The organism is Halorubrum sp. ASP1, from assembly GCF_005435135.1.
Taxonomy (GTDB): Archaea; Halobacteriota; Halobacteria; order Halobacteriales; family Haloferacaceae; genus Halorubrum; species Halorubrum tropicale.
In genome coordinates this window covers 275,113-323,422 of sequence record NZ_SGUA01000004.1, presented here as the reverse complement: position 1 = coordinate 323,422, position 48,310 = coordinate 275,113, and the positions used below count along the sequence as shown (strand labels likewise).

At 70.6% G+C, this 48,310-nt stretch carries 50 protein-coding genes, 1 tRNA gene and 1 pseudogene (1 of these 52 cut by a window edge); 26 read left to right on the top strand and 26 right to left on the bottom strand.

Translation table 11 applies throughout. The features are described 5' to 3' along the window. From EXE48_RS18930 to EXE48_RS19510, 7 genes are all read right to left on the bottom strand, one after another. On the bottom strand, window positions 1-180 hold a 180-nt coding region (locus EXE48_RS18930), incomplete at its 3' end, for a hypothetical protein (protein ID WP_137711213.1). Beyond that, window positions 170-298, bottom strand: a complete 129-nt coding sequence (locus EXE48_RS19260; RefSeq protein ID WP_274595436.1) for a hypothetical protein — start codon at window positions 296-298, stop codon at window positions 170-172. The genes EXE48_RS19260 and EXE48_RS18930, both read right to left, overlap by 11 nt. After that, window positions 295-522 carry a hypothetical protein gene (locus EXE48_RS08510; RefSeq protein WP_137711212.1) on the bottom strand — a complete coding sequence of 76 codons (228 nt, stop codon included), beginning with the start codon at window positions 520-522 and terminating at the stop codon, window positions 295-297. Before EXE48_RS08510 ends, EXE48_RS19260 begins: the two co-directional genes overlap by 4 nt. 81 nt (window positions 523-603) lie before the next feature. After that, window positions 604-778, bottom strand: a tRNA-Trp gene (locus EXE48_RS18405). Between the two features lie 139 nt (window positions 779-917). After that, window positions 918-1,142, bottom strand: coding sequence for a DUF5795 family protein (locus EXE48_RS08505; RefSeq protein ID WP_053772209.1), 225 nt, complete (start codon window positions 1,140-1,142; stop codon window positions 918-920). A gap of 107 nt (window positions 1,143-1,249) precedes the next feature. After that, window positions 1,250-2,260, bottom strand: a complete 1,011-nt coding sequence (locus EXE48_RS08500) for a DUF5794 domain-containing protein (protein WP_053772208.1) — start codon at window positions 2,258-2,260, stop codon at window positions 1,250-1,252. Continuing rightward, complete coding sequence (locus tag EXE48_RS19510; RefSeq protein WP_077152308.1) at window positions 2,261-2,467, bottom strand: DUF8099 family protein; 207 nt, start codon at window positions 2,465-2,467, stop codon at window positions 2,261-2,263. A gap of 316 nt (window positions 2,468-2,783) precedes the next feature. Between EXE48_RS19510 and guaB the strand changes: the two genes are divergently transcribed. The 3 genes from guaB to EXE48_RS08480 all read left to right on the top strand — a co-directional run bounded on the left by guaB (window position 2,784) and on the right by EXE48_RS08480 (window position 7,077). After that, entirely contained in the window at window positions 2,784-4,271 is a 1,488-nt protein-coding gene (gene guaB, locus EXE48_RS08490) for an IMP dehydrogenase (RefSeq protein WP_053772207.1), read from the top strand. A gap of 160 nt (window positions 4,272-4,431) precedes the next feature. Then, window positions 4,432-5,019, top strand: coding sequence for a HalX domain-containing protein (locus tag EXE48_RS08485; RefSeq protein ID WP_053772206.1), 588 nt, complete (start codon window positions 4,432-4,434; stop codon window positions 5,017-5,019). Window positions 5,020-5,082: 63 nt separating this feature from the next. Next, complete coding sequence (locus tag EXE48_RS08480) at window positions 5,083-7,077, top strand: DEAD/DEAH box helicase (RefSeq protein ID WP_137711211.1); 1,995 nt, start codon at window positions 5,083-5,085, stop codon at window positions 7,075-7,077. Window positions 7,078-7,130: 53 nt separating this feature from the next. On the opposite strand, the gene EXE48_RS08475 is transcribed toward EXE48_RS08480, so the two are convergent. Continuing rightward, window positions 7,131-8,192 carry a phytoene/squalene synthase family protein gene (locus EXE48_RS08475; protein WP_053772204.1) on the bottom strand — a complete coding sequence of 354 codons (1,062 nt, stop codon included), beginning with the start codon at window positions 8,190-8,192 and terminating at the stop codon, window positions 7,131-7,133. A gap of 177 nt (window positions 8,193-8,369) precedes the next feature. Between EXE48_RS08475 and EXE48_RS08470 the strand changes: the two genes are divergently transcribed. Next, on the top strand, window positions 8,370-9,515 hold the full coding sequence (locus tag EXE48_RS08470) for an acyl-CoA dehydrogenase family protein (RefSeq protein ID WP_137711210.1): 1,146 nt from the start codon (window positions 8,370-8,372) through the stop codon (window positions 9,513-9,515). Between the two features lie 22 nt (window positions 9,516-9,537). On the opposite strand, the gene EXE48_RS08465 is transcribed toward EXE48_RS08470, so the two are convergent. Together EXE48_RS08465 and EXE48_RS08460 are read right to left on the bottom strand one after the other, a co-directional pair. Further along, window positions 9,538-11,544 (bottom strand): PH domain-containing protein, encoded by a 2,007-nt coding sequence (locus tag EXE48_RS08465; RefSeq protein WP_137711209.1) that lies wholly within the window; start codon window positions 11,542-11,544, stop codon window positions 9,538-9,540. Next, window positions 11,541-12,005 (bottom strand): PH domain-containing protein, encoded by a 465-nt coding sequence (locus EXE48_RS08460; RefSeq protein ID WP_053772201.1) that lies wholly within the window; start codon window positions 12,003-12,005, stop codon window positions 11,541-11,543. The genes EXE48_RS08465 and EXE48_RS08460 overlap by 4 nt, the downstream gene beginning before the upstream one ends. A gap of 172 nt (window positions 12,006-12,177) precedes the next feature. Between EXE48_RS08460 and EXE48_RS08455 the strand changes: the two genes are divergently transcribed. Continuing rightward, a complete protein-coding gene (locus EXE48_RS08455) occupies window positions 12,178-13,467 on the top strand; it encodes a Glu/Leu/Phe/Val family dehydrogenase (RefSeq protein ID WP_053772200.1) in 1,290 nt (429 codons plus the stop codon). A 37-nt stretch (window positions 13,468-13,504) separates the two neighbouring features. On the opposite strand, the gene EXE48_RS08450 is transcribed toward EXE48_RS08455, so the two are convergent. Together EXE48_RS08450 and EXE48_RS08445 are read right to left on the bottom strand one after the other, a co-directional pair. Beyond that, a complete protein-coding gene (locus EXE48_RS08450; RefSeq protein ID WP_137711208.1) occupies window positions 13,505-14,233 on the bottom strand; it encodes a YqjF family protein in 729 nt (242 codons plus the stop codon). Between the two features lie 83 nt (window positions 14,234-14,316). Continuing rightward, on the bottom strand, window positions 14,317-15,279 hold the full coding sequence (locus EXE48_RS08445) for a cation diffusion facilitator family transporter (RefSeq protein WP_137707229.1): 963 nt from the start codon (window positions 15,277-15,279) through the stop codon (window positions 14,317-14,319). A 174-nt stretch (window positions 15,280-15,453) separates the two neighbouring features. Between EXE48_RS08445 and EXE48_RS08440 the strand changes: the two genes are divergently transcribed. Next, window positions 15,454-16,155, top strand: coding sequence for an HD domain-containing protein (locus EXE48_RS08440; RefSeq protein WP_053772197.1), 702 nt, complete (start codon window positions 15,454-15,456; stop codon window positions 16,153-16,155). 15 nt (window positions 16,156-16,170) lie between these two features. Here the strand turns inward: EXE48_RS08440 and EXE48_RS08435 are convergent, their stop codons facing one another. Then, window positions 16,171-16,920 (bottom strand): TetR/AcrR family transcriptional regulator, encoded by a 750-nt coding sequence (locus tag EXE48_RS08435; protein WP_137711207.1) that lies wholly within the window; start codon window positions 16,918-16,920, stop codon window positions 16,171-16,173. Between the two features lie 166 nt (window positions 16,921-17,086). Here EXE48_RS08435 and EXE48_RS08430 point away from each other — a divergent pair, with 166 nt between their 5' ends. Together EXE48_RS08430 and EXE48_RS08425 are read left to right on the top strand one after the other, a co-directional pair. Beyond that, window positions 17,087-18,781 carry a COG1361 S-layer family protein gene (locus EXE48_RS08430; RefSeq protein ID WP_137711206.1) on the top strand — a complete coding sequence of 565 codons (1,695 nt, stop codon included), beginning with the start codon at window positions 17,087-17,089 and terminating at the stop codon, window positions 18,779-18,781. Window positions 18,782-18,862: 81 nt separating this feature from the next. Next, window positions 18,863-21,355 carry an efflux RND transporter permease subunit gene (locus EXE48_RS08425; protein WP_053772194.1) on the top strand — a complete coding sequence of 831 codons (2,493 nt, stop codon included), beginning with the start codon at window positions 18,863-18,865 and terminating at the stop codon, window positions 21,353-21,355. Window positions 21,356-21,407: 52 nt separating this feature from the next. Here EXE48_RS08425 and EXE48_RS08420 read toward each other — a convergent pair whose 3' ends face one another. Then, a complete protein-coding gene (locus EXE48_RS08420) occupies window positions 21,408-21,830 on the bottom strand; it encodes a hypothetical protein (RefSeq protein ID WP_053772193.1) in 423 nt (140 codons plus the stop codon). A 261-nt stretch (window positions 21,831-22,091) separates the two neighbouring features. On the opposite strand from EXE48_RS08420, the gene coxB reads away from it, so the two are divergent. Beyond that, complete coding sequence (gene coxB, locus EXE48_RS08415; protein WP_053772192.1) at window positions 22,092-22,868, top strand: cytochrome c oxidase subunit II; 777 nt, start codon at window positions 22,092-22,094, stop codon at window positions 22,866-22,868. After that, the gene (locus EXE48_RS08410; protein WP_053772191.1) at window positions 22,865-25,363 is read left to right on the top strand and encodes a cbb3-type cytochrome c oxidase subunit I; all 2,499 of its coding nucleotides are present in this window, start codon (window positions 22,865-22,867) and stop codon (window positions 25,361-25,363) included. Before coxB ends, EXE48_RS08410 begins: the two co-directional genes overlap by 4 nt. Before the next feature lie 28 nt (window positions 25,364-25,391). Here the strand turns inward: EXE48_RS08410 and EXE48_RS08405 are convergent, their stop codons facing one another. Further along, a complete protein-coding gene (locus EXE48_RS08405; RefSeq protein WP_053772190.1) occupies window positions 25,392-25,871 on the bottom strand; it encodes a zinc ribbon domain-containing protein in 480 nt (159 codons plus the stop codon). A gap of 77 nt (window positions 25,872-25,948) precedes the next feature. On the opposite strand from EXE48_RS08405, the gene EXE48_RS18745 reads away from it, so the two are divergent. After that, the gene (locus EXE48_RS18745) at window positions 25,949-26,092 is read left to right on the top strand and encodes a hypothetical protein (RefSeq protein ID WP_199236360.1); all 144 of its coding nucleotides are present in this window, start codon (window positions 25,949-25,951) and stop codon (window positions 26,090-26,092) included. Window positions 26,093-26,152: 60 nt separating this feature from the next. Continuing rightward, entirely contained in the window at window positions 26,153-27,145 is a 993-nt protein-coding gene (locus tag EXE48_RS08400; RefSeq protein WP_053772189.1) for an NAD-dependent epimerase/dehydratase family protein, read from the top strand. A gap of 33 nt (window positions 27,146-27,178) precedes the next feature. Here the strand turns inward: EXE48_RS08400 and EXE48_RS08395 are convergent, their stop codons facing one another. The 3 genes from EXE48_RS08395 to EXE48_RS08385 all read right to left on the bottom strand — a co-directional run bounded on the left by EXE48_RS08395 (window position 27,179) and on the right by EXE48_RS08385 (window position 29,175). Further along, window positions 27,179-27,928 carry a GNAT family N-acetyltransferase gene (locus EXE48_RS08395; protein WP_053772188.1) on the bottom strand — a complete coding sequence of 250 codons (750 nt, stop codon included), beginning with the start codon at window positions 27,926-27,928 and terminating at the stop codon, window positions 27,179-27,181. A 156-nt stretch (window positions 27,929-28,084) separates the two neighbouring features. Continuing rightward, window positions 28,085-28,744, bottom strand: a complete 660-nt coding sequence (gene tenA, locus EXE48_RS08390; protein ID WP_137711205.1) for a thiaminase II — start codon at window positions 28,742-28,744, stop codon at window positions 28,085-28,087. 155 nt (window positions 28,745-28,899) lie between these two features. Continuing rightward, on the bottom strand, window positions 28,900-29,175 hold the full coding sequence (locus tag EXE48_RS08385) for a cytochrome C oxidase subunit IV family protein (RefSeq protein WP_053772186.1): 276 nt from the start codon (window positions 29,173-29,175) through the stop codon (window positions 28,900-28,902). 121 nt (window positions 29,176-29,296) lie between these two features. Here EXE48_RS08385 and EXE48_RS08380 point away from each other — a divergent pair, with 121 nt between their 5' ends. Beyond that, window positions 29,297-29,815, top strand: coding sequence for a hypothetical protein (locus EXE48_RS08380; RefSeq protein WP_053772185.1), 519 nt, complete (start codon window positions 29,297-29,299; stop codon window positions 29,813-29,815). Window positions 29,816-29,868: 53 nt separating this feature from the next. On the opposite strand, the gene EXE48_RS08375 is transcribed toward EXE48_RS08380, so the two are convergent. Beyond that, on the bottom strand, window positions 29,869-30,375 hold the full coding sequence (locus tag EXE48_RS08375) for a halocyanin domain-containing protein (protein ID WP_137711204.1): 507 nt from the start codon (window positions 30,373-30,375) through the stop codon (window positions 29,869-29,871). A 145-nt stretch (window positions 30,376-30,520) separates the two neighbouring features. On the opposite strand from EXE48_RS08375, the gene EXE48_RS08370 reads away from it, so the two are divergent. Continuing rightward, window positions 30,521-31,111, top strand: coding sequence for a hypothetical protein (locus EXE48_RS08370; protein ID WP_053772183.1), 591 nt, complete (start codon window positions 30,521-30,523; stop codon window positions 31,109-31,111). Window positions 31,112-31,149: 38 nt separating this feature from the next. Here EXE48_RS08370 and EXE48_RS08365 read toward each other — a convergent pair whose 3' ends face one another. Then, a complete protein-coding gene (locus EXE48_RS08365) occupies window positions 31,150-32,298 on the bottom strand; it encodes an acyl-CoA dehydrogenase family protein (RefSeq protein ID WP_053772182.1) in 1,149 nt (382 codons plus the stop codon). Window positions 32,299-32,409: 111 nt separating this feature from the next. Here EXE48_RS08365 and EXE48_RS08360 point away from each other — a divergent pair, with 111 nt between their 5' ends. Next, window positions 32,410-33,207, top strand: a complete 798-nt coding sequence (locus tag EXE48_RS08360; protein ID WP_053772181.1) for an RIO1 family regulatory kinase/ATPase domain-containing protein — start codon at window positions 32,410-32,412, stop codon at window positions 33,205-33,207. Here the strand turns inward: EXE48_RS08360 and EXE48_RS08355 are convergent. Beyond that, window positions 33,195-33,509: pseudogene (locus EXE48_RS08355) on the bottom strand (helix-turn-helix domain-containing protein); the annotation flags it as partial. The gene EXE48_RS08360 and the pseudogene EXE48_RS08355 sit on opposite strands and share 13 nt — an antisense overlap. Before the next feature lie 88 nt (window positions 33,510-33,597). Here EXE48_RS08355 and EXE48_RS08350 point away from each other — a divergent pair. Next, window positions 33,598-35,118 carry an aldehyde dehydrogenase family protein gene (locus EXE48_RS08350; protein ID WP_053772180.1) on the top strand — a complete coding sequence of 507 codons (1,521 nt, stop codon included), beginning with the start codon at window positions 33,598-33,600 and terminating at the stop codon, window positions 35,116-35,118. Window positions 35,119-35,160: 42 nt separating this feature from the next. Here the strand turns inward: EXE48_RS08350 and EXE48_RS08345 are convergent, their stop codons facing one another. Further along, complete coding sequence (locus EXE48_RS08345; protein WP_137711203.1) at window positions 35,161-36,129, bottom strand: transcriptional regulator TbsP domain-containing protein; 969 nt, start codon at window positions 36,127-36,129, stop codon at window positions 35,161-35,163. 132 nt (window positions 36,130-36,261) lie between these two features. Here EXE48_RS08345 and EXE48_RS08340 point away from each other — a divergent pair, with 132 nt between their 5' ends. Continuing rightward, window positions 36,262-37,059, top strand: coding sequence for an aldo/keto reductase (locus EXE48_RS08340; RefSeq protein WP_137707222.1), 798 nt, complete (start codon window positions 36,262-36,264; stop codon window positions 37,057-37,059). Between the two features lie 26 nt (window positions 37,060-37,085). On the opposite strand, the gene EXE48_RS08335 is transcribed toward EXE48_RS08340, so the two are convergent. After that, window positions 37,086-38,123 (bottom strand): phosphotransferase family protein, encoded by a 1,038-nt coding sequence (locus EXE48_RS08335; protein WP_053772177.1) that lies wholly within the window; start codon window positions 38,121-38,123, stop codon window positions 37,086-37,088. A gap of 144 nt (window positions 38,124-38,267) precedes the next feature. On the opposite strand from EXE48_RS08335, the gene EXE48_RS08330 reads away from it, so the two are divergent. Together EXE48_RS08330 and EXE48_RS18740 are read left to right on the top strand one after the other, a co-directional pair. Continuing rightward, window positions 38,268-40,388: a hypothetical protein gene (locus EXE48_RS08330; RefSeq protein WP_137711202.1), complete on the top strand. Its 2,121-nt coding sequence runs from the start codon at window positions 38,268-38,270 to the stop codon at window positions 40,386-40,388. A gap of 107 nt (window positions 40,389-40,495) precedes the next feature. Continuing rightward, window positions 40,496-40,645 (top strand): DUF7557 family protein, encoded by a 150-nt coding sequence (locus EXE48_RS18740; protein ID WP_167551910.1) that lies wholly within the window; start codon window positions 40,496-40,498, stop codon window positions 40,643-40,645. Between the two features lie 34 nt (window positions 40,646-40,679). Here EXE48_RS18740 and EXE48_RS08325 read toward each other — a convergent pair whose 3' ends face one another. The 3 genes from EXE48_RS08325 to EXE48_RS08315 all read right to left on the bottom strand — a co-directional run bounded on the left by EXE48_RS08325 (window position 40,680) and on the right by EXE48_RS08315 (window position 43,295). Further along, window positions 40,680-41,129 carry a DUF5799 family protein gene (locus EXE48_RS08325; RefSeq protein WP_137707220.1) on the bottom strand — a complete coding sequence of 150 codons (450 nt, stop codon included), beginning with the start codon at window positions 41,127-41,129 and terminating at the stop codon, window positions 40,680-40,682. 70 nt (window positions 41,130-41,199) lie between these two features. Further along, window positions 41,200-42,369 carry a mandelate racemase/muconate lactonizing enzyme family protein gene (locus EXE48_RS08320; RefSeq protein ID WP_137711201.1) on the bottom strand — a complete coding sequence of 390 codons (1,170 nt, stop codon included), beginning with the start codon at window positions 42,367-42,369 and terminating at the stop codon, window positions 41,200-41,202. Continuing rightward, window positions 42,366-43,295, bottom strand: coding sequence for a 1,4-dihydroxy-2-naphthoate polyprenyltransferase (locus EXE48_RS08315; protein ID WP_053772174.1), 930 nt, complete (start codon window positions 43,293-43,295; stop codon window positions 42,366-42,368). The genes EXE48_RS08320 and EXE48_RS08315 overlap by 4 nt, the downstream gene beginning before the upstream one ends. Window positions 43,296-43,422: 127 nt before the next feature. Between EXE48_RS08315 and EXE48_RS08310 the strand changes: the two genes are divergently transcribed. From EXE48_RS08310 to EXE48_RS08285, 7 genes are all read left to right on the top strand, one after another. Beyond that, window positions 43,423-43,965 (top strand): carboxymuconolactone decarboxylase family protein, encoded by a 543-nt coding sequence (locus EXE48_RS08310; protein WP_137711200.1) that lies wholly within the window; start codon window positions 43,423-43,425, stop codon window positions 43,963-43,965. 40 nt (window positions 43,966-44,005) lie between these two features. Next, entirely contained in the window at window positions 44,006-44,284 is a 279-nt protein-coding gene (locus EXE48_RS08305; protein ID WP_121562113.1) for a DUF7111 family protein, read from the top strand. A gap of 71 nt (window positions 44,285-44,355) precedes the next feature. Next, on the top strand, window positions 44,356-44,481 hold the full coding sequence (locus EXE48_RS19255) for a hypothetical protein (protein ID WP_255510278.1): 126 nt from the start codon (window positions 44,356-44,358) through the stop codon (window positions 44,479-44,481). A gap of 92 nt (window positions 44,482-44,573) precedes the next feature. Next, a complete protein-coding gene (locus EXE48_RS08300; protein WP_053772171.1) occupies window positions 44,574-45,551 on the top strand; it encodes an aliphatic sulfonate ABC transporter substrate-binding protein in 978 nt (325 codons plus the stop codon). Window position 45,552: 1 nt separating this feature from the next. Beyond that, a complete protein-coding gene (locus tag EXE48_RS08295) occupies window positions 45,553-46,404 on the top strand; it encodes an ABC transporter permease (protein ID WP_053772170.1) in 852 nt (283 codons plus the stop codon). After that, the gene (locus EXE48_RS08290; protein WP_137711199.1) at window positions 46,388-47,188 is read left to right on the top strand and encodes an ABC transporter ATP-binding protein; all 801 of its coding nucleotides are present in this window, start codon (window positions 46,388-46,390) and stop codon (window positions 47,186-47,188) included. Before EXE48_RS08295 ends, EXE48_RS08290 begins: the two co-directional genes overlap by 17 nt. A 393-nt stretch (window positions 47,189-47,581) precedes the next feature. Then, window positions 47,582-48,310: the 5' portion of a LeuA family protein gene (locus EXE48_RS08285; protein ID WP_443984487.1), read on the top strand. 453 nt of this gene lie beyond the right edge of the window; 729 of the gene's 1,182 nt are visible here — the first part of the coding sequence; its start codon is at window positions 47,582-47,584; its stop codon lies off the right edge, out of view.

Genomic DNA, 48,310 nt, shown 5'->3' with positions numbered 1-48,310 from the left:
AATGTTCCACCAGGTGACCAGCTGGCAAGTGTGACACACGTGCTGGAACGATCCGCTCGACCGGTCACCGACAATCTCCGTCGTTCGCTTCTTCGAGGTCTTCTCGCAACCGGTACAGCGGGCCACGAGGAGCGGCCCAACGTGGCCGACGCCCGGAGCCGAGCGCACCTCACTCGACATCGTCCACCTCCTCGTCGCTCTCCTTCAGGTCGTCCTCGCCGGGAAGGTTCCCGTTCTCCTCAGCAACTCGGAGCTGTTCCGAGACCGAACTCGCGTGACCGAGATCGTCGTCGCTCACGCGGACGCACCCCCGTCGGTGTCGGCGTCCGTGTCGTCGGGCGTGTACTTGTACGAGCCGTCCGCGGTGCCTGTCGTGAACTGGTCGGGACGGTGCGGACACCCGACGAGGTGACCGTACTCGAGGTCGGCGTTGATACTCCGAGTACAGCGGGCGCCGCAGGTGTCACAGAAGAACTCGCGGTCCTTCTCGGCGGTGAACGAGCCGGTGTAACCGAGGCTCACGCGAGAACACCTCCAGCGACGGAGGTGTTTTTAGTCGAATATATACCTCTCGGAAGTGATAAGATAGAGTGAAGACCGCTATGGGGCCGGAGGGATTTGAACCCCCGATCGACTGATATCTCCGGTGCGCCTCGGAACTCCAGAGGGTCGTCAACACGACCGATGATCAGTCGGCCGCTCGGTATATCAGTCTGGAGTGTCGTCCCGGGCGCAAGCCTCTGGAGTCAGTCGCCATGCCTGGCTTGGCCACAGCCCCGCGTGATCTCGCATCAACAGTTTGCTGAAACGCAGATAAAGGGGTTTCGATCGAGAGCGATCGAGGGACGGCGGGGAGCTTCCGCTCCGGACGCCCTCGGCCCGTCCCGCCGCTCGTCGGGTGGGTCGGGTCGAGCGTTTCAGTCGCGGTCGTCGGCGCTCCAGTCGCAGTCCTGGCACTTGTAGCCGGTGACGAACTCCGTCACGCTCGGCATGTATCCGACCGAGATGACGTCGCCGCCGCAGTCCGGGCAGTCGCGGTCGGCGTCGGTGATCGACTCGGCCTCCAGCACCGGCTCCCCTTCGACCAGCTCTGCGAGCTTTTCAGGCGTCACCATCCGCCCCTGAACGACGCGGTTCGACATACCGGTCGTTCGGGGCCGAGTGCCTAAACCCCGGCGACACGCGCGGCGATCGGAGCGACGGGAGAAGCGCTCAGGCGGGCGGCCGTCCGCGGGCGGCTACCCGCCGGTCACAGCCACGGCGCGCGGGAGTCGTCGTCCGCGAACGGGTCCGCGCCGTCGTCGTCGGTCTCTCGCCCGTCGCCCCCGTTCGCGAGGACGGCGACGTCGTCGTCGACGATGGTCGATGGGCCCTCCGGCGGGGCGTCGAGCGGCGGATCGCTCGGGGCCTCCGCGTCCGACTCCCCGCCGACGTCGGCCGCGTCGCCCTCGTCCGACTCGGAGGGGTCGCTCGTCGGCGCGTCGTCGTCGGGCGCGTCGTCGCCGGCGACGCTCGCCTCGCCGTCCGCACTCGGGTCGTACGCGAACAGGGTCGTCACCGCCAGCACCGCGAGCGCGATGGGCGCGTCCGTCTGCATGAGGTCGAACGGGCCGAGCAGGATCGGTAGGGCGAGCACGCCCAGCGCGACCGCGGAGCCGAACCGGAACCGGTCGATGTCGACGCGGCCGCGGAGGTGCGGCGAGAGCAGCGCGATCGACAGCGCGAACGCCACGCCCACGGCGGCGGCCGCGGTGCCGTTGACCACGTACTCGGTCGAGGTCTCGACGGCGAATCCGGACGGGTCGAAGCTCGCGACGAGACCCAGACCGATGATGACGCCGGGGCTCGGCAGGAACTCGCCGACCTCCGAACTGGCGGTCTTGGCGGCGATGGTCAGGATGACGAGCCCCGCGAACCGCTCGAAGACGGACAGGTCGAGGAGCCCCTGGAGGGTCGGCGCGAGGGCGGCCTCGACGGCTGCGACCGGGATGATGACCGCGCCGATCAGCAGCACGGAGGTCGCCATCTCCCGCCGCGAGCCGTCCATCTCGGCGAGGATCACCGCGGCGGTCGCGGAGCCGCCGAAGATGAGGATGCCGGTCTCGACGACGCCGGTGGCTGATCCGAGGACGCCGGCGACGACGAGCGCGGGGAAGATGCCGTCGACGAGCGGCAGGGCCATGACCGTCGCGAGCAGCTTCGTCGCGCTCCCGACCTGCTGTTCGAGCCGCAGGGCGACCGGGTGGCGTGAGGTGCTCATTTAGGGACGATAGCCCTGACCGACGGGGTGGCGGTGGGACGCGTGCGACTCGCGATGGTCTGAGGACCAGCACGCGGAGTCCACGCCGCGAAGGGTCCGACGAGCCCATGTAAAGGATTTGCGCGGATTGCCGGCTGTAAAGCGGGCGCCGAGAGCGGCGTTCGGCTGGCCGGCGATGCGCGCGTTCACGGGACTGTCGGAGTCCATACCTAATATATGAGTTTTGGTCGCGTTAAAGGTTGTGTGAGACGTGTCCGCACGACACGATGATTCGACGGCGATGGTAGCGCTTCGATGACGATACGTCGACGTTCCCCGATCATCACCGATCATCTCTCGGTTCCCGAACCGTGGCTGTCGGGCGGACCGAACGATCGCGGTCACCGCCTCCGATCCGACAGCGGTCGCAGCCGAATCCACCGAAATAGGCACGATTCTGTATATAACGTGGATTTGATTGTGAGCAACCACCACGTCCGTGCCGTCTCGCAACGCTTTTCATCGGGCGCTTGTGACGGATTATATGGCGACAGATTCTGGCCGGTTCTCGGCGAAGCTCGATGTTCCGGAAGCGCTGACGTTCGACGACGTGCTGCTCCGACCGAAGGAGAGCCGCGTCGAGCCCGACGACGCGGACCTCTCCACCCGCGTGTCGAAGAACGTCGAACTCACCGTTCCCGTCCTGTCTGCGGCGATGGACACCGTCACGGAGAGCGACCTCGCCATCGCGATGGCCCGCGAGGGGGGGCTCGGCGTCCTCCACCGCAACATGACCGTCGAGGAGACCGCCGCGGAGGTCGAGCGCGTCAAGCGCGCCCACGAGCTCGTCATCCGCCGTGAGAACGTCGTCACCGTCTCGCCCGACGACACCGTCCGCGAGGCCGACGCGGTGATGGAGCGGCAGGGCGTCTCGGGCGCGCCCGTCGTCGCCGAGGACGACACCGTCCTCGGGATCATCTCCGGCACCGACATCCGCCCGTACCTGGAGGTCGGCGAGGACGACGCCGTCCGCGAGGCGATGACCGACGAAGTCATCACCGCGCCGGAGGACGTGGACGCGCGAGAGGCGCTCGAACTGATGTACGACCACAAGATCGAGCGCGTCCCCATCGTCGACGGCGACGAGCGGCTCGTCGGCCTGGTGACGATGCAGGGAATCTTACAGCGCCGCGAACACGAGGAGGCCGCCCGCGACGAGCGCGGCCGCCTGCTCGCCGGCGTCGCCGTCGGCCCCTTCGAGGAGGAGCGCGCCGTCGCGGCCGACGAGGCCGGCGTCGACGTCATCTTCATCGACTGCGCCCACGCGCACAACCTCAACGTCTTGGACTCCGCGGAGGCGATCAAAGCGACCGTCGACGCCGACGTGGTCGTCGGCAACGTCGGGACGCGCGAGGCCGCCGAGGCGGCGGTCGACTTCGCCGACGGCCTGAAGGTGGGAATCGGCCCCGGGTCGATCTGTACCACGCGCGTCGTCAGCGGCGCGGGGATGCCGCAGATGACCGCGGTCGCGGAGGTCGCGGACGTCGCGGCCGAGCACGACGTGCCCGTCATCGCGGACGGGGGCATCCGCTACTCCGGCGACGCGATCAAGGCCATCGCGGCGGGCGCGGACGCGGTGATGCTCGGCTCGTACTTCGCCGGCACCGACGAGGCGCCCGGCCGCGTCATCACGATGCAGGGGAAGAAGTACAAGCAGTACCGCGGGATGGGCTCCGTCGGCGCCATGAAGTCGGGCGGCGGCGACCGCTACCTCAAGGAGGAGGACGAGGACGAGGAGTTCGTCCCGGAGGGCGTCGAGGCCGCGACGCCGTACAAGGGGAGCCTCGCCTCCGAGCTCCACCAGCTCACCGGCGGGATGCGCTCCGGGATGGGGTACGTCGGCGCCGCGACCGTCCCCGACCTCCACGAGCGCGCGGAGTTCGTCCGCGTCTCCTCGGCGGGACAGAGCGAGAGCCATCCGCACGACGTGATGATCACCGACGAGGCGCCCAACTACAGCCCGGGCGAGTAACCGCGGAGGCCGCGCGGCGGGCGAGACCGGCTCCGAGGCCGGACCGGACGGAGTCGCGACCGGCCGCGCCGCCGATCGACCCCAGCGTCGAAGAGGTATTTTAATATAGCCAGCGGCGAGACGAAACGTGTGAGCGAACACCCCCTCGCTCCCGTCACCCATGAGTGAGCAACCGCCGCTGGTCCTCGTGGTCGAGGACGAACCCGACTTGGCCGACCTGTACGCCGCCTGGCTCGGCGACGAGTACCGCGTCCGAACCGCGTACGGCGGCCGCGAGGCGCTCGATCAGCTCGACGAGGCCGACAACGAGGTCGACGCGATCCTCCTCGACCGCCGGATGCCCGGCCTCTCGGGCGACGAGGTCCTCACCGCCGTCCGCGACCGCGGCATCGACTGCCGGGTCGCGATGGTCACCGCCGTCGAGCCCGACTTCGACATCCTGGAGATGGGGTTCGACGACTACCTCGTCAAGCCCGTCACGAGCGACACGCTCCGCGAGACCGTCGAGGGGCTCCTGCGGCGCGGAGAGTACGACTCGGAGGTCCAGGAGCTGTTCTCGTTGACCTCGAAGAAAGCGATGCTGGAGTCCGAGAAGAGCGCCAACGACCTCGCCGACAACGAGGAGTACCAGCGCCTCACCGACCGGATCGAGGAGCTGCGCGAGCGGGCCGACGAGTCGCGCGACGCGGTCGCGAGCGACGACGAGGACTACGAGAAGCTCTTTCAGGACTTCGACGCCGACGCGTAACCCGCGGCGGCCGAGGGGGATTCCGCCGACTCTTTATCACCGGTCCCGCCGAACGAGCGGTACATGCGCGTCCGGGACCTGCCGCTGTCTCAGCCCGTCGTCGACCACTTCGCCGATCGGGGCGTGCGCGAGCTGTACCCGCCCCAGCGCGCGGCGGTCGACGCGGGCGTCTGCGAGGGGGCCGATGTCGTCGCGGCGGTACCGACCGCGTCGGGCAAGACGTTCGTCGCCCAGCTCGCGCTGTTGACGGCCGGCGGCCCCGGCCTGTACGTCTGTCCGCTCCGCGCGCTCGCCCGCGAGAAGTACGAGACGTTCGCGGCGCTGCCCGGCGTCGACGTGGGCATCTCCACCGGCGACTTCGACGCGACCGGCGAGGCGCTCGCCGGCAACGACGTGGTGGTCGCCACGAGCGAGAAGGTCGACTCCGCGATCCGCAACGGCGCCTCCTGGGTCGACGAGCTCGCCTGCGTCGTCGTCGACGAGGTCCACCTCCTCGGCGCGAAGCGGCGCGGCCCGACGCTCGAAGTGACGCTGGCGACCCTCCGCCGCCGGAACCCCGACCTTCAGACGGTGGCGCTGTCGGCGACCGTCGACAACCCCGACGCCATCGCGGACTGGCTCGACGCCGCCCTCGTCGAGTCCGAGTGGCGCCCGGTCGACCTGCGGACCGGCGTCGCGGTCGGCGGCGAGGTCGGGTTCGACGACGGCACGAGCCTCTCGGTCGACGTCGGCCCCGACGAGACCGCCGGCGACGGTGACGGCGGCGAGGCCCGGGACGGGGATGCCGACGACACCGACGACCCCGACGCGACCGAGGTCACCGCCGCGCTCGTCGCCGACGCGGTCGCGGACGGGGGCCAGTGCCTCGCGTTCGTCCGCTCCCGGCGCGAGGCGGTCGACCTCGCGGAGCGGCTCGCGGAGGAGGGCCTCGCCGCGGCGCTGGGCGTCGAGGACGCGGCCGCGGCGGCGGCCGAAGAGGCGACCGGCGTGGACGGCACCATGACCGGCCGACAGCTCGCGGACTGCCTGCGCGCCGGCGTCGCGTTCCACCACGCCGGGCTCCGCTCGGGCCACCGCGCGGTCGTCGAGTCGGCGTTCCGCGAGCGGGACGTGGCCTGTATCTGCGCCACGCCCACGCTGGCGGCCGGGGTCAACGTCCCCGCCCGCCGCGTCGTCGTCCGCGACCAGCGCCGCTACGGGGAGGGCGGCATGTCGTGGATCCCGACGCTCGAGGTCCACCAGATGTGCGGCCGCGCGGGCCGGCCGGGGCTCGACCCTCACGGCGAGGCGGTCCTCGTCGCCGACGCCGACACGCGCGAGGCGGTCCGCGAGCGCTACGTCGGGGGCGATCCTGAGGCCGTCGAGTCGCAGCTCGCCGACCCCGGCGCGCTCCGCACGCACGTCCTCGCCGCGGTAGCGACGGACTTCGCGGCGACCGAGACGGAGATCCTCGACGTGTTCGAGGGGACGTTCTACGCGCGGGAGACCGGGGCGGGCGGCCTCGCCGACGCGGTCGCCGTCGCGGTCGACGACCTCGTCTCGGCCGGGATGGTCGCCCGGGAGACGGGCGGCGTCGAGGACTACCGGCTCGTCGCGACGGCCGTCGGGGAGACGACCTCGAAGCAGTACGTCCGCCCTGAGACCGGCGAGCGGATCGTCGCCGGGCTCCGCGCCGCCGCCGACCTCCCGGAGGCGACCACGCTCACCGCCTTCGAGGTGATCTGCGACACGCCCGACATGCAGGACACCTACCTCGGCAACGCCGAGCGCGCCGACGTCTACCGGTTCGCGCGGCGGAACGCCGCCCGCCTCACCACGGACATGACCGACCCGGACGACTTCGAGGGGTGGCTGGAGTCGGTGAAGACGGCGCGGATCCTCGACGAGTGGATCGGCGGCGCGACGGTCGAGGAGCTCGTCGACCGCTACCGGATCGGTCCCGGCGACCTCGACTCGCGCGTCGAGCGCGCGGAGTGGCTGCTGAGCGCGGCCGAGGCCCTCGGAGAGACCATCGGGGTTCGCGTCCCGGCGGTGTCGCGGGCGCGGTCGCGCCTGTGAGTGCGGGACGATAACGAGACGACGACCCCCGTTCGGCGACGGCCCGGGGGAGTTCAGTCCGCCGACCCGACCGCGCGGTGGAAGGGAGTCCGCGCGATGGTCTGTCGCAGCTCCGCCAGCGAGTCGCGACCGACGCCGCTCGCGGCCGACATCACCGCGAACACCTCCTGTCTGGACACCTTCACGCCGGTCTCGGTGAGCGCGTCCTCCGGGCGGCTCCCCAGCTCGCGGAGGGTGCCGACCGCGAGCAGGTACGGGACGGTCCACGCCTCCATCGTGTTGCCGTTCGAGAGGGGCATCGTCTCCAAGTACGCCTGCGCGTCGTCGAGGAACGAGCGGGCGTAGTCGGCGGTGCGGTCGACGACGCGCGCGGACGACTCGCGGTTCTCGGGGTGGACGACCCGCTCCTGGTCGACGCCCTCCGCCTCCAGCCACTCGGCAGGGAGGTAGACGTTGTTCTCCTCGGTGTAGTCGTCGTACACGTCCTTCGAGACGTTCACTAACTGGAGGAGGAGGCCGAACTCCTCGGCGGTCTCCCGCAGCCGCTTCGCGCGCTCCTCGGCGACGTCGCCGCGGGTGAGCAGGTTCGTGATGAGGTTGCCGACCGTGCCGGCCGCGTAGTAGCAGTACTGCTCTAACTCGTCGCGGTCGTCGATGCGGAGCCCGCCCTCGGTGGCGTGGCGGTCGACGAACATCGCCATCCCATCGACCATCTCCAGCACCGGCGGGACGATGGCCGCCTGCGCCTCCGGGTCGAGCTCCTCGAACGTCGCGGCGATCGTGGGCGCCTCGGCGACGACGGTCCAGTCGTCGTCGCGCTCCGCGGGCAGCCACTCGTCGACCGTCTCGCGGAACTCGGCGATGTCGGTCTCGTCGTCCGGGTCGATCGCTCGCCGGTACGTCCGCAGCACGTGGCTCTGGGCGTCCGGCGGGATGTGCCCGGCGTCCTCGACCGTGTCGGCGACGCGACAGAGGAGGTATCCGACGCAGATCTGCGACGCCATCGGTTCCTCTAACACGTCGACCGTCAGCGCGAAGGTCCGCGAGACCCCCTGGACCGCCTCGTGACACCACGCGAGGTCGGCCTCGGCGGGGGCGTGTTCTCGTCCGCTCATTCAGTTGCCAGTGTTTACGGCACAACGCATAAAAACCCTCGTGGAACGGCAGCCGTGCGCCGATCGCCGCTCGGGGCGCCGAAACCGCACGACTCGGTCCCCGTCCGCGCCGACGAACCGCCGACCCGTGTACAACCGTGTGGAAACGGCTAAGTCCGCCCGGCCGAACGCTCCGACATGGAGTTCACGCTCACCGAAGAGCAGCGTCAGATCCGCGACACCGTCGCGGAGTTCGTCGACGAGGAGGTCGTCCCGCGCGCGGCCGAGATCGACGAGACAGACGAGTTCCCCGCGGACCTGGTCCAGGAGATGGCCGACCTCGGGCTGATGGGCATGCCGTTCCCCGTCGAGTACGAGGGCGCCGGCCTCGACTACCACAGCTACGCCATCGGGCTCGAAGAGATCTCCCGCGGCTCCGGCGGGCTCGGCACCGTCGTCGCGGCCCACACGTCGCTGGCCGGGAACATGCTCTACGAGTTCGGCGACGAGGCCCAGAAGGAGGAGTACCTCACCGCCCTGAACACCGCCGAGGACATCGGCGCGTTCGCGCTCTCGGAGGCCGAGGCCGGGTCGGACGTGCCCGCGATGTCGACGACCGCGGAGCGCGACGGGGACGGCTACCTCGTCAACGGCGGGAAGCTCTGGATCTCGAACGGCTCCGTCGCCGACACGGTCACGCTGTTCGCCAAGACCGATCCCGACGCGGGTCGGAAGGGCATCTCGTCGTTCATCGTGCGTCCGGAGGAGGACGACGGGTTCGTCGTCGAGGGGACGGAAGACAAGCTCGGCGACAAGGGGTGTCCGACCGCGGAGCTGCGGTTCGACGACATGTGGATCCCGGAGGAGCGCCGGCTCGGCGAGGAGGGCGAGGGGTTCGTCCACGCGCTGAAGACGCTCAACGGCGGGCGGATCACCATCGCCGCTCGGTCGGTCGGGATCGCGCGCGCCGCGCTCGACGAAGCGAAGTCGTACGCCCAGCAGCGCGAGCAGTTCGACCGCCCGATCAGCGACTTCCAGGCCATCCAGCACAAGCTCGCGGACATGGACACGAAGGCCCGCGCCGCGGAGCTGCTGATGCACGAGGCGGCCGACCTGAAGATGCGCGACGACGACTACATCAAGGAGGCCGCGCAGGCGAAGCTGTACGCCTCGGAGATCGCCCGCGAGGTCGCCAACGAGGGGATCCAGATCCACGGCGGCTACGGCTACACCAAGGACTTCCCCGCCGAGCGCTTCTACCGCGACGCGAAGCTCTCGGAGATCTACGAGGGGACGAGCGAAGTGCTGCGCAACACGATCGCCCAGCAGCTGCTCGACGAGTAGGACCGCGAATCGGTCCCGTCGGTCAGGTCCGCGAATCGGCGCCGTCGCCCTCGGGGTCGTCCCCATCACCCTCAGGATCGTCGCCGTTGGCGTCCCTCCGACCGACCTCCGTGTCGTCGCGGTCTCTTTTCCCATCCCCGTCGCGGTCGTCGTCCGCCTTCGTCCCGTCGCGACCGCCGTCCGCGTTCGGCCCGTGAGCCACGTCGGCGTCCGACGGGTTCTGGTCGACCGCGTACTCGCCGGTGTCGATGCGCTCCGCGGGCTCCGAGTAGTCGCGGTCGCTCGGCGAGAAGTCCGGGCGGACGACGCCGTCTTCGGGGACGTCGTGCGCGTCGCCGTCCGTCGTCTCGTCGGCGTCCGGTACCGCCGTCGTCGGGTCGGACGCCGCCTCGTCGACGTCCGCGTCGGGCCCGTCGGCGCCGGGCTCGGCGGGGCCGTCGATGCCCGCGTTGCGCTCGCCGGCGTTCCCGTCGAGGCCGCCGTCGCCGTCGCCGCTCTCGTCGGCGTCGACGTTTCCGTCGACCCACTCGAAGCGGTCGGTCCCGGCGCCGCGCCGCTCCGCGACGGCGGTCGCGAGGCGCTCGGTGAGCGTCTCCTCTAACGCCTCGGCCTCGGCCACCTCGAAGTCGACAGCGGCGGCGTCGCTGCCGGTCAGCGAACCGGTCCCCGCCGTGTCGGCGACGACCGTCGCGACGCCCCACCGGCGCTGGAACACGGTCCGGCTGTCGATCACGTTCTGGATCCGGTAGTACGGGACGACGGCGACGGTCCGGCTCCAGAAGCCGTTCCGCGTGAGCAGGTGGTCCTCGCCGACCCAGTAGCCGCGGTGCTTCCACTTCAGGTGCGCCGCGGGGGGCGCGACGAGGAGCAGCGCGGCGACCGCGTACCACGGCAGCGCCGCCGAGGCGTACCAGTTCACGCCGTACGCGATCCCCGTGAGGACGCCGACGATCAGCGCGTACCGGATGACGTACCGCCACCGGATCCGCTTCGGCGGCCGCTCGAACTCGGGGGTGCCGAACGACTCGATCTCGTGTGCGAGCCGGTAGACGCGGTCGGTCGCGGCGATCGGCACCGCGGACTGGTTGCCGGACTCCGCGCTCTGTCCGGGGGCGTACCCCGCGGTCTCGATCGAGAGGCTCGCGTAGCCGAGCGCGCGCTTGGCGGGGTTGTCCGTGATCCGCAGCGTCTGGACCTTCTCGGTCGGGATCGACCCGCTGTACCGCCGGAACAGTCCGCGCTCGTACCGGAGTTCGTCGCCGGCGCGCGAGAGCCGGAAGCCGTAGTAGTTCGAGAAGGCGACGCCCGCGCCGATGAGCCACGACGCGACGAACAGCGCCGCCACGCCGACGAACGCCGTCGCGGTGAGCGCGGCGGCCGACGCCTCCGGCAGGAAGCTCGACAGCACCGGGAACGACCCGGAGCTCAGGAACGCCAGGAGCCCGATCAGGCGCCCGTCGAACGAGAGCGCCCCGACAAGGGCCAGCTCGCCCGGCGTGATGGCGAACAGCTCCTCCTCGTCGGGCGCGAACGCGTCCTCGCGGCCGGCCTCGACCGCGTCGACGTCGGCCGCCGCTTCCTCTCCGGCCTCCTCGGGCCGCGCGCCTCCGGCCTTTCGACGCTGGACCTCGCGCCGGAGCCGGGTCGCCTCGTCGGGCGTGACGAACCGGATCGACCCCTCGGTGCTGGAGCCGCCGGCGGTCTCTAAGTCGACCGCGGCGACGCCGATTGCGCGCTGGATCACGCTCCGGCTCACGTCGACGTTCTGGATCCGTCGGTACGGGATCTCTCGCTCGCGGCGGGAGATGACGCCGGAAGAGATGTCGAGCGTGTCCTCGGTGAGGACGTACTCGAACCGGCGGTAGTACGCGACCTCGTAGGCGAACATCGCGAGGAGGATGGCGGCCCCGCCGCCGACCGCGAGCGGGAGGCCGAACCCGCCGCTGTTCACGATCACGAACAGCGCGACGGCGGTTCCGGCCGCCTTCTGGAGCGCGCGGTACGGGACCGACTGCGGCGCCAGCTTCACACCGCGTCCTCCCCGTCGGCGCGGATGGCCAGCCGCTTCAGCTCCTCGCGGAGGTCGCTCGCGCCGTCCGGCGTCAGCCCGGGGATCCGCACGTCGGCGCCGCGCGACCCGGCGGTGTACACCACGCAGGAGGCGAGCCCGACGGTCCGCTCGATCGGCCCGCGACGCGAGTCGACGTGCTGGATGCGCACCAGCGGCACCGTCGTCCGTACCTGCGTGAGCACGCCGCGGTCGAGGTAGATGGCGTCCTCGCGGATCTCGTAGCTCCAGCGACGGTACCGGAGCAGCGCGTGTCCGACGGTCAGCGTCAGGACGACGGCGCCGACGGCGACCGGCGCCCATCGCGGGAGGTACTCGAGGTACGCGCCGCCGGCGAACGGGGCGGTCACGAGCGCCGAGAGCAGCACCGCGCGGAGGACCCACACGATCTGGATTCGGGGGTGGAGCGTCTGTGCCGTCATCGACGGTCCCCCGTCGCACGTCCGTGTGTCATGGGAGGCGATTGCGGGGCCCGACGTATAAGTCCGGTCGGAACCGCCCGGTGGAACTCGGCCCGACGACCATGCGAGAGGATCTCTTCCGAAGGCGATACTTGCCGAAACCGATATCACGGGCGACGGAGTCGTGCCGGCCATGGCCGACGACCCGTTCCAGAACATGCTCGCCCAGATGGACCGCGCCGAGGAGTACGCAGACGTGGACCACGGGGTGTTCGAGCGGCTCAAGCACCCGGAGCGCACGCTGAAGGTGACGCTCCCCGTGGAACTGGAGTCCGGCGAAGTCGAGGTGTTCGAGGGGTACCGCTGTCAGTTCGACAGCGCCCGCGGCCCGTTCAAGGGCGGCGTCCGGTTCCACCCGTCGGTCACCCAGCGCGAGGTCGAGGCGCTCGCCGGCTGGATGACGTGGAAGACGGCGCTCGTCGACCTCCCCTACGGCGGCGCGAAGGGCGGCGTGATCTGCGAGCCGAAGGACCTCACCGACCGCGACCTCGAACGGCTCACCCGGCGGTACACCGAGGGGATCCGCCGGATGATCGGCCCCGAGATCGACGTGCCCGCGCCCGACATGAACACGAACCCGCAGACGATGGCGTGGATGATGGACACCTACTCGATGTACGAGGGGTACTCCGTCCCCCAGGTCGTCACCGGGAAGCCGCTGGAGATCGGCGGGACGCCGGGCCGCGTGGAGGCGACCGGCCGCGGCGTCTCGCTCGTCACCGAGCGGCTCTTCGAGTACCTCGACCGCGACCTCTCCGACGCCTCCGTCGCCATCCAGGGGTTCGGCAACGTCGGGTCGAACGCGGCCCGGCTCCTCGACGAGGCCGGCGCCAACGTGGTCGCGACCTCGGACGTCTCCGCCGCGGCCTACGACCCGGACGGCCTCGACGTGGCGGCGCTCGGCGCGCACGTCGACGCCGGCGGCCTGATCGAGGAGTACGTCGCGGGCGAGTACCGGGGGAACGCGGACGGCTCGAGCTGGGACGACCCCGACCGGATCACCAACGCGGAGCTGCTCACCCTCGACGTCGACGTGCTCATCCCGGCCGCCGTCGAGGGCGTGATCACCGCCGACAACGTCGACGACCTCCGGGCCTCGGCGGTCGTCGAGGCCGCGAACGGGCCGACGACGGTCGCCGCCGACGAGGTCCTCACCGAGCGCGACATCCAGGTCGTCCCGGACATCCTCGCGAACGCGGGCGGCGTCATCGTCTCGTACCTGGAGTGGGTCCAGAACGCCCAGGAGTTCTCGTGGCCGCTGGAGACCGTCAACGCCGAGCTCGAGCGCCGCATCGGGAGCGCGTTCGACAAGACGATCGACCAGTACGACGAGAAGGATCTGCCCGACCTGCGGACCGCGGCGTACACGCTCGCCTTGGAGCGCACGGCGAAGGCGCACGAGTACCGCGGGCTCTTCCCGTAGCGAGTCGCGCGCGGCCGAGGCGGACGCCCCGCGACCCTCAGACCCGGCGGATCCGGTCCGCGGCGACCGCGATCGGCTCGGCGTAGTGGAGCAGCGGCTCGCCGTCCGGTTCGTCGAACCCGTTGGCCGCGAACAGCGTGTTCGCTCGTATCTCCGCCGCGGCCGGGCGCAGCGTCCACGGCTCGTGTTCGATCTCGCCGACGTACAGCCGCCCGCCGGAGCCGGCGGTGTAGAAGCGGTAGTTCTCCGTGAGGAACGCCGGCAGCGACCCCGGTTCCGGCGTGAACGCCTCGCCGGCCGGCGCGTACGTCGCGTCGAACCGCGCGTGCGGGGCGCCGTCGTGGACGCGCCGGCTCGCGAACCGCACGGCGCGGTCCGCGTCCGCGCCCCCGCCGCCGACCCCGTCCCACGCCCCCGGGCGTCGAACGTCCGTCTCGGCGCGGTAGTAGGGGAGCCGGAACAGCCCGCGGGCGACCGCCACGCCGAGCCGGTCGTCCGCGTCGAGGCTGTGGAAGTAGACGCCGGGCCCGTTCGGGCCCTCCACGTAGGTCCGGAGGTTGAGTTCGGGGAACGACAGGCCGACCGGCACCCCCCGCGGGCGGATGTCGTCCATCACGAACGGGACGACCCCGAGGTAGGCGTCGCCGTCGCGGGTCGCGACCGACAGCCCGTCGGGCAGCGCCGCGGCGACGGTCGACGGGTCGACGGCCCAGTGCGCGAACAGTCCGTCCCGCCACGTCATCTCCAGCCAGCGGCGTTCCAGCATATCCGATCGTAGGGGACGAACGGGCAAAACCCGCACGCCCCCGGCGCCCCGGGGCTCCAGACCGACCACGCGGTCGGCCCGCGTCACTCCGCCGGCGCGTCCGGCTCCCCCGACGCGTGCGACCCGTCCGCCGCGTCCTCCCACTCCGGCGCGTCCTTCCACTCCCCGAGCCCGGACGGGTCGAGGTGGACGTGGACGTCCCCGACGTCCTCCAGCGCGCGGAGGCTCGTGACGAGCTCCGTCTCCACGTCGTGGGCCGCCCGGAGCGTCATCTCCCCGTCGACCTCCACGTGGACCTCGACCTCCAGGTCGGTCCCGTCGTAGTAGACGGTGAGGTCGTGGACCCCCTCGACGGCCGGGTGGTCGCGGAGCGCGGCGACGACGCGCTCGCGGTCGCCGGAAGGCGGCGCCGCCCCGACGAGGTACGTGACGTTCTCGCGGCCGATCTCGACACCCTGATACACGACGAGGAGGCTGACGAGCGCGCCGGCGACCGGGTCGAGAATCGGGACGTTCAGGAACACGCCGAACACGCCGACGAGCGCCGCGATCGTCGTGTAGATGTCGTTGAGGCAGTCGACGGCGAGCGCGTCGAGCGCGGTCGAGCCCAGGTCGGCGTTCACCAGCTCCGTGTACCGGTACAGCAGGTACATGTCGGCCATCGCGAACAGCAGCGCGCCGACGAGGAGCGGGCTCGCCGTCACCTCGGCCGACCCGACCAGCCCGCGGACCGACTCGCGCAGCAGTAGCAGCCCGAGGATCGCGACCGTCGCGCCGACGAAAAGCGCCGTCAGCGGCTCGATCCGCTGGTGGCCGTGCGGGTGCGTCTCGTCCGCGCTCTCGTACCGCGAGCCCCCCCAGACGAACACGACCGCGCTCGCGACGAGGTCGGCGACCGAGTGGGCGGCGTCGGCGACCAGCGCGACGCTGCCGAACGCGAGCCCCGCCGCGCCCTCGACCGCGATCTTCACGGCGTTGCCGGCGACGTTCACCGCCGCCGCCCGCTGGAACCGAGCGCGGTCGTCGTTCCCGAAGGGACTCAGCATAGACGCCGGTGCGCCCCCGACCCTGTTAAGCGTCCCGCGTCGCGCCGCCGCCGCCCGCCCGGGGCGCCGCCGCGACCGATCGGTCGTCGCGTCAGCGGCCGGATACTCCGTCGTAACGCCTAAGACCGAAACGCTCCTCGGTGACGGTAATGAATCACGAGTTTTTCGCCCGAGGTGGTCCCGGTGGGCGTCGAAATTAAGGAAACGGAGGTGAGCGACGAGGACTTCGAGGAGATGAAGGGGTTCGTTCGCGACTACCTCGCGGCCAGCGTCGAGAGCGAGGACGACGGCGGACGGATGCGCTGGTACCCCTGGCACTCCGCGTCGTACCGCTTCAACCACATCCTCAACGTCGTCGACCTCGCGACCGAGATCGCCGAGGCCGAGGGCGCCGACGTGGACGTCGTGCGGGTCGCGGCCGTCTTCCACGACGTCGCGAAGCTGGAGGCCGAACAGGACGTCCACGCGGAGGCCGGCGCGCGCGTCACCCGAGAGTACCTCCAGAGCCGCGGCAACTACCCCGAGTCGTTCATCGAAGAGGTGTGCGGCGCGGTCGTCGACCACTCGTACACGGGCGACCTCGACGATGTCCCCCTAGAGAGCCGGTGCCTGATCGAGGCCGACGTGCTCGACAAGGTCGGGGCCAACGGCGCCGTCCTGATGCTGTTGCGCATGGGGTACGAGTCGCGGACGCACATGGACGCCGCGAAGATGGTCGACCGCGTGCTCCAGCGCGCCCGCGACCACACCGACCGCGTCGTCTCCGACACCGCCGAGAGCATCGCGCACCAGCGGATCAAGCGCGTGAAGTGGCTCCGCGAGTGGCTCGAAGAGGAGGTCTCGCGGATGGACGCCGAGGGCGTTACGGACCGCTGAGAGCGGCTCCGGCCGCTATTCTCCCGCACCGCTCGCGTCGACGAGCGGGAGCATCGCCTCCAGGTAGCGGTCGATCCCGGCGCGCGAGCCCGCGACCCAGGAGCCGCCGTTCGCCGTCGCCCAGCGGAACATCCCGCCCGTCGCGAACGTCTGGAGCGTCACGGCCACCTCGGCGGCGTCGACGCGGTCGGGATCGTGCCCGGGTGAGTCGTCCGCGGCGCCCGGTGACCCGTCGTCGTCGGTCTCGGCCGCGGCCTCGCGGACGAGTCGTTCGAGATACTCGCCGAAGACGCGGTCGCTGCGGTCGAAGTGGTCGCGGTACGCCTCGTCGCTCGCGGCCTGCGCGCGGAGCTCCGTCATCACCGTGACGAACCGCTCGTCGGGGGCGTACGGGTCGTCGAGCGACGCGGGGTCGACGACCGCCGTGAGGTAGTCGTCGAGCTGGTCCCGGGCCGAGCGATCGAAGGCCTCGGGGGGCATCTCCGGCACCTCGTCGGCCGCGGCCGCCGCGGCGTCGTCCGCCGGCTCCGCGAGGGACCCGTCCGCGACGGACGCCTCGAACTGGTCGAGCAGGAAACCGAGGAGGTCGAGCAGCAGGTCGTCTTTCCCGTCGTAGTGGTGGTACACGAGCGACGGGCTCTTGTCGAACTCGTCGCCGATCCGCTGGATCGTGACGTTCGCGTACCCGTGTTCGCAGAGCGCACGGAACGCCGCGCCGAGGATGGCCTGCCGGGTGTTCGAGGGCTCCGCGAACGGGTCGTCCATACCCGACGTATTCGCCCCCGGTATATACAGCTCTTGATTGAACGTTCATTCAACACGCTTATGTCGCGGGGCTCGCTCGGGGACGTATGACTCGTTCCGACGCGTCACGGTACGACCGGCCGCTCCGCGCGGCCAGACCCTCGCGCGGCCCCGCCGGAGGGGACCGATGAGCCGACCGGCGCGACTCGCCACCGCCGCGCTCGCCCTCGCCGCGGCGAGCGCCCTCCTGGTCGGCGTCTCGCTCGCCGGCGCCGCGGCGCCGAGCGGGGGCGGATCGCCGGCGGACTCGGCCGCCCTGTCCGGGGCCCCGACCGCCGACGGCGTCGTCGCGCAGACGAGCGATCCGACCCCGCGACAGGTCCGCGGGTCGCCGGTGCTGGAGGTCTTCGCGTCGCAGCGAACGGTGCCGGCGGGCACGGAGTCCTCAATCACGCTCGACATCGTCAACACCGGCGAGATGGAGATCGGTAACCAGCTCGACTCCCGGGTGACGACCGCGCGCGGGCTCACCGTCGAGGTCGACGACGGCGGCGTGCCGATCGACGTCGAGGACGGCGAGATCCCGGTCGGCGACGTCTCGACCGCCGCGAGCCCGGTCGCCGTGCCGCTCGACGTGACCGTGCCCGAGGACGTGCCGGACGGGCGATATGAGGTGGAGGCGACCCTCCGTTACCGCTACACCTTCGAGATCATCCCAGAGTTCAACGACCACAAGGACCGCCGCGGCATCGACGACTTCGACGTCACCATCGTCGTCGACGACGGCGCGCGGTTCGCGGTCTTGGAGACCGACACCGACGCGCAGGTCGGCGGGGGCGGCGACGTGACCGTCACGCTGGCGAACGTCGGCGACGAGACCGCCCGCGACGCGGTCGTCTCCGGGAGCACGACCGCGCCCGGCGTCACCCTCGGGCAGGGCGGCGGACAGTCGTTCGTCGGCGACTGGGCGCCCGGCGAGAACCGGACGGTGACCTTCGACTCGACCGTCGGGCAGTCGTTCGCCGGCGGCGCCTACGCGCTCTCCTCGACAGTCGACTACCGCGACCCGAACGGCCTCGACGAGACGACGGCGCCCGCCCGCGCCGGGGTCGTCCCGCTTCGCGAGCAGTCGTTCTCCTTAGACGACGTCTCCGGCACGCTCGAAGTCGGCTACTCCGGGACGGTCACCGGCACGATCACGAACGAGGGGCCGCGTACCGTCGAGAACGCGGTCTTGGTCGCCGACTCCGGGAGCAACCGCGTGAGCCTCGGCGAGAGCCGGTACGCGCTCCCGCGGATCCCGCCCGGGGAGTCGGCGGAGTTCACCTTCGACGCGGACGTGAGCGGGAGCGCCGACCCCGGGCCGCGGCAGTTCCGGTTCACCACGGAGTACGAGAGCGGCGACGCGACCCTCACGGCCGAGCAGACCCGGCGCGTCGAGGTCGCGCCGCGACAGCCCGAGTTCGAGTTAGCCGTCGAGAACGCGACCGTCCAGGCGGGCGACACCCGCCGGATCAACGCCACGATCACGAACCAGCGGCCCGAGACCCTCTCGTCGATCAACGCCGGACTCTACGCCGACAGCCCGTTGACGGCCGTCAACGACGAGGCGTTCGTCGACGAGCTCGAACCCGGCGAGTCCGCGCGGATCTGGTTCGAGGTGGCCGCCGCGGGGAGCGCGAGCGTCGAGGACCACCCGGTCGAGCTCGACTTCCGCTACGAGGACGCCCGCGGGAACGACCGCATCTCGGACATCACCCAGGTCCCGGTGACCGTGACCGAATCGGTCGACGACGGCGGGCCGCCGCTCGGCCTCGTCGCCGTCGCCGCCCTGCTCGTCGCCGCCGCGGTCGGCGGCGCCGTCTGGTACCGACGACGGTGATCGGATGAGCGGACGCACCACCGCGCCGGGTCGCCCGCCGAGGGGCCGCCCGCCGACCGACCGTGGGACAGCGGGGCACCGGTGACCGCGGCCGACCGGCTGATCGAGGAGATCGACCGCGTCGTCACGCAGCGGCCGCTGGCGGTCGTCGCGGTGTTCCTCGTCGTGACGGCCGGCTTTGCCGGCGGGCTGACGGGCATCGAGACCAGCGCCGGCGCGGACCAGTTCACGCAGGACATTCCCGCCCAGCGCGCGCTCGACGACATCGACGAGGAGTTCGAGACCTCGATCGGCGGCTCCGCGACGTCGGCGCAGGTGATCGTCTCAGACGACAACGTCCTCTCCCGCGACGCGCTCGTGCGGACCTTGGAGACGCAACACCGCCTGGAGTCGCGCTCGACGCTCCGGGTCGCGTCGACGTCGAGCCACGCGGACGCGGTCGCGCGGCGGTTGGACCCGAGCGCTTCGACCGCGGCCGAGCGGCGCGACGCCGTGACCGAGGCGACGCCCGCCGAACTGCGAACGGCCATCGCCGACGCCGACGCGACGGGCGCGATCGCGGCCCAGGTGTCGGTCGACTACAACCCCACCGCGCAGGCGGCCGACACCGCCATCGTCGGGATCACCTACGACCTGCCCGACGCGGCGACGACGGCGCGGGTGACCGAGCTACAGACCCGAAGCGTCGAGGTCGTCGACTCCGTTCCGGGTAACGAGGCGGGCGAGAACGTCATCCTCTTCGGGGACGGCGTCCTCCAGTCGGAGATCACGGCGCTGTTGACCGACACCGCGATCATCGTCTTCCCGGCGGCGCTGATCCTGATCGTCGGGTTCCTGATCTTCTCGTACCGCGACCCGTTCGACATGGCGATCGGGATCGCCGCGCTGCTCCTGTCGCTCCTCTGGACGTTCGGCTTCATGGGGTACGCCGGGATCCCGTTCTCGGACTCGCTCGTGACCGTGTTCCCGCTGTTGCTCGCGGTCGGGATCGACTTCGGGATCCACATCGTCAACCGCTACCGCGAGGAACGGGCGACGGGGACCGGCATCGAGGCGTCGATGCGGACCACCACCGACCAGCTGCTCATCGCCTTCCTGCTGGTGACGATCACCACGGTGTTCGGGCTCGTCTCCAACGTCGTGAGCCCGTTCGATCCGAACCGCGACTTCGGGATCGTGGCGGCCGCGGGGATCACGTTCACGCTCGTGATATTCGGCGTCTTCCTCCCCGCGGCGAAGGTGCTCGTCGACCGGCTGCGCGAGCGGTTCCCGATCCCGACGTTCGGGACGAGCGCCCTCGGCGCCGGCGGCTCGCGGCTCGCGCGCGTCCTCCACGTCGGCGTCGACCTCTCGCGGATCGCCCCGGTCGCGGTCGTCGCGCTCCTCCTCGTCGGCGGCGCGGTCGGCGGCGCCTACGGGACCGGCGTGAACACGGAGTTTTCCGAGGAGGCGTTCTTCCCGGACCAGGACCGGCTGGAGACGTACGCGGACCTCCCGGAGCCGTTCGCGCCGACGGAGTACACGTTCCTCGACGTGTTGACCCTCTTCGAGGAGGAGTTCGAGCAGGACTTCGTGGGGTCGGTGACGCTGTACATCGACCAGTCGATCAGGGACGACGACTCCCTGGAGCTGATCCACCGCACGACGCGGAACCCCCCGGACACCTTCGCGACGACCGACGAGCGCCGCGCGCAGGCGACGAGCGTCGTCACCGTGATCGGGGACCGCGCGTCGCGCGATCCCGAGTTCGCGGCGCTCGTCGAGCGCAACGACCGCCTCGGCAACGGCGTGCCCGACCGCAACGTCGACGAGGTGTACGACGCGCTCCTCGACTCCTCCGCGGACGGCCGAGCCCGCGGGTACGTCGCCGCCGACCGCGGCAGCGCGCGGATCGACTACACGATCCGACCCGGCGTCGACAACTCCGAGGCGGTCGCCGACGTGCGCGAGCTCGCCGAGCGCACGCCGCTCAACGCGGTTCCGACCGGATCCCTCGTGGTCAACGAGGCGGTGATCGACCTGCTGACGGAGTCGGCGATCCGCAGCCTGTTCGCCGCCTTCGGGCTCACGGCGCTGTTCTTGGCGCTCTCGTACGCCTACCTCGAAGGGAAGGCGGTCTACGGCTTCCTCAATCTGGTCCCCGTGCTCGTCACCGTCGGCCTGCTCGTCGGGTCGATGCGGCTGTTCGACATCCCGCTGACGCCGATCAACGCGCCGATCCTCTCCGTCTCCATCGGGCTCGGCGTCGACTACACCGTCCACTTCGTCCACCGGTTCGTCGACGAGTACAAGGCGGGCCTGCCGATAGACGAGGCGCTCGACGTCACCATCGCGGGGACGGGCGGCGCGCTCACCGGCAGCATGCTCACCACGGTCTCCGGGCTCGGCGTGCTGTGGCTCGCGGTCATCCCCCTGTTGCGCGACTTCGGCGTCCTGCTCGCGCTCGGCGTGTTCTACGCCTACCTCTGCTCGATCCTGCTCGTCCCCTCGCTCGTCGTCGTGTGGGACCGGTACGGATCGCTCGTCGGCCTCGGGCTCGACGACGGGCTCCGCGGCGCCGGCGCCGAGCGCTGACGCTGCGTACCACGCGACTTTCGACCGGACGGCAGAGACAGAAGAGACCGAGTCAGCCGACCACGCCGACGACCAGCTGGACCGTGACGAGGACGAGGAACGCGGCGCCGGTGGCCAGGGTGCCCGCGGCGACGCCGTGCGCGTTCCCGAGTCCGCGGCTCCGGGTCGCGAAGTAGGCGCCGAGGAAGACGAAGCCGACGAGCAGCAGCCCGACGGCCAGGAAGGCGACGTTCACCAGCGTCCCGGCGAGGCCCTCGGGGATCCCGAAGCTCCCGACGCCGAGGAGGATGCTCCCGCCGACGAGGACGGTGATGCCGACGAACGAGACCGCCCACACGACCGGCGTCCGGACCACGTCGCCGAGCGTCTCGACGACGGCCTCGTAGCGTCCGCCCGTCTCGTCGCGGCCGGGAGCGACTCGCTTCGCCCCGATTTCGGCGACCGCGACGAACGTGGCGACGACGAGGAGGCCCATCAGCCCCGTACTCAAGAGGGTGAGTGATGTCATGGATTTCCGTTGTTAGGGGCTCCGTTCGCGCGTACAAATACCCTTCGACGCGCCTTTGACGCGGGGTCTCCGCACCGATCGGTCCCCTCGACCGCGGCACCGTTCGACCGGTCGGCGGGGTCCCGCTCGGGGGGCGAAACGGACCCGTTCACTCCCCGATGGCCCGCCCCGCTACACAAGAGATAAGTGTACCATCGCTAAGGGTGGTACAAGAGCAGACAGACGAACATGATAGATCCAGTTATCCTACAACAAGGGGGCGACTGGCGCGCACAGGCGGAGGTCTTCGACGAGATCTTCTTCGTCTTCCTCGCGCTCGGCACCCTCGTCGGTACCATCGTCGTGGCGTACACGCTGTGGAACGTGTACAAGTACCGCGACGACGGGAACCGGTCGGACGAGGAGTTCGACGCGCCGGTCGTCGGCGAGCTCCCGACGGGACAGGGCGGTCCGAAAGCCAAGAAGCTCTTCCTCTCGTTCGGGTTGAGCGCGATCGTGGTCATCAGCCTCGTCGTGTACTCGTACGGGCTCCTCCTCTACGTTGAGGAAGGGCCGGACACCGATGAGGAAGGCGACATCGAGATCATGGTCGAAGGCTACCAGTACGGTTGGGAGTACGAGTATCCGAACGGGCACACCGAACGGGGTGAGCTGATCGTGCCCGCCGACCAGCGGATCGACATCAACGTGACGTCGAGGGACGTCTGGCACAACTTCGGATCGTCGGACTTACGCATAAAGACAGACGCCATTCCCGGGGACTACAACGATAACTGGTTCTCCGTGAGCTCGGCGGAGGTCGAGGCGCAAGGCGGCGAGGCGACGTACCCCGTCGAGTGCTTCGAACTGTGCGGCCCCGGTCACTCGCAGATGAAGGGTCAGATCACGGTCATTCCGCAAGACGAGTGGGAGGAGTGGTACGCTAACACCGGAAACAGCTCGGAGAGCGCCAGTATCGAGACCTCCGCGCACGAGTCCGGAGTACTCAGCGGGGTGAACGCATGAGCGAACTCCCGCCGACGACCTCGGTCAAGCGCTGGTTGGTCACGACCAACCACAAGGACATCGGTATCCTGTACACGATCACCGCGCTGTTCTTCCTGCTGTTCGGCGGCGTGATGGCGCTGCTCATCCGCCTCCAGCTGTGGGACCCGACGAGCCAGATCCTCTCGGGGTTGGCGTACAACGAGGCCGTCACCGCGCACGGCCTGATAATGGTGTTCTGGTTCCTCTCGCCGTTCGCGTTCGGGTTCGCGAACTACTTCGTGCCGCTCCAGATCGGCGCGGACGACCTCGCGTTCCCGCGGCTGAACGCCCTATCGTACTGGATGTACCTGTTCTCGGGCGTGCTGCTCGGGATCAGCTTCTTCCAGGGCGGCACGCTCACAGCCGGCTGGACGATGTACGCGCCGCTCAACGTGCCGATGTACACGCCCGGCATCGGGTCGACCGGCGCGATTCTCGCGCTCACGATGTTCATTATCGGCGTCACCGCGTCGACCGTGAACTTCCTCACGTCCATTCATCACTCCCGCGCCGAGGGGATGGGTATCATGGACATGCCGCTGTTCTCGTGGTCGATCCTCGCGACGGTGTGGATGATGCTGTTCGCGTTCGCGGCGCTGCTCGGTGCGCTGTTGATTCTCGGTTCCGATCGGGTGCTCGGGAGCGTCTACTTCTCCGCTACTGAGGGCGGTGCCCTGCTGTGGAGCCATCTTTGGTGGTTCTTCGGCCACCCGGAGGTGTATATCGTCTTCTTCCCGGCGCTCGGGGTCATGCTGGAACTGTTCCAGACGTTCTCCGGCCGCCGCCTCGTCGGTCGCAAGTGGGTCATCATCTCCATCTGCTTGATCGCCGTCCAGTCGTTCCTCGTGTGGATGCACCACATGTTCCTCACGACGATTAACCTGGAGATCAAGACGCTGATGATGGCGACGACGATCGGTATATCCCTCCCCTTCGACCTGATCGTCTTCTCGCTGATCTACACGCTGATCAAGGGGCGGATCCAGTTCACGACGCCGTTCCTGTTCGCGTTCGGGGCGCTGCTCCTGTTCATCCTCGGCGGTATCACCGGGGTCTTCCTCGGCGCAATCGTGCTCGACTACGAGTTCCGCGGCACCTACTGGGTGGTCGCGCACTTCCACTACGTGATGTTCGGCGGGGCGACGGCGCTCGTTGGCGCGATCTACTACTGGTTCCCGAAGGTGACCGGCAAGATGTACAACGAGTTCCTCGGGAAACTCCACTTCGTCACGTTCTTCCTCGGCTTCAACGCCGTCTACTTCTCGATGTTCCTCGCTTGGGAGACCCCGCGCCGGGTGTTCGAGTACAACCCCGAGTTCCAGATCTACCACCAGTTCGGGACGATCGGCGCGTTCGTGCTCGGACTCTCCTTCTTCATCATGTTCTACAACCTGGCGCAGTCCTACGTCTCCGGCGAGCCGGCCGGTGCCAACCCGTGGGACTACTCGCGGACGGCGGAGTGGGCGGTCTCCTCGCCCCCGCCGCTGGAGAACTGGCCGAACAGGCCGTCGTACGCCTCCGGAAAGCTGGAGTTCGTGAAAGACTACGTGCCGGACGGCGGGCCCGCGGTGAAGACGGACGAGGACGGTAACGTCGCCACCGACGGCGGCGACACCCACTCGTCGCACATCTCGAGCTACGCTCACTGGGACAAACATCCGAGTCACGCGAGCATCTGGCCGTTAGCACTGTCGCTCGCCCTCGGCGTCCTGCTGTTCGGCCTCTCCGGCTTCGCCAACTCCGTGACCGTCGAACTGGGCGAGACGGCGCTCCAGAGCGACGTCGTCATCTCCAACCTGCTTTACCCGACCGCGATCCTGGCCGGGATCGGCGGACTCCTATACACCGGCGTGAAGTGGGGGACGGAGGACTTCTACGCTCCGCCGACCGAGTTCGCCGAGCGGTGGCCGTTCAACGGCGTCGAGAAGGTGAAGCTGGGGATGTGGTTCTTCCTGGCGTCCGACGTGCTCGTCTTCGGCGCGCTGCTGTCTGCGGCCATCTTCATCCGGTACAACGCCGGCTGGATGACGTGGGAGCCGCTGACCGACCCGCTACCCGGACTGATCAACACCTTCGTGCTACTCACGTCCTCGTTCACCGTGATCTTAGCGCTGGTCGCGGCCCGCCGGAAGAGCCGGCAGGGCCTGCTGGCGTCGCTGGGGTCGACCATCCTGCTCGGGTTCGTCTTCATGGCGATCAAGATGTGGGAGTGGAACCACGAGGTCTTCGACAAGGGCGTGACCATCTCCGCGAACGCCCACGGCGACCCGATCCAGGCGTCGATCTACTACGTCACGACCGGGCTCCACGGGATCCACGTGCTGCTCGGTCTCGTGGTCGCTATCTTCCTGTTCGTCAGGGCGTACCAGGGTCACTACCTCGACGACGAGCGGCCGATCGAGTACTTCGGCCTCTACTGGCACTTCGTGGACATCGTCTGGGTGTTCGTGTTCCCGCTGTTCTACCTCTTCTGAGGCGGTTCGCGGCCCCGTTTTTTCGTCGTCACGCGTCGCCCTCACCGACCGGTTCGGCGCACCACTGACAGAAGTCGAACGTCGGGTCGGTCTCCCTTCCGCACTCGGGACAGCGGATCGTCTCGCCGGACTCCGGTTCCGCCTCGCCGCCCGCAACCTCCGCGGACGCGGCGCCGGGACCGGGTACCGTGTCCGGCGAGCCCGTCGCTCGGGACGCGTCGGAGTCCCGCTCTGACGTCCGGTTGTGTCGGACCGCCACGACGTACGCGTCGACCACGCTGGCGACCACGACCGCGGCGGCGGGCGCGACCTCCGAGACCGCCGGCGGGTCGCCCGCGAGCGCGCCCGAGATCGCTGACTCCGGGACGAACACGAACACCGCCGCGGCGACCGTCAGGTACCAGCCGAGCCCGCGGGCCCACCGGCGGAGGTACGCGTGACCCAGTCCCGAGACGACGAGCGCGAGCAATGCGGCGAGCCAGGGCCGCCGACGAGTGCGTTCCGACATGGGCGCCCGTACGACCTCCCGCCCCGAGAACCTACCTCTCTCGGAGCGTTTATGTTGCGGACGCGCCGAACTCCGGTATGTTCTGCGTTCCGCTCGGCGAGTTCCTCTCCGGGGCCGCGGTCGCGGTGTTCGGCGTCGGCACCTGGGGGATCGGCCTCGGCGTCGTGTACCTCCTCTACCGCCGGTGGCGCGGCGACGGCCCCCGCGGCGACGACGACTGAGCCGGACGGCTCGAATTCCGGTTCGGCCACGCTTTTCACGTCCCTCGTCCGATCTAGCGTATGACAGACACGGCGCTCGTCGTCGGCGGCACGCGGTTCATCGGCCGACACACCGTCGCGGAGCTGCTCGCGCACGACTACGAGGTCGCGATATTCAACCGCGGGAACCACGAGAACCCCTTCGCGGACGACGACCGGGTGACCCACGTCGAGGGCGACCGGAAAGACGAGACCGCGCTCCGGGCCGCGAAGCTGTCGGTCGAACCGGACGTCGTGATCGACTGCGTCGCGTACCACCCGGCCGACGTGGCGAGCGCGACCGACGTCTTCGCCGACGTCGACGGCTACGTCTACATCTCCTCGGGCTCCAGCTACGCCGCCGAGGAGATCCCCAAGCGGGAGGGCGAGACGCCGCTGGAGCCGTGTACCGACGCGCAGGCGGTCGACGACGGCCACGAGACGTACGGCAACCGGAAGGCTGAGGGCGACCGCGAGGTGTTCGCGGCCGCCGAGGCGGGCGTCAACGCGATGGCCGTCCGCCCGTGTATCGTCTACGGCCCGTACGACTACACCGAGCGGCTCGACTACTGGATCGACCGCGTGCTCACCCACGACCGCGTCGTCGTCCCCGGAGACGGACAGAACCTCTGGCACCGGGCGTACGTCGAGGACGTCGCGAGCGCGCTGCGGATCGTCGCCGAGCGCGGCGAACCGGGCGCGGCGTACAACGTCGGCGACCGGCGGGCGCTCACCCTGCGGGAGACGCTGGAGACCATCGCCGACGCGGCGGACACCGAGGTCGACGTCGTTCCCGCGAGCGCGGACGCGCTGGCGGCCGGCGGGCTCGACCCGGAGGAGTTCACCCTCTACCGCGAGTACCCGCACCTGCTCGACACGTGCGCGCTCGCCGATTTGGGCTGGGAGTCGACGCCGGTCGACGAGGCGATGTCGCGGACCGTCGAAGAGCACCGCGAGTCGGACCGCGACGGGAGCGAGTGGGACCCCGGCCGCGAGGCCGAGGAGCGCGTCATCGGCGTGAAGGAGACGCTCTGAGGCGGTCGCGCCGCTCCGGGCGGCGACGCCCCCTCAGTACGCCGCGTCCCACCGCGCGGGCTTCCGCCGGTTCCCGCAGTCGCGGCACTCCATCCGGTCCATCGTGTCGATGGCGATGTCCGTCCCCTCGCAGTTGCCACAGAGGTAGCCGTAGCGGCGCTCGTGGCCCGGGTCGACGTACGCGACGTAGAACGGGGCCTGTGAGCCGCGGTCGCTCTCGTCGAACGCGACGTGGACGGTCTCTCCGTCCTCCGTCTGGTACGTCGCCTCGGAGATGCCCCTGAGCCGCCCGACCTGCTTCCGGAACTCCCGTTCCGCGAACAGTTCGCCGCCGATGTCCACCTCGCGCTCGCCGGCGAGCTCGTACCCCTCGCGCTCGTAGAACTCCGTGCCCGCCTCGTTGTCGGCGAGGACGCGCGCCTCGATACGGTCGACGTCGGCCGAGCGGAGCGCCGACTCGACCCGCTCTAGCAGCGCCGAGCCGATGCCCGAGCCACGGTGGTCGGGGTGGACGTGGAGCCAGTCTATCTCGCCGACCCGCTCGCGGCGCCCGACGACGTAGCTCTCCGCGAACCCGACGACGACCCCGTCCACCACGGCGACCGGGAACACCGCGTCGTCGTCCTCGACGTCGTCGCCGAGGTCTCCGGCGTCGTACCACTCCTCGACGGCTTCGTCCAACAGCGCTTCGTCGACGGCGTGCCCGTACGACGCCACGAGCGACTCGCGGGCGACCGACCGGACCGCGTCGACGTCTTCGGCAGTTGCTTCGCGTAGGTCCATGCGTGTAGATACCACCCCGACTACTAAAAACTCGGTCGAGATTTCCGTCGCACGCAACGGGTCCCTCTATCCGACGTGAGCCGCGCGAGTACCCGTTCTGCGCCGACCGCGCCGTCGGTGCGACCGCTGGCCGGCGCGCTCCGTCGACACGCCGCGTCAGACGCGCCACTTCTCTTCGGTGTAACACATCTCCCAGAACGCGTGTTCGAGCCGCGCGCTCCGCAGGAACGCCGCCCGCATCGCGTCGCGCTCGCCGGGGTACGCCTCGGCGTGCCGGTCCACGAGGTCGCGCATCCAGGCGACCGTCTCGCGGAAGGCGTCGCTCGTGTACTTCTCGATGAACGGGGTGTAGCGGTGCTCCTCGGTCGCGCGGTCGGCCATGTGGTCGGCGACGTCGAGGTAGCCCTGCCCGCACGGGTAGACGGCGGCGACGGTCTCCGCGATCGACCCCTCGTGGGCCGTCCGGACGAGGAAGTCGGTGTAGGCCGCGCAGGTCGGCGCCTTCTCGACCGCCTCCAGATCCGCGGCCGAGAGGCCGTAGTCTGCGGCGAACGAGCGGTGGAGGTCCATCTCGTCGTCGAGCGTGGCGTGCGCGGCCGCCGTCAGCCGCCGGGTCGTCTCCTCGTCGTCCGCCTTCGTCCCCGCGATCGCGAAGACGCGCGCGTAGTCGAGCAGGTACCGGTAGTCCTGTCTCACCCAGTGTCTGAACGCCGCCTCGTCCAGTTCCCCGTCCGCCAGTTCGACGACGAACGGGTGCTCCTTCTGTGCGTCCCAGATGTCCGATCCGGCCTCAAGGAGTCGATCGCTGAACGCCATCTCGTCCGAGAGTCCGTTTCGGACTGTGTTATAACTAACTAATATTAGCAAGTAATATCGTGCGGCGGCAACGAGAACGGCGGCATCGCTCCGCGGAAAGCGAGAGGTGTCGAGAGGAGGTTCGGGAAGGAGAGTCCGCGGCCGTCGCGGGGACGTTACGAGATGGAGTACGTCGCGGCCGCCATCAGCAGCATGGTGAGCGCGAGCGCGAGGCCCATCAGGTAGGTCAGCGAGCGGTTCTCCCACCGGAGGTGCTGGAAGTACGCGACGATGAGCAGCGTCTTGACCGTCGCGATCACCAGCGTCCCGGCGATCGCCGTCGTGTACGAGAACTCGATGAACGACGTCTCGAAGAGCGCGAAGTTCAGCGTCGCCGCGACGAGGAGGGCGACGTATATCGCCGAATACAGTTTCACGGAGTCGTGCGCCATCTTACGCCCCACTTCGTCCCTGCGCTTAAAGAATTAACCATCCGGGGGTCCCGGATCCCGAAACGCCTATCCGCGCGACGACCGGACCTGCGGTCGGTCGCAGCATACGACCGGTGCTCCCGTGACTCCGCTGGAACCGACGGACGACCTGCTCGAATCGCTGTACGTCGTCAACAAGGTCGCAAAGCAGTTCGCCGACGAGGCCACCGCGGCCTACGAGCGCGGCGACGTCACCGAGAGCAACGTCCGCTCGGCCCGCAAGGACGCCCTCTACCGGCTCAAGACCGCCGTGCTCTCCCGTGTGGTCGCGTACGACGCCGACGGGGTCACCGGCGAGTACCACGCCATCAACGGTGACGTGTGGCTGTTCCTCACGGTCGGCGACTGGCACTTCCACCAGCCGCCGCACGCGATCGGCGGCGACCTCACCGACGCGATCGCGGTCTCGAACTCCCGGGCGAACCCGATCGACGCCCCCTACGAGCGCGACGCCGCCGTGCGACGCTCGGACCGCACGCTCGAAGAGGCGCTGTCGCGGCTCGCCGAGGTCGGCGCCAACGCCAACGACCACCTCGCGCGGCCGACGGTCACCAGCGAGCACGACCGGATCGTCGACGTCCGGTGGCCGTTCCTCTCTTGAGTTCCGCACGCCGCAGAAAAACCGCGTCTCTTCGGACCGCCTACCGGGCCCGCTTAGGCCTCGACGACTTCGATCGCGCCGAGCATCCCGTTCGCTTTGTGGGGCGTACACTGGTACAGCTGGATGCCCGTGTTGTCGAACGACTGCTCGAACGTGTATCCCTCCTCGGCGATGGTCTCCCCGTTGTCGAAGTCGGACTCGGACCCCTCGACCGAGGCCACGTTGTGTCCCCCACCGACGCCGGTCCACTCCCAGACGACGGTCGTGCTCGAGTCGATCCGGACCGCGGCGGGCGCGAAGGCGAACCCCACGTCGCCGGCGCCGACCTCGATGGTAATCTCGTCTTGGCCCGTGAGATCCGCCATGGTCCCGTCGTACATGCGGGCCTCCGACAGGTAGTCGTCGATCTCGCTCGGGACGTCTTCGATGACGTTCCCGCCGTCGCCGCCGTCGCCGCCGTCGCCGCCGTCGCCGCCGCCGGAACAGCCGGCGAGCGTTCCGATTGTCAGCGCTGCGCCGGTTCCGGCGAGATACCGCCGTCTGGACAAGTTATCAGGCATCACCTAACGTAGGGTTTCGAGCCATACAAACCCCGCGATACGTTTCGATTTTCGGGAACGCACGACGGTGTGTGGCTCACGTATTCCCCCGCCGAATCGGGTCACGAAGCCCGGCTTTATCGCGCTCCGACGCTTCCCGAGAGACATGCGCGAAGACGCGCTGGCGACGCGGCTCGTCGAACACTACGAGGCGACGGGCGACGACCCGGCGATCCGCCTCGAAGAGCCGTACGACGCCGACGGGCGCGAGGGCGTCGTCGACCTGTTCGTCCGGACGCGGACGCCGGAGCCGGTCGACCGCGTGATCGAGCTCAAGGCGGACGCCGCGGTCCGCCGCGCCACCGGCGCGAACGAGGTCCTCCGACAGTACCGGCGGATGGAGCGGTACTTCCACGCCGACGAGCGCCACGCGCTGCGTCCCAAGCTCGGGCGGACCGAGCCGGGCGCCCGCTACCTGCTCTGCTTCGCGCCGACGCCCACCTGCGTCCATCACGTCGCGACGAACCGCACGCTGTACGGCTCCGTCGACCGGGACGCGTACGCCGGCGACGTGCCGGCGGTCCGCACCGTCGCGTTCCTGACGGGGCTGGAGGGCGACCCGGCCGACCTCGGCCTCGTGTCGGTCAACGGCGACGCGGCGTTCGGGTCGGCGCCGTTCGTGCGAGCGGTGCCGGACGGGTCGCGGCTCGCCGAGAGCTTACGCGGCGTCGACGACGATCTGATCGAGTTCCCCTGAGACGGCCGGCGGGCGACTGAGGGCGGGAGACGGTCCCTTCAGAGGCCGAGTTCGCGCCCGATGACGACGTGTTGGATCTCGCTCGTCCCCTCGCCGATCTCCATCAGCTTCGCGTCGCGGTAGAAGCGCTGCGGCGCGAAGTCGGTGGTGTAGCCGTAGCCGCCGAGCGTCTGGACCGCCTCCTCGGCCACCTCGCGGGCGGCCTCGCTGGCGTCGAGCTTGGCGAGCGCCGACTCGCGCGTGACCGACTCGCCGGCGTCGTACTTCGACGCGGCCCGGTGGGTCAGCAGGCGGGCGCGCTCGATCTGCCGGTGCATGTGGACCACCTTGTCGCGGACGGCGTCGAACTTCGATATCGGCTTGCCGAACTGCTCGCGCTCGCCCGCGTACCCCTTCGCGGCCTCGTAGGCGCCCTGCGCGAGCCCGACCGAGAGCGCGGCGATGGAGATCCGCCCGCCGTCGAGCGTCTTCATCGTCTGCGTCCAGCCGTCGCCCTCCTCGCCGAGCAGCCGGTCCGCCGGGATCCGCACGTCGTCGAAGGCTATCTCGCAGGTCGGCGAGCTGTTCAGGCCCATCTTGTCCCAGACGGTCGTCACCTCGAACCCGTCGTCGGCGTCGGGGTCGACGATGAACGTCGAGATGCCGTCGTACCCGGCCTCGGGGTCCGTCACCGCCTTCACGAGGATCGAGTCGGCGACGTTCGCGTTCGTGATGAACTGCTTGGTGCCGTTCAGCACGTACTCGTCCGCGTCGGCGTCATACTCGGCGGTCGTGTCCATGTCGGAGGCGTCCGAGCCGCTGCCGGGCTCGGTGAGCGCCCACGCGCCGAGCCCCTCCCCCTCCGCGAGCGGGCGGAGCCACCGCTCCTTCTGTTCGTCGGTCCCGAACAGGTCGATCGGCTTCGCGCCCAGCGAGGTGTGGGCCGCGTACGAGAGCCCGATCCCGCCGGAGACGCGGCCGAGCTCCTCCGTGACCAGCGCGTACATCAGCTGATCGCCGCCGAGACCGCCGTACTCCTCCGAGACCGGGACGCCCATCATGTCCAGGTCCGCGAGCGACTCGAACACCTCCTCGGGGAAGCGGTGTTCGTCCTCGATCTCCTGTGCGATGGGCGCGATCTCCTCCTCGCAGAACTCCCGGACGGTGTCGCGTATCATCCGGTGCTCGCCGGGTACCTCGAAGTCCATGGGCAAGGATTGCGACCCGCGGACATAAACGATGCGAACGACCGTGATAAACCGCGGCGCCGGACGGTCCGCGAGCCGACGACTTATGCCGCGTCGCCGCGTTCCGACGGTATGGAGTTTCGGGAGCTCGTCCGCGGTCGCGTCGACTGGCCCGACATCGAGCGGGTCGCGCGCGAGCTGGCGGCCCGGTACGACCGCGACGAGATGCGGGTGCGCTTCCTCGACGCCGACAACTGGCTGTCGACGCCGATGGTCGTCGACGAGGACCTCTTCGTGAAGGTGATCACGCGACAGAACACGCTCGTCCACGCGCTGTTCACCACCGGGCGGAATCTCGGCGCGTTCTCGGCCGGCACCGAGGGGTTCTTCGAGCGCCACGAGACGCCCTACGAGATGGCGCGCCACGAGCTGGAGGCGACCCGGCGCGTCCGCGAGCTCGGGGTCAACGCGCCCGAGCCGGTCGAGGCGTTCGAGGTCGGCGACCTCGGCGTGCTCGTGTTGGAGTACCTGCCCGAGTTCCGCACCTTAGGCGAACTCGACGCGGCGGCCGTCGCCGAGCTCGCCCCCGAGCTGTTCGAGACGCTCCGGGCCATCCACGACGCCGGCCTCGCGCACGGCGACCTCCGCGCCGAGAACGTCCTCGTCGCCGACGGCGAGCTCCACGTCATCGACGCGACCCGCGTGAGCGAGGACGGCCGCGAGGCGGCGCGCGCCTACGACCTCGCGAGCGCGCTGGCGGCGCTGGAGCCGCTGGTCGGCGCCGCCGAGACGGTCTCGGCCGCGCTGACGAGCTACTCGACGGACGAGCTCCTCGCGGCGCGGCGGTTCCTCGACTTCGTCGCGATCCGGCCGGACCACGACTTCGACGCCGCGGAGCTGACCGGCGAACTCGAAAAGCGGACGACGTGACCCGGAGCCGCGCGGCCGAACCGCTCCTGTAGCTCCAGGAGGTTGCCGGCGCGGTCGGAGTCGCGGATCGCGTCGAGGAGCGCCTCGACCTCGTCCGTGGTGTCCGCGAAGGCGGTGAACAGCCCGTTCACCGAGTCGGGCGCGTCGGCGTCGGTCCGCGGCGAGTTGTAGATGGCGTGCGCGAGCACCCCGCCGTCCGTCCTGCCCGTCACCTCGATGGCCCAGCAGTTCGGATGCCACAGGTCGAGCGTCAGCCTGGTCCCGCCCCAGTCCTCCCGCCCCTCCGCGTCGGTCGTCGCCATTATCCGACACAGTTGGTAGCGCACCACAAAGACCCTGCCGCCCATGGTAGGGTGGGTTATTTGGACGTGCCGACGGTAACCGCCACACATGGCGCAGCCCTACCAGCACTACATCGACGGCGAGTGGGTCGACGGCGACGGGTCCGAGACCTTCGAGAGCGCGAACCCCGCGACGGGCGAGTCCTTAGGCGAGTTCCGACGCGGGACTCCCGAGGACGTCGAGCGCGCGGTCGACGCCGCGGACGCGGCGTTCGAGGAGTGGCGCGAGCTCTCGCGGATCCAGCGCGCGGAGTACCTGTGGGACGTCTACCACGAGCTCCGCGACCGGACGGACGAGCTCGGCGCGATCGTCTCGAAGGAGTGCGGCAAGGAGATCAGCGAGGGGAAAGCCGACGTGGTCGAGGCCGCGCACATGGTCGAGTGGGCCGCGGGCGACGCCCGCCACCCGAAGGGCGACATCGTCCCCTCGGAGATCCCCTCGAAGGACGCGTACATGCGCCGGAAGCCGCGCGGCGTCACCGGCTGTATCACGCCGTGGAACTTCCCGGTCGCGATCCCGTACTGGCACATGGCCATCGCGCTGGTCGAGGGGAACACCGTCGTGTTCAAGCCCGCCGAACAGACCCCGTGGTGCGCGCAGATCATCGCGGAGATGTTCGACGACGCCGGGATCCCGGACGGCGTGTTCAACATGGTCCAGGGGTTCGGCGACGCCGGTAACGCGATCGTCGAACACGAGGACGTCTCCACGGTGCTCTTCACCGGCTCCGCGGAGGTCGGCCACCACATCCAAGAGAAGCTCGGCGGCGTCGCCGGCAAGCGCGCGGCCTGCGAGATGGGCGGCAAGAACGCCGTCGTGGTCACCGAGGAGGCGGACCTCGACGTCGCGGTCCACTCCGCGGTGATGTCCTCGTTCAAGACGACGGGCCAGCGCTGCGTCTCCTCCGAGCGCCTGATCGTCCACACCGACGTGTACGACGAGTTCAAAGAGCGGTTCGTCGAGGTCGCGGAGTCGGTCGCGGTCGGCGACCCGCTCGACGAGGACACGTTCATGGGGCCGTTGATCGAGCCGGAGCACTTGGAGAAGGTCACCGAGTACAACGAGCTCGCCCGCGACGAGGACGTGAACGTCCTCGTCGACCGGACGGAACTCGACGCCGACGAGGTCCCCGACGGCCACGCGGACGGCAACTGGATCGGCCCGTTCGTCTACGAGGCGGACCCCGACGCCGACCTGCGGTGTACCCACGAGGAGGTGTTCGGGCCCCACGTCGCCCTGCTGGAGTACGAGGGCGGCGTCGAGCGCGCCGTGGAGATCCAGAACGACGTGGACTACGGGCTGGCCGGCGCGATCATCTCCGAAGACTACCGACAGATCAACTACTACCGCGACCGGGCCGAGCTGGGGCTGGCGTACGGGAACCTCCCGTGTATCGGCGCCGAGGTCCAGCTCCCCTTCGGCGGCGTGAAGAAGTCCGGTAACGGCTACCCCTCCGCCCGCGAGGCCATCGAGGCCGTCACCGACCGCACCGCGTGGACCCTGAACAACTCGAAGGAGATCGAGATGGCGCAGGGGCTCTCCGCGGACATCAAGACGACCGACGACTGACGAGCCGCGATCGGTTCCGCGGCCTCGTCGCTCGCACCGTTCTCATTCCGTCACGTCGCGGACCGCCGCGACCGTCTCTTCGGGGGTCTCGGCCGCGGCGAGCGCGCCGCGGGGCGCCAGCCGCTCCCGCGGTCGCCCGACCGGCTGCGGCTCGGCGACCGTCTCGATCAGGTCGGCCGCCCGCAGGAGCCGCTTTATCCGCGTGAACGTCGAGGGGCTCCCGAGCCCCGCGTCCTCGCAGGCCCGCCGGAGGGTGCGGTCGAGGACGCCCTCTCGCGCGCCGACCGCGTAGGCGCGGACGCGGGCCGCTTCCGGGTCGGGCCCGTCCGCGCTCGCGTCGCCCGAACCCCCCGGCGTGTCGCCCGCGCTGTCTACCGTATCGCCGGCGTCGTCCCCCGTGTCGCCGGCGTCGTCCGTTACGTCGAGCGCGCGGAGGACCGCCGCCGCGACCGACTCGTCGCACCGCGCGGCGATCCCCTCGTACACCCGCCGCCGACTGGGCGTCCGGAGCCCGTACGGCTCCGCCTCGGCGAACCGCGACCCGTACCGCTCGCGGAGCGAGGCGTCGTCGCCGACCGGGTACCACCCACCCGGTTCCGCGGCCGCCCCGGCGCGCTCGCTGCCGATCAGGGCGAATCCGGTCTCCTCGCCCGCCAGCACCGGGTTGGGCTGCGGCGCGTCGAGGACGCGGAGCTCGACGGCGTCGGCGTCGACGAGCGCCGCGAGCCGGCTCGCCGACCGGAACCCCGCCGTCGCGTCGTCGACCGCGCTCTCGCCCGCGAGCACCTTCAGCGTCGGGATCTCCGACGGGTCGGGGTCGTCCGCGCCCGTGTCGCCCGCGCCGCCCGACAGGTCCGCGACGCTCGGCTCGACGAGCGCCGGCGCGGCCTCGCGGTACCCCGCGACGACGGCGCGGAGCAGCCGCGGTCCGGGGTCGACGAGGACCGGGTCGGCGAACGCGCCGAGCCGGAGCGGCTCGGGGGTCGAGGGGAGCGCCGGGCCGGTCGGCATCAGGCCACCCTACGGCCGCGACGGATTAAGCGTGCGGGACGGAACGTTGGACGCGGCGGCACCGGCCGGGGCGTCGGATCGCCGCGTGCCGGCTCGCGCGCCTTTTTCACTCCGCGCCCGGAACCGTCTCGCGTGCCACCGCTCGACCTGTCGATCGGGCTCGGAACGTCCGGGCTCGACGACCCAGAGACCTGTACCGACACCGTCGCCGCGGCGCTGGACGCCGGCTACCGCCACGTCGACACCGCGCAGATGTACGACAACGAGGCCGCGGTCGGTGCGGGGATCGCCGCGAGCGACGTCGACCGCGACGACGTGGTCGTCGCCACGAAGGTCCACCCCGAGAACCTCGCCCCCGACGACGTGCGGGAGACGGCGCGCGAGAGCCTCGACCGCCTCGGACTCGACCGCGTCGACCTCCTGTACGTCCACTGGCCGATCCGCGCGTACGACGCCGAGGCGACGTTGCCGGCGTTCGACGACCTCCGCGACGCCGGCGTGACCGACCACGTCGGCGTCTCGAACTTCACCCCCGACCTGCTGCGCGAGGCGCGCGAGATCCTCGACGCGCCGATCGCGGCCCACCAAGTTGAGTGCCACCCGCGGTTCCGCCAGCCGGAGCTGCGCGGGCTCGCTGCCGAGTTCGACCACCGCCTCGTCGGCTACTCCCCGCTCGGTCGGGGCGAGATCCTCGACGACCCGGAGGTCGCCGCGATCGCGGAGCGGAACGACTGCTCGCCCGCGGTCGTCGCGCTCGCGTGGGCGCTCGACCGCGGCGTCGCCCCGATCCCGAAGGCGCGCGGCGACCACGTGCGCGAGAACCTGCGCGCGCTCGACGTCGACCTGCCCGACGCCGACCTCGACGCCATCGACGCGCTCGACCCGGGCGAGCGACGGATCGACCCGGACGACGCGGCGTGGAACCGCTGAGGCGGGCGGCCGAACCCCCGCCGCGGTCAGACGGCGTCGAGCCGCGCCCGTAACTCGGCGTCCGCGCGCTCGATCAGGGCGTCGACCGGCTCGTCGAGGTACGTCGCCCACTGGTCGACGAACCCCGACCGCCCGAGCATCCTGACGACCTCGTAGACCGGGCGGCGCCGCTCGAACCCCGCCGGGAGCCCCCCGGCCCGCTCGCGATACCCCTCGCGGAGGGCGGCGGCGAACCGCTCCGGGCCGGTCGAATCGAAGCCGTTGAGCAGTTGGTCCTCGGCGCGGACGAGGTCCCGCGCCGGGTCGCCCACGTGAGACAGCTCCCAGTCGATCGCCGCCACCGCGTCGGCGTCGACGAAGAGGTTCGGCTTCGTGATGTCGCCGTGGAGCAGCGCGGCCGGCGCCTCGTCGAGCGTCTCCCGGTTCGCGCGGACGCAGTCGATCACCGCGTCGTAGTGGCTCGCGAGCCGCTCGCTGGTGCCGATCTCGCGTGTCCGCTCGACCGTCGCGAGCAGCACGTCGGACCACGGCGCGAACGCTATCGAGAGCCCGGTCGGCCCGTCGGGTCCCGCGGACGTTTCTTTCTCCGCGGTCGCCGCGCGCTCCGCCGCGCTCCCGCGCTCCGTCCCCGCGCCGACGATCTCCCCGTGGTCCGGGAACCGGTCGGCGTGGAGCGCGGCGAGCGCGGCCCCGACGCGGCGGAGCAGTCGCTCGCGCTCGTCGCCGCTCGCCGCCTCGTAGGCGTCCAACAGCCCGCGACCGGGCGCCGGCGCCGTCGCGAGGTACGCCGGGTTGCCGTCGGGCTCGGCCGCCAGCACCTCGGGAACCGCGAGTGGCCCGTGTTCGGCGACGTAGCGGAGCACGGCGCGCTCGCGGGCGAGTCGGCGGCTCTCGTCGGCCAGCGCGACCTTGAGGAACGCCCGGCCGCCGTCGGCGAAGACGACGCCCACCGTCTCGTTGGCGCCGTTCCACGAGGGGCCGACGCCCGTCAATCGGTCCACGGCCCGGTCCGGAAACGCCGCCGCGAGTGCCCGTTCGATCGGCTCTGACCCGGCACCGTTCATACCCTTTTTCGGTGCGGGGGCGTGTTAATATTTTTGTCAGGACGGCATTTGTCGTGGTGCGTGAGCGCTCGGAATACGTTTCAGAATCCTGTTACCGCGTGATTATCGACACGCTCATACGTGTTGGCGAACCAGAATAAGCTCGTGAAAGACGGGGTTTCGGGCGAGCGCATCGGGTTCGAGGTCGACGGGACGACGCTCACGGTCCGCGACGTGATCGAGGGCGAAGAGATGGAGTTCCGCGCCGACCGCGAGCCGGAGCTCTCGCCGGCGCTTCCGGCCCTGTTCCCCTCCCCGGTCGACAACGCCGTCAGCTTCGAGGCGACGTCGCTCGCCGTCCCGGCGTACACGTCGATCGTCGTTCGCGACGCCGAGGGCGAGTTCGTCGAGCGCCCGAACGATCCAACGGAATTCCCGCGGGGATCGTACTGTGTCGAGACCACGGGCGCAGTGAAGTCGACCCTCAGAGTCGAAGACGCGGAGCTGTCGGTCAGCGGCGTCGAGGGACCGGAATCGGTCGAGATATCGCTGGACCGTCCCGCGACCGTCTCCCTCGGCGTCCGCTCGCTCCATACCCGGCCGGAGGCGACGATCACCGTCCCGGACGACCCGGAAGCCCTCGCGGAGGCGGTGTCGGTGCTGGGATCGTCCATCAGGGAGTTTTCCGCGGAGCGGTCCTGGCCGACGCTTCGGGGGTACCCGCCCCGCATCCACCGAGGGGAGTCGCTCGAAATCCCGAGCCCGCTGACCGTCCCGGACACGGGCGTCGAGGTGGTCGTCCGACCGACGTACGCCGACGTGTACCGCCTCTCGACGCTCGCCTACTACCTCGGGGCCCGGATGACGATCGGCGAGGCGCCGGCCGTCCGGCTCGACAACGGGTACACGGAGCGGCTTCCCACCGACGGCCACCGGCTCGAAGAGCGGGCAGCGGACCTGCTTCGCACGTGGTTCTTCCTCGACACGCTCGTGCGGACCGACGGCTACACGATCTCCGACAGGGCGGAGTACGACCTGGTCGGCCCGCAACTGCCGTTTTACCCGCCGAACCTAGCCGATCTCCCACTGAGCGAACGGCTGATAGAGTTCCTCGAGGTCGACGCGGAAACCGTTGAGCCGTACGCTCCCGAGTGGGCGGCGGAAGCGGTGCTTCGTCCCGGCCCCGAAGGGGCCGAGCTCCTGCCGCACCTGGCCAACATTCTCGCGCCGATTCGAGTCCGTGGCTCCGCCGAGGGGGTTCGCTCGGGAGATCCGGTCGGAGTCACGACGGCGGACTGGCCGACCGGCAGCCGATCGCTCTCCTCCTGCGAGGGCGACTCGGTTCCCGTCCCGGACTCGATACCGGAGTGGACCGCCGCGGCGCTCCCGGCGGCGTACGAACACGAGCTTCGGCGGACGCCCCCGGACGCCGGAGGCGCGAACGTCACCCTCCTCGTTCGGTCCGAAGAGCGAGCGCGGCGACTGCGCGAGGCGCTCACGAGCCCGTCGACGCCGGCCGGCGTCGGGTCGCTCTCGATTCTCGAAACGCCGACGACGGACTCAGTCGCGGACGCGCTGTCGGACCCGTCGATCGACCTGTTGTACTCCGATCTCTCCGTTCGCGAAGGCCTGCCGGTCGCGGACGACCTCCCTCGTTACCCGGCGGCCGACGACCGATCGGCTCCGGCCGTCAGCGTCTTCGAGGGAAGCTCACGTCCCGCCGTCGCCGTCGACACGGTCCGCCGCGGCGGCACCGGGGCCGCGGTGATCGACGGTCACATCCCGGCGGACCAGATTCGAACCGCGATCGAACTGCTCGCCGCGGAAGGCCTCCCGCTCGACACGGCCCTCGCGACGCTACGGCTTCCCAGTCACCCCCCGGTCCGCTTCGCGGGCAACTGCTCGACCAACGTGATGCCTCCGAACCCTCCGACGCCGAGGCTCATCTCCGTCGAGTCGGTCTCGGAGTCGCAACACCGAGTCACCTGGCGAACGGTGCTTTCCCCGGCTTCGTGGCTCGGGGCGGAGTATCAGATCGTCTACGACTGTTTCGACGAGAAGACCCGGCTCGTGGGACGCGACCCGACGGAGCGGCCGATTCTCTCCTCGGAAGTGGTGGCAGACTGGTCGACCGAGCCCGACACCACGCTGTTCCTCAACGGTCAGTTCGTGCCCCCGACAGTCGATCTCACCGTCGAGGACGTCGAAGCATCGGCTCGGAAGGCGCTCGCGACCGACGAGTCCGGCGCCGGCGATCCGACCGAACTCCGCAGCGAGTCCGAGTGACGCGACTGACGCTGCGCCGAGCGCCGCGAACCGAGTCCGCCTCGGCGACGCCGTCGCGGATCACGCCCGGCGACATTTTTTATCCCTCGGCCGACCAATCTCCGCGTATGCCCCAGATCCACCTCGACGAGGAGACGGTCGAGCGGCTCGACGCGCTCCGGGTCGACGACGAGGAGTACGACGAGATCGTGAGCGAACTGATCAACATCTACGAGGCGGAGGAGCTGACGCTGTTCCGCGGCAGCGACCTGAAGTAAGTCCGGCGTCGCCCCCGCGTCCCGGGCCGCCCCGCTACTCCTGATACGCGACGCGGACCTGTTCCCACTTGCCGACCTCCTCTAGGTGCGCCTGTAGCTCGTCGGCGTACTCCTGGACGAGCCGCTCGGCGGCCTCCAGTTCCTCGTCGGACGACCCGCCGCCACCGCCGAGCCCGAGCGCGCCCTTGATCGAGTCGACGACGCCGCCGCCGCCGGAGCCGCCCGAGTCGCCCCCGGGGGCGCCGCCCATCCCCGCCATCTGCGACCGGAGGTTCTCCAGTTCGGGCATGATCGCGGGCAGGCTCGACGTGTCCGCGACGACGCGGGCGGCCTCCGGGTCGTCGGCGTTCTCGATCTCGAACTCCGTGGCCGTCATGATCAGTCCCCACTCCTGGCTGGAGAAGCGCGACGCCGCGACGCGCTCGTTGAACTGGTTGTCGACGGTCATCCGCTCGCCGACGATGGCGTCGGTCCACTCGCTCATACCCCCCGTTCGCCGGTCGCGGTGAAAAGTCCGTCCCCCCGCGGCGAGCGCCGGGTCCGCCCCCGTCCCGCTACCGCCGCAGGTCGTCGAACGCGCCCCCTGCGAGACCGGGACCCGTCGGGACCGCGATCCGGCCGCCCTCGACCGGACAGGGGTCCGGCGCCAGGTCACCGTCGAGCAGCGACGCGGTCGCGAGGCCGCAGGGCGACACGTCTGGGACCGCGGCCGCGACGTGGACGGCGGCCGTCCGGGCGACCACCGCGTCGATCGTGGTGGTGACGACCGGGTCGACGCCGGACTCTCGCGCCTGCAGCGCGGCCGCGAGCGCGCGATCCGGCCCGCCGAGCGCCATCGGCTTGAGCACGACCGCGTCGGCCGCGCCCGCGTCGAGCACCGCGCCGATCCCGCGGGCCGCGACCGACTCGTCGGCGGCGATCGGGACGCCGCCGCCGTCGTCTCTCCCGTCGTCGCCCTCGCCTCCGCCGTCGCTCCCGTCGCCGTCGGCCGGGTCGCCCCGGCGAAGCGCCGCCAGGCCGTCGAGGTCGTCCGCCGGGAGCGGCTGTTCGACGTACGCGAGGTCGAAGGCGGCCAGCGCGTCCAGCGCGCGGGACGCCGTCTCGCGGTCCCACGCGCCGTTCGCGTCGGCGCGGAGCGCGACCGCGTCGCCGACGGCCTCTCGGACGGCGCGGACGCGCTCGATGTCGGCGCCGACGCCGCGGGCGCCGACCTTCACCTTCAGGCAGTCGAACCCCGCCTCGACCGCGCGCCTCGCGTCGGCGGCGGTCTCCACCGGAGAGCCGTCTCCGACGGTCGCGTTGACCGGGACCGCGTCCGCGGGGGCGACCCCGGCGCCGGCCGTGTCCGCGAGGTGAGCGGCGAGGCGCCGTCCGCGCTCGCGGGCCGCGGCGTCGGCGACCGCGAGGGAGACGCCGTGGCGCGCGGCCGGCGTCGACGCCGCGTCCAGCGCCTCCGCGGGCGAGTCGACTTCGCTCCGGTCGCCGAGGCCGTCGAGCGCGGCCTCGCAGGCCTCCCGCGACTCCGTCCAGCCCGGGAGCGGCGTCGCCTCGCCGAGGCCGGCCGCGCCGTCCTCTGCCGTCTCTCGTTCAACGGTGACCACGAACCCCTCCCGGCGGCCGATCTCCCCGCGGGCGGTGCCGAGCGGTCCGGTCAGGTCGAGCGCGAACGGCCGGTGTCGAACGGTCCGGGCCGGCCCCCCGCCGCGCGGGTCGTCGTGGGTCACACCGCCAGTCCGACCGCGAACGCGACGGCGTACGCGGCGAGCAGTTTGCCGGTCGATTCGAGCGCGGGGTTGAGGGCCTCGCCGGAGGTCTCGGTCAACACGGTCCGCGCGACGGTCGCCGCCAGCGGGAGCGTGACGAGCGGGAGCAGCGTCGCGAGGCCGTCCCCGCGCGCGACGAACCACAGCGGGGCGAGGTACGCGAGGGCGAGCATCGCGAGGTACTCGCCGCGGGCGAACCGGTAGCCGAAGCGGACGGCGAGCGTGCGCTTGCCGGTCGAGGCGTCCTCCTCGCGGTCGCGGAGGTTGTTGACGACGAGAATGTTCGTCGACAGCGCGGCGATCGGGAGGCTCGCGACCGCGGCCCCGACGGTGACGGCCTCACCGGGCACCCCGACCGGGAACCACCCGGCGAGGAGCGCCGCGGCCTGGACGTAGTACGTCCCCGTCACGGCGATCACGCCGAAGAAGACGAACACGAAGAGGTCGCCGAGCCCGTGGTAGCCGAGCGGGTACGGGCCGCCGGTGTACGCGATCCCGGCCGCGACGGAGGCGAGTCCGATCACGAGGATCGGGACGCCGCCGACGGCGACGAGGTAGGTGCCGACGCCGATGGCGGCCGCGAAGGTGAGCCACATCGCCCGCTTCACCTCGGCCGGTTCGATGAGGCCGCTGGCGACGACGCGGGTGAACCCCTCGCGGTCGTCGGTGTCGGCGCCCTGGATCGCGTCGTAGTAGTCGTTCGCGAAGTTCGTCCCGACCTGGATCAGCGCCGCGCCGACGAGCGCCGCCAGCGCGGGCAGCGGGGCGAACACCCCGTCCGCGAGCGCCAAGCCGACGCCGACGATCACCGGCGCGGCCGCGGCCGGGAGCGTCTGCGGCCGGGCGGCGATCAGCCACGCCCGCCGGCGGGTGACCTCGGTGCTCATTACCCTCGGTTGGTGCGTGGCGTCCCTTAAGGTTGCCATCGCGGATCGCCGCCGCGCCCCCGCGGCCGCTCGCGGCGAGCGATACCGAGTGGCACACACCTATGCTCCCCGAGCGCGACCGGGCGCCATGGCCCGCGTTCCCTACGCCGAGGCGTCGGACGTGCCGGACGAGCACGAGGACCTCCTGGAGTCGTCGCTCCAGGGAAAACCGCTCCGCGTGTACCAGTCGGTCGGCAACAACCCCGAGGTGTTGGCGGGGCTGCGGTCGTTCCTCGGGTCGCTGCGGACCGACAGCGGCCTCACGGAGCGGGAGCGCGAGCTCGTCATCCTGGCGGTCGCGAGCGAGGTCGGCAACCGCTACGAGTGGCACCAACACGTCAACATCGCCCGTGGGGCTGGGGTCGACGACGACGCGATCGCAGCGCTCGGGCGCGGTGACACCGGTCCCTTCGGCGACGGCGAGACGACCCTGATCGAGTACGCCCTCGCGGTCGTCCGCGGCGAGGTCGACGCGGTGGCGCACGACGAGGTCGCGGCGCTGTACGACGACGAGGCGATCGTCGGTATCGCCGCGACCGCGCGGGGGTACGACGCGCTCGGCGGGATGATCGACGCGTTCGACCTCGAACTGGAGCCCGGAACCGAGTTCCACGGGTGGGACCCCCGGTAACGACCGACAGGTTCGACAGGGTCCGGCCCGTATCGCGGGTATGACCGACACGGAGGCCGCGTCGGCGAACGGGATCGAGGCGCGGTACGAGGAGACGGACGGCGAACGACGGCTCACCTTCTCGCGGGACGGCCGCGAGGCGACCGTCGCGCAGAACGTCGAGGGGTACGCCATGCTGAAGGTCCGGCCCGGCCCCGACGGCGACGAGTTGGAGCGGTACTACGGGTTCGACATGGCGCTCGACCACGCCGCCGAACTCCTCGGCGTCGCCGTCCCCGACCTCCCGGTGCCGGACGCCGCCGCCGACATGGGGATGTAATCGCGGAGGAACTCGTTTCCTCAGTGGATGCTCTTCGCGGCCGAGACCGGACGCCGCGAGGACTCCGCAACATGATCCGGTACCCGGAACGCGAGCCGAACGCCTTCGAGCGGTCGAGCGACCGCGAGCGAACCGCGCGTCCGGGCGACAGCGCGAGCGACGCCGCGGTCTGTTCGCGTGTGAACCGTCGCCACTGATGAAAATAAATAACCATAGGGCATCATAGGCGTGGATGAATATTCTCAATAGCCATATCGGTTTATGAGCGGCACCGGTACGAGGAGTCACGATGGAGCGAAGACAGTTCTTGCGCGGTACCGGCGCGGCGATCGGCGGCTCGCTCGCCGCGGGCTGTGTCGGGGGCGGGAGCGGCTCGGGTACGGTGACGGTCGACTACGCGTACTACAACCCGGTCAGCCTCGTATTGCGCGAGAAAGGCTGGCTCGAGGCGACGTTCGCGGACACCGGCACCGACGTCGAGTGGGTGTTGAGCCTCGGCAGCAACCAGGCGAACGAGTACGCGCAGAGCGGCGAGGCCGACGTCTCCTCGACCGCCGGCATCGCGGCGCTGATGGCGCGCACGAACGGCGTGCCGATCACGACGCCGTACGTCTACTCGGAGCCGGAGTGGACGGCCCTCGTCACCTTCCGGGAGACCGGGATCGAGTCGGTCGCAGACCTGGAGGGGAAGCGGGTCGCCGCGACCCGCGGGACGGACCCGTACTTCTTCCTGCTCCAGGCGCTCGGTGACGCCGGGCTGAGCGAGGACGACGTCGAGGTCGTCAACCTCCAGCACCCGGAGGGGCAGTCCGCGCTGGTCCGGGGCGACGTGGACGCGTGGGCCGGGCTCGACCCGCACATGGCCGAGCTCGAGCTCGAACACGAGGGGGCCGAGCTGTTCTTCCGCGAGCCGCGGTACAACACCTACGGCTTCCTGAACTTCCTCGACGGGTTCCTCGCGGACCGCACGGAGCAGGCGCGCCGCGTCCTGGAAGCCTACGAGCGCGGCCGCCAGTGGGCGGTCGAGAACCCCGAGGCGACCGCGGGGATCCTCGCGGACGCCTCCGAGATGTCCGCGCCGGTCGCGGAGCGCGTGTTCACTCGGCGGACCGACCTCTCCGAGCCGATCCCGGGCGAACCGCACCGCGAACTGCTCTCTGACCTCTCGCCGGTCCTCGAACGCGAGGGGCTCGTGACCGACGACGCCGACCCGGCCGGGGCCGTCGACGAGCTGATCGACTCCGAGTTCGCGACCGAGGTCGCCTGAGATGGCCGCGGACACCCCTCACGAGTCCGAGGCCCGCCGCGGGTCGGACGGCGACGGGTCGGCCCGGAGCGCCGAGTCGCGCGGTCTCGGGCCGGTCCCGCTCTCCGCCGCGAGCCGGCTTCGGCCGCTGCTCGGCCTGCTCGTCCCCGCCGCGCTGGTCGTCGGCTGGCACGTCGCGGTCGCGACCGGGGTCTTCGCGGCCCACCAGCTGCCGGCGCCGCTGCGGGTGGCGGAGACGCTCCGGGGGATGGCCGCCTCCGGCGAGCTGTGGGGCCACGTCGCGATCACGGTTCAGCGCGTCGTTCTCGGCGCCGGCCTCGGAATCGCCGTCGGAATTCTGTTCGGGACCGCGACCGGGCTCTCGCGGACCGCGAGCGACCTCCTCGACCCGCTCTTACAGAGCCTCAAGAACATCCCGTCGCTGGCGTGGGTGCCGCTGTTCCTCCTCTGGTTCGGCATCGGCGAGACCGCGAAGGTGCTGCTCATCGCCGTCGGCGCGTTCTTCCCGGTGTACCTCAACCTCTCGACCGGTATCGCCGCGGTCGACGAGGAGCTGCTGGAAGTCGCCGAGGTGTACGACCTCGGCCGCCTCGAGTCGCTGCGGCGGGTCGTGTTCCCGGCCGCGCTCCCGGACCTGCTCGTCGGGGTCCGCGGCGGCGTCGGGCTGGCGTGGATGTTCGTGGTCGCCGCGGAGCTGATCGCGGCGAGCCAGGGGATCGGGTTCCTGCTGAGCGACGGGCGGACCCTCGCGCGGCCCGACGTCATCGTCGGGTCGATCCTGCTCTTCGCGTTCCTCGGCAACTGCTCGGACCTCGCGGTGAAGGGAGTGAGAGACCGTGTCGTCGGACGCTGACGCCGACCTCGCGCCGCCGACCGCCGACGCCGCGCCCCCGGACGCGGACCCCGTCCTCGCGGTCGACGGCCTCCGGGTGCGGTACGACGACACCGTCGCGCTCGGCGGCGTCGACCTCGCGGTCGCGGACGGGGAGTTCGTCGCCGTCGTCGGCCCGTCGGGCTGCGGCAAGTCGACGCTGCTCCGCGTGCTCTCGGGGCTCGAAGCCGAGTTCGGCGGGCGCGTCACGGTCGACGGGACGGACGTGCGCGACGGCGGCAGCGACGCGGTCGGGATGGTGTTCCAGGAGCCGCGGCTGCTCGACTGGGCGGACGTGCGCGAGAACGTCGCCGTCGGGCTCCCGGCCGACGTGGACCCGGATACCGAGGCGGCCCGCGAGCGCGTCGACGACCTGATCGAGACGGTCGGGCTCGACGGGTTCGCCGAGAGCCGCCCGGGCGAACTCTCCGGCGGCATGGCCCAGCGCGTCGCGCTCGCGCGCGGCCTCGCCTACGACCCGTCCGTGCTGCTGCTCGACGAGCCCTTCTCCGCGCTCGACCGCCTGACGAAGGCCGACCAGCAGGACCACCTGCTCGACGTGTGGGCGGAGCGGGGAACGACCGTCGTCCTCGTCACCCACGACGTCGAGGAGGCCGTCTACCTCGCGGACCGCGTCGCCGTCCTCGGCGGCCAGCCCGGCACGGTCGAGTCGGTCGTCGACGTGGACATCGACCGCCCCCGCGACCGGGCGGACGCCGACTTGGTCGCGCTCCGGCGCGAGGTGACGGCGGCGCTCGGTCGGTGAGGGCGCACCGCAGCGATCCCTGACGCGCACCGGCGGCGCCGCACGCCGATCCGCGGCGCCGCGCGCTGCCCGCCGCCTTCCGTCGCCTCGTGCCACCGCGTGTCGCGACGCGCGTTCCCACCGCGCGCCGGTTGCGGAGCGAAAGAAACGAACGTCGATCCGGCTTATTAATCGGCTTCCGGATCGGAATACGTCCCCGATCACCGGTGTGTGTATAATCTCCTTAAGGTGTAATGATGCCGGCGCTGTCCTGCGGTTCTTTCGGTTCCCCTCGCGGCGCGCCGAACTGCCGGTCCGCTCCGATTTTGCGATCGTCCAAACCGTTAAGTAGCCGACCGTCTTGTCGTGAGTCGATGACAGACATCACGGAGGCTTCGTCGGACACCCCGGCGGATCGAGTTCTTCCAGGGCACGATAGCTTCTAACGTCGACATAGGTCCGGTACGGATCTTCGACACGACCCTGCGAGACGGAGAACAGTCACCACGGACGTCGTTCAGCTACGACGAGAAACGCCGCATAGCGGCGACGCTGGACGACATGAACACCCACGTCATTGAGGCGGGGTTCCCGGTCAACTCGGACGCGGAGTTCGAGGCCGTCAGCGACATCGCCGCCGCGACGGACACCACCGTCTGCGGGCTGGCGCGGGTCGTCGAGGGCGACATCGACGCCGCGCTCGACTCCGGCGTCGAGATGGTCCACGTGTTCGTCTCCACCAGCGACGTCCAGCTGGAGGACTCGATGCACGCGACCCGCGAGGAGGCGAAGGGGCGCGCGGTCGACGCCGTCGAGCAGGTGAAAGACGCCGGCGTCGAGTGTATGTTCTCGCCGATGGACGCCACTCGGACGGACCCGGAGTACCTGATCGACATCGTCGAGGCCGTCTCCGACGCCGGCACCGACTGGATCAACATCCCCGACACCTGCGGCGTCGGGATGCCGACCAGCTTCGGCGAGACGGTGAAGGCCGTCGTGGAGGCAACCGACGCCCGCGTCGACGTCCACACCCACGACGACTTCGGGATGGCGGCGGCGAACGCCGTGGCGGGCTTCGAGAACGGCGCCGAGCAGGCGCAGGTGTCGGTCAACGGGATCGGCGAGCGCGCCGGCAACGCCGCC

Excerpts from the sequence above, each read along its gene's own strand:
- EXE48_RS08405 (WP_053772190.1), bottom strand. The coding sequence starts at position 25,871 with ATGTCGGAACGCACTCGTCGGCGGCCCTGGCTCGCCGCATTGCTCGCG.
- EXE48_RS19510 (WP_077152308.1), bottom strand. The coding sequence starts at position 2,467 with ATGGACTCCGACAGTCCCGTGAACGCGCGCATCGCCGGCCAGCCGAAC.
- guaB (WP_053772207.1), top strand. The coding sequence starts at position 2,784 with ATGGCGACAGATTCTGGCCGGTTCTCGGCGAAGCTCGATGTTCCGGAA.
- EXE48_RS18745 (WP_199236360.1), top strand. The coding sequence starts at position 25,949 with ATGTTCTGCGTTCCGCTCGGCGAGTTCCTCTCCGGGGCCGCGGTCGCG.
- EXE48_RS08300 (WP_053772171.1), top strand. The coding sequence starts at position 44,574 with ATGGAGCGAAGACAGTTCTTGCGCGGTACCGGCGCGGCGATCGGCGGC.
- EXE48_RS08385 (WP_053772186.1), bottom strand. The coding sequence starts at position 29,175 with ATGGCGCACGACTCCGTGAAACTGTATTCGGCGATATACGTCGCCCTC.
- EXE48_RS08395 (WP_053772188.1), bottom strand. The coding sequence starts at position 27,928 with ATGGACCTACGCGAAGCAACTGCCGAAGACGTCGACGCGGTCCGGTCG.
- EXE48_RS08450 (WP_137711208.1), bottom strand. The coding sequence starts at position 14,233 with ATGCTGGAACGCCGCTGGCTGGAGATGACGTGGCGGGACGGACTGTTC.
- EXE48_RS08505 (WP_053772209.1), bottom strand. The coding sequence starts at position 1,142 with ATGTCGAACCGCGTCGTTCAGGGGCGGATGGTGACGCCTGAAAAGCTC.
- EXE48_RS08460 (WP_053772201.1), bottom strand. The coding sequence starts at position 12,005 with ATGACGGCACAGACGCTCCACCCCCGAATCCAGATCGTGTGGGTCCTC.
- EXE48_RS08435 (WP_137711207.1), bottom strand. The coding sequence starts at position 16,920 with ATGGACGACCCGTTCGCGGAGCCCTCGAACACCCGGCAGGCCATCCTC.
- EXE48_RS08420 (WP_053772193.1), bottom strand. The coding sequence starts at position 21,830 with ATGGGCCTCCTCGTCGTCGCCACGTTCGTCGCGGTCGCCGAAATCGGG.
- EXE48_RS08375 (WP_137711204.1), bottom strand. The coding sequence starts at position 30,375 with ATGCCTGATAACTTGTCCAGACGGCGGTATCTCGCCGGAACCGGCGCA.
- coxB (WP_053772192.1), top strand. The coding sequence starts at position 22,092 with ATGATAGATCCAGTTATCCTACAACAAGGGGGCGACTGGCGCGCACAG.
- EXE48_RS08470 (WP_137711210.1), top strand. The coding sequence starts at position 8,370 with ATGGAGTTCACGCTCACCGAAGAGCAGCGTCAGATCCGCGACACCGTC.
- EXE48_RS08365 (WP_053772182.1), bottom strand. The coding sequence starts at position 32,298 with ATGGACTTCGAGGTACCCGGCGAGCACCGGATGATACGCGACACCGTC.
- EXE48_RS08305 (WP_121562113.1), top strand. The coding sequence starts at position 44,006 with ATGACCGACACGGAGGCCGCGTCGGCGAACGGGATCGAGGCGCGGTAC.
- EXE48_RS08325 (WP_137707220.1), bottom strand. The coding sequence starts at position 41,129 with ATGAGCGAGTGGACCGACGCCATCGTCGGCGAGCGGATGACCGTCGAC.
- EXE48_RS08480 (WP_137711211.1), top strand. The coding sequence starts at position 5,083 with ATGCGCGTCCGGGACCTGCCGCTGTCTCAGCCCGTCGTCGACCACTTC.
- EXE48_RS08345 (WP_137711203.1), bottom strand. The coding sequence starts at position 36,129 with ATGCCGACCGGCCCGGCGCTCCCCTCGACCCCCGAGCCGCTCCGGCTC.
- EXE48_RS08335 (WP_053772177.1), bottom strand. The coding sequence starts at position 38,123 with ATGAACGGTGCCGGGTCAGAGCCGATCGAACGGGCACTCGCGGCGGCG.
- EXE48_RS08410 (WP_053772191.1), top strand. The coding sequence starts at position 22,865 with ATGAGCGAACTCCCGCCGACGACCTCGGTCAAGCGCTGGTTGGTCACG.
- EXE48_RS18740 (WP_167551910.1), top strand. The coding sequence starts at position 40,496 with ATGCCCCAGATCCACCTCGACGAGGAGACGGTCGAGCGGCTCGACGCG.
- EXE48_RS08475 (WP_053772204.1), bottom strand. The coding sequence starts at position 8,192 with ATGAGCGGACGAGAACACGCCCCCGCCGAGGCCGACCTCGCGTGGTGT.
- EXE48_RS08455 (WP_053772200.1), top strand. The coding sequence starts at position 12,178 with ATGGCCGACGACCCGTTCCAGAACATGCTCGCCCAGATGGACCGCGCC.
- EXE48_RS08500 (WP_053772208.1), bottom strand. The coding sequence starts at position 2,260 with ATGAGCACCTCACGCCACCCGGTCGCCCTGCGGCTCGAACAGCAGGTC.
- EXE48_RS19255 (WP_255510278.1), top strand. The coding sequence starts at position 44,356 with ATGATCCGGTACCCGGAACGCGAGCCGAACGCCTTCGAGCGGTCGAGC.
- EXE48_RS08350 (WP_053772180.1), top strand. The coding sequence starts at position 33,598 with ATGGCGCAGCCCTACCAGCACTACATCGACGGCGAGTGGGTCGACGGC.
- EXE48_RS08315 (WP_053772174.1), bottom strand. The coding sequence starts at position 43,295 with ATGAGCACCGAGGTCACCCGCCGGCGGGCGTGGCTGATCGCCGCCCGG.
- EXE48_RS08445 (WP_137707229.1), bottom strand. The coding sequence starts at position 15,279 with ATGCTGAGTCCCTTCGGGAACGACGACCGCGCTCGGTTCCAGCGGGCG.
- tenA (WP_137711205.1), bottom strand. The coding sequence starts at position 28,744 with ATGGCGTTCAGCGATCGACTCCTTGAGGCCGGATCGGACATCTGGGAC.
- EXE48_RS08295 (WP_053772170.1), top strand. The coding sequence starts at position 45,553 with ATGGCCGCGGACACCCCTCACGAGTCCGAGGCCCGCCGCGGGTCGGAC.
- EXE48_RS08370 (WP_053772183.1), top strand. The coding sequence starts at position 30,521 with ATGCGCGAAGACGCGCTGGCGACGCGGCTCGTCGAACACTACGAGGCG.
- EXE48_RS08485 (WP_053772206.1), top strand. The coding sequence starts at position 4,432 with ATGAGTGAGCAACCGCCGCTGGTCCTCGTGGTCGAGGACGAACCCGAC.
- EXE48_RS08310 (WP_137711200.1), top strand. The coding sequence starts at position 43,423 with ATGGCCCGCGTTCCCTACGCCGAGGCGTCGGACGTGCCGGACGAGCAC.
- EXE48_RS08360 (WP_053772181.1), top strand. The coding sequence starts at position 32,410 with ATGGAGTTTCGGGAGCTCGTCCGCGGTCGCGTCGACTGGCCCGACATC.
- EXE48_RS08430 (WP_137711206.1), top strand. The coding sequence starts at position 17,087 with ATGAGCCGACCGGCGCGACTCGCCACCGCCGCGCTCGCCCTCGCCGCG.
- EXE48_RS08400 (WP_053772189.1), top strand. The coding sequence starts at position 26,153 with ATGACAGACACGGCGCTCGTCGTCGGCGGCACGCGGTTCATCGGCCGA.